Source organism: Streptomyces sp. SUK 48, from assembly GCF_009650765.1.
Lineage (GTDB): Bacteria > Actinomycetota > Actinomycetes > Streptomycetales > Streptomycetaceae > Streptomyces.
Genome location: NZ_CP045740.1, coordinates 4,509,136 through 4,562,552, shown reverse-complemented (window position 1 = coordinate 4,562,552; position 53,417 = coordinate 4,509,136). Strand labels below are relative to the sequence as shown.

59 protein-coding genes and 3 pseudogenes (1 of these 62 running past the window's edge) are annotated in these 53,417 nt (G+C 72.6%); 23 read left to right on the top strand and 39 right to left on the bottom strand.

The genetic code is table 11. From position 1 onward, the window contains the following. Positions 1-23: 23 nt before the first annotated feature. The 5 genes from GHR20_RS19900 to GHR20_RS19880 form a co-directional block, all read right to left on the bottom strand. The gene (locus GHR20_RS19900; protein WP_153813951.1) at positions 24-368 is read right to left on the bottom strand and encodes an SCO5918 family protein; all 345 of its coding nucleotides are present in this window, start codon (positions 366-368) and stop codon (positions 24-26) included. Positions 369-426: 58 nt separating this feature from the next. Then, positions 427-759: a CBS domain-containing protein gene (locus GHR20_RS19895; RefSeq protein WP_153816052.1), complete on the bottom strand. Its 333-nt coding sequence runs from the start codon at positions 757-759 to the stop codon at positions 427-429. A 123-nt stretch (positions 760-882) separates the two neighbouring features. Continuing rightward, positions 883-2,319, bottom strand: coding sequence for a DEAD/DEAH box helicase (locus tag GHR20_RS19890; RefSeq protein WP_153813950.1), 1,437 nt, complete (start codon positions 2,317-2,319; stop codon positions 883-885). 177 nt (positions 2,320-2,496) lie between these two features. Then, positions 2,497-2,700: a cold-shock protein gene (locus GHR20_RS19885; RefSeq protein ID WP_020134439.1), complete on the bottom strand. Its 204-nt coding sequence runs from the start codon at positions 2,698-2,700 to the stop codon at positions 2,497-2,499. A 167-nt stretch (positions 2,701-2,867) separates the two neighbouring features. Then, a complete protein-coding gene (locus GHR20_RS19880) occupies positions 2,868-3,425 on the bottom strand; it encodes an ArsI/CadI family heavy metal resistance metalloenzyme (RefSeq protein ID WP_153813949.1) in 558 nt (185 codons plus the stop codon). 109 nt (positions 3,426-3,534) lie between these two features. On the opposite strand from GHR20_RS19880, the gene GHR20_RS19875 reads away from it, so the two are divergent. The 3 genes from GHR20_RS19875 to GHR20_RS19865 are packed head-to-tail and all read left to right on the top strand — an operon-like array spanning position 3,535 to position 5,424. Then, entirely contained in the window at positions 3,535-3,939 is a 405-nt protein-coding gene (locus GHR20_RS19875) for a metalloregulator ArsR/SmtB family transcription factor (protein WP_111583939.1), read from the top strand. Beyond that, positions 3,936-5,015, top strand: coding sequence for an ACR3 family arsenite efflux transporter (gene arsB, locus GHR20_RS19870; RefSeq protein WP_153813948.1), 1,080 nt, complete (start codon positions 3,936-3,938; stop codon positions 5,013-5,015). The genes GHR20_RS19875 and arsB overlap by 4 nt, the downstream gene beginning before the upstream one ends. Further along, complete coding sequence (locus GHR20_RS19865) at positions 5,008-5,424, top strand: arsenate reductase ArsC (protein WP_153813947.1); 417 nt, start codon at positions 5,008-5,010, stop codon at positions 5,422-5,424. The genes arsB and GHR20_RS19865 overlap by 8 nt, the downstream gene beginning before the upstream one ends. Here the strand turns inward: GHR20_RS19865 and GHR20_RS19860 are convergent. The 4 genes and pseudogenes from GHR20_RS19860 to GHR20_RS19845 all read right to left on the bottom strand — a co-directional run bounded on the left by GHR20_RS19860 (position 5,408) and on the right by GHR20_RS19845 (position 7,222). Next, positions 5,408-5,797 carry an antibiotic biosynthesis monooxygenase gene (locus tag GHR20_RS19860; protein WP_153813946.1) on the bottom strand — a complete coding sequence of 130 codons (390 nt, stop codon included), beginning with the start codon at positions 5,795-5,797 and terminating at the stop codon, positions 5,408-5,410. The genes GHR20_RS19865 and GHR20_RS19860 overlap by 17 nt on opposite strands. Positions 5,798-5,986: 189 nt before the next feature. After that, positions 5,987-6,471, bottom strand: a pseudogene (locus GHR20_RS19855) (DUF4265 domain-containing protein). Between the two features lie 47 nt (positions 6,472-6,518). After that, complete coding sequence (locus GHR20_RS19850) at positions 6,519-6,860, bottom strand: hypothetical protein (RefSeq protein ID WP_153813945.1); 342 nt, start codon at positions 6,858-6,860, stop codon at positions 6,519-6,521. Further along, the gene (locus GHR20_RS19845; RefSeq protein ID WP_153813944.1) at positions 6,857-7,222 is read right to left on the bottom strand and encodes an ATP-binding protein; all 366 of its coding nucleotides are present in this window, start codon (positions 7,220-7,222) and stop codon (positions 6,857-6,859) included. The genes GHR20_RS19850 and GHR20_RS19845 overlap by 4 nt, the downstream gene beginning before the upstream one ends. Before the next feature lie 287 nt (positions 7,223-7,509). On the opposite strand from GHR20_RS19845, the gene GHR20_RS19840 reads away from it, so the two are divergent. Next, positions 7,510-7,824 carry an antibiotic biosynthesis monooxygenase gene (locus tag GHR20_RS19840; protein ID WP_148025040.1) on the top strand — a complete coding sequence of 105 codons (315 nt, stop codon included), beginning with the start codon at positions 7,510-7,512 and terminating at the stop codon, positions 7,822-7,824. After that, positions 7,814-9,049, top strand: a complete 1,236-nt coding sequence (locus tag GHR20_RS19835; RefSeq protein WP_153813943.1) for a helix-turn-helix transcriptional regulator — start codon at positions 7,814-7,816, stop codon at positions 9,047-9,049. Before GHR20_RS19840 ends, GHR20_RS19835 begins: the two co-directional genes overlap by 11 nt. Before the next feature lie 85 nt (positions 9,050-9,134). Here the strand turns inward: GHR20_RS19835 and GHR20_RS19830 are convergent, their stop codons facing one another. Beyond that, positions 9,135-9,896, bottom strand: a complete 762-nt coding sequence (locus GHR20_RS19830; RefSeq protein ID WP_148025042.1) for a phosphoglyceromutase — start codon at positions 9,894-9,896, stop codon at positions 9,135-9,137. A 208-nt stretch (positions 9,897-10,104) separates the two neighbouring features. Here GHR20_RS19830 and GHR20_RS19825 point away from each other — a divergent pair, with 208 nt between their 5' ends. After that, positions 10,105-11,391, top strand: a complete 1,287-nt coding sequence (locus GHR20_RS19825) for an MFS transporter (protein WP_153813942.1) — start codon at positions 10,105-10,107, stop codon at positions 11,389-11,391. 98 nt (positions 11,392-11,489) lie between these two features. After that, positions 11,490-11,963 (top strand): carboxymuconolactone decarboxylase family protein, encoded by a 474-nt coding sequence (locus GHR20_RS19820; protein WP_153813941.1) that lies wholly within the window; start codon positions 11,490-11,492, stop codon positions 11,961-11,963. 61 nt (positions 11,964-12,024) lie between these two features. Here GHR20_RS19820 and GHR20_RS19815 read toward each other — a convergent pair whose 3' ends face one another. Beyond that, positions 12,025-12,483 (bottom strand): DUF2000 domain-containing protein, encoded by a 459-nt coding sequence (locus GHR20_RS19815; protein WP_243878080.1) that lies wholly within the window; start codon positions 12,481-12,483, stop codon positions 12,025-12,027. Between GHR20_RS19815 and GHR20_RS19810 the strand changes: the two genes are divergently transcribed. Next, positions 12,482-13,411: an AraC family transcriptional regulator gene (locus GHR20_RS19810; protein ID WP_194858928.1), complete on the top strand. Its 930-nt coding sequence runs from the start codon at positions 12,482-12,484 to the stop codon at positions 13,409-13,411. The genes GHR20_RS19815 and GHR20_RS19810 overlap by 2 nt on opposite strands. A gap of 10 nt (positions 13,412-13,421) precedes the next feature. On the opposite strand, the gene GHR20_RS19805 is transcribed toward GHR20_RS19810, so the two are convergent. Together GHR20_RS19805 and mshA are read right to left on the bottom strand one after the other, a co-directional pair. After that, positions 13,422-13,922 carry a YbjN domain-containing protein gene (locus GHR20_RS19805; RefSeq protein ID WP_111583948.1) on the bottom strand — a complete coding sequence of 167 codons (501 nt, stop codon included), beginning with the start codon at positions 13,920-13,922 and terminating at the stop codon, positions 13,422-13,424. Further along, positions 13,915-15,252, bottom strand: a complete 1,338-nt coding sequence (mshA, locus tag GHR20_RS19800; protein WP_194858927.1) for a D-inositol-3-phosphate glycosyltransferase — start codon at positions 15,250-15,252, stop codon at positions 13,915-13,917. Before mshA ends, GHR20_RS19805 begins: the two co-directional genes overlap by 8 nt. 182 nt (positions 15,253-15,434) lie before the next feature. On the opposite strand from mshA, the gene GHR20_RS19795 reads away from it, so the two are divergent. From GHR20_RS19795 to GHR20_RS19785, 3 genes are all read left to right on the top strand, one after another. Further along, on the top strand, positions 15,435-16,250 hold the full coding sequence (locus tag GHR20_RS19795) for a class I SAM-dependent methyltransferase (protein ID WP_153813937.1): 816 nt from the start codon (positions 15,435-15,437) through the stop codon (positions 16,248-16,250). Positions 16,251-16,502: 252 nt separating this feature from the next. After that, a complete protein-coding gene (locus tag GHR20_RS19790) occupies positions 16,503-17,588 on the top strand; it encodes an NlpC/P60 family protein (RefSeq protein WP_153813936.1) in 1,086 nt (361 codons plus the stop codon). 338 nt (positions 17,589-17,926) lie between these two features. Further along, positions 17,927-19,222, top strand: coding sequence for a fused response regulator/phosphatase (locus GHR20_RS19785; protein ID WP_111583951.1), 1,296 nt, complete (start codon positions 17,927-17,929; stop codon positions 19,220-19,222). A 44-nt stretch (positions 19,223-19,266) separates the two neighbouring features. On the opposite strand, the gene GHR20_RS19780 is transcribed toward GHR20_RS19785, so the two are convergent. The 4 genes from GHR20_RS19780 to GHR20_RS19765 all read right to left on the bottom strand — a co-directional run bounded on the left by GHR20_RS19780 (position 19,267) and on the right by GHR20_RS19765 (position 21,720). Beyond that, on the bottom strand, positions 19,267-19,614 hold the full coding sequence (locus GHR20_RS19780; protein ID WP_194858926.1) for a DUF2516 family protein: 348 nt from the start codon (positions 19,612-19,614) through the stop codon (positions 19,267-19,269). 112 nt (positions 19,615-19,726) lie between these two features. Beyond that, a complete protein-coding gene (locus tag GHR20_RS19775; RefSeq protein WP_148025053.1) occupies positions 19,727-20,329 on the bottom strand; it encodes a hypothetical protein in 603 nt (200 codons plus the stop codon). A gap of 79 nt (positions 20,330-20,408) precedes the next feature. Next, positions 20,409-20,840: a helix-turn-helix transcriptional regulator gene (locus GHR20_RS19770; RefSeq protein ID WP_111583953.1), complete on the bottom strand. Its 432-nt coding sequence runs from the start codon at positions 20,838-20,840 to the stop codon at positions 20,409-20,411. Positions 20,841-20,937: 97 nt separating this feature from the next. Next, positions 20,938-21,720 (bottom strand): MBL fold metallo-hydrolase, encoded by a 783-nt coding sequence (locus tag GHR20_RS19765; RefSeq protein ID WP_153813934.1) that lies wholly within the window; start codon positions 21,718-21,720, stop codon positions 20,938-20,940. Between the two features lie 92 nt (positions 21,721-21,812). Between GHR20_RS19765 and GHR20_RS19760 the strand changes: the two genes are divergently transcribed. Further along, entirely contained in the window at positions 21,813-22,415 is a 603-nt protein-coding gene (locus tag GHR20_RS19760; RefSeq protein WP_111583955.1) for a TetR/AcrR family transcriptional regulator, read from the top strand. Positions 22,416-22,443: 28 nt separating this feature from the next. Here GHR20_RS19760 and GHR20_RS19755 read toward each other — a convergent pair whose 3' ends face one another. After that, complete coding sequence (locus GHR20_RS19755) at positions 22,444-23,334, bottom strand: alpha/beta hydrolase (RefSeq protein ID WP_153813933.1); 891 nt, start codon at positions 23,332-23,334, stop codon at positions 22,444-22,446. Between the two features lie 93 nt (positions 23,335-23,427). Here GHR20_RS19755 and GHR20_RS19750 point away from each other — a divergent pair, with 93 nt between their 5' ends. Continuing rightward, a complete protein-coding gene (locus GHR20_RS19750; protein WP_153813932.1) occupies positions 23,428-24,030 on the top strand; it encodes a CGNR zinc finger domain-containing protein in 603 nt (200 codons plus the stop codon). Positions 24,031-24,036: 6 nt separating this feature from the next. Here GHR20_RS19750 and GHR20_RS19745 read toward each other — a convergent pair whose 3' ends face one another. Further along, entirely contained in the window at positions 24,037-25,281 is a 1,245-nt protein-coding gene (locus tag GHR20_RS19745; RefSeq protein WP_194858925.1) for an MFS transporter, read from the bottom strand. A 116-nt stretch (positions 25,282-25,397) separates the two neighbouring features. On the opposite strand from GHR20_RS19745, the gene GHR20_RS19740 reads away from it, so the two are divergent. Beyond that, a complete protein-coding gene (locus GHR20_RS19740) occupies positions 25,398-27,767 on the top strand; it encodes an excinuclease ABC subunit UvrA (protein ID WP_153813930.1) in 2,370 nt (789 codons plus the stop codon). A 26-nt stretch (positions 27,768-27,793) separates the two neighbouring features. On the opposite strand, the pseudogene GHR20_RS19735 reads toward GHR20_RS19740, so the two are convergent. From GHR20_RS19735 to GHR20_RS19705, 7 genes and pseudogenes are all read right to left on the bottom strand, one after another. Further along, positions 27,794-28,247: pseudogene (locus GHR20_RS19735) on the bottom strand (hypothetical protein); the annotation flags it as partial. A 104-nt stretch (positions 28,248-28,351) separates the two neighbouring features. Continuing rightward, a complete protein-coding gene (locus tag GHR20_RS19730; RefSeq protein ID WP_153813929.1) occupies positions 28,352-28,996 on the bottom strand; it encodes an RraA family protein in 645 nt (214 codons plus the stop codon). 25 nt (positions 28,997-29,021) lie between these two features. Beyond that, positions 29,022-31,067 (bottom strand): AAA family ATPase, encoded by a 2,046-nt coding sequence (locus GHR20_RS19725; RefSeq protein ID WP_153813928.1) that lies wholly within the window; start codon positions 31,065-31,067, stop codon positions 29,022-29,024. 68 nt (positions 31,068-31,135) lie between these two features. Beyond that, positions 31,136-31,780 carry a TetR/AcrR family transcriptional regulator gene (locus GHR20_RS19720; protein WP_153813927.1) on the bottom strand — a complete coding sequence of 215 codons (645 nt, stop codon included), beginning with the start codon at positions 31,778-31,780 and terminating at the stop codon, positions 31,136-31,138. A gap of 20 nt (positions 31,781-31,800) precedes the next feature. Further along, the gene (locus GHR20_RS19715) at positions 31,801-33,921 is read right to left on the bottom strand and encodes an aminoglycoside phosphotransferase family protein (protein WP_243878079.1); all 2,121 of its coding nucleotides are present in this window, start codon (positions 33,919-33,921) and stop codon (positions 31,801-31,803) included. Between the two features lie 279 nt (positions 33,922-34,200). Further along, positions 34,201-34,938, bottom strand: a complete 738-nt coding sequence (locus GHR20_RS19710) for an HAD family hydrolase (protein ID WP_243878078.1) — start codon at positions 34,936-34,938, stop codon at positions 34,201-34,203. Further along, positions 34,938-35,819 (bottom strand): GntR family transcriptional regulator, encoded by an 882-nt coding sequence (locus GHR20_RS19705; RefSeq protein WP_181516365.1) that lies wholly within the window; start codon positions 35,817-35,819, stop codon positions 34,938-34,940. Before GHR20_RS19705 ends, GHR20_RS19710 begins: the two co-directional genes overlap by 1 nt. 175 nt (positions 35,820-35,994) lie before the next feature. Between GHR20_RS19705 and GHR20_RS19700 the strand changes: the two genes are divergently transcribed. Next, positions 35,995-36,183, top strand: a complete 189-nt coding sequence (locus tag GHR20_RS19700; protein ID WP_111583964.1) for a hypothetical protein — start codon at positions 35,995-35,997, stop codon at positions 36,181-36,183. A 12-nt stretch (positions 36,184-36,195) separates the two neighbouring features. Here GHR20_RS19700 and GHR20_RS19695 read toward each other — a convergent pair whose 3' ends face one another. The 3 genes from GHR20_RS19695 to GHR20_RS19685 form a co-directional block, all read right to left on the bottom strand. Beyond that, on the bottom strand, positions 36,196-37,149 hold the full coding sequence (locus GHR20_RS19695) for a winged helix-turn-helix domain-containing protein (RefSeq protein ID WP_153813924.1): 954 nt from the start codon (positions 37,147-37,149) through the stop codon (positions 36,196-36,198). A gap of 300 nt (positions 37,150-37,449) precedes the next feature. Then, positions 37,450-38,685, bottom strand: a complete 1,236-nt coding sequence (locus tag GHR20_RS19690) for a GNAT family N-acetyltransferase (RefSeq protein WP_153813923.1) — start codon at positions 38,683-38,685, stop codon at positions 37,450-37,452. A 76-nt stretch (positions 38,686-38,761) separates the two neighbouring features. Then, positions 38,762-39,388 carry an aerial mycelium formation protein gene (locus tag GHR20_RS19685; RefSeq protein WP_153813922.1) on the bottom strand — a complete coding sequence of 209 codons (627 nt, stop codon included), beginning with the start codon at positions 39,386-39,388 and terminating at the stop codon, positions 38,762-38,764. Positions 39,389-39,575: 187 nt separating this feature from the next. Between GHR20_RS19685 and dtd the strand changes: the two genes are divergently transcribed. Then, complete coding sequence (gene dtd, locus GHR20_RS19680) at positions 39,576-40,001, top strand: D-aminoacyl-tRNA deacylase (RefSeq protein ID WP_111584049.1); 426 nt, start codon at positions 39,576-39,578, stop codon at positions 39,999-40,001. 79 nt (positions 40,002-40,080) lie between these two features. Here dtd and GHR20_RS19675 read toward each other — a convergent pair whose 3' ends face one another. The 6 genes from GHR20_RS19675 to GHR20_RS19645 all read right to left on the bottom strand — a co-directional run bounded on the left by GHR20_RS19675 (position 40,081) and on the right by GHR20_RS19645 (position 44,880). Continuing rightward, entirely contained in the window at positions 40,081-41,046 is a 966-nt protein-coding gene (locus GHR20_RS19675) for a folate-binding protein YgfZ (protein WP_111583968.1), read from the bottom strand. A 10-nt stretch (positions 41,047-41,056) separates the two neighbouring features. Continuing rightward, positions 41,057-41,494, bottom strand: a complete 438-nt coding sequence (locus GHR20_RS19670) for a transcriptional repressor (RefSeq protein WP_111583969.1) — start codon at positions 41,492-41,494, stop codon at positions 41,057-41,059. A 57-nt stretch (positions 41,495-41,551) separates the two neighbouring features. Beyond that, on the bottom strand, positions 41,552-42,127 hold the full coding sequence (locus GHR20_RS19665; protein WP_111583970.1) for an FABP family protein: 576 nt from the start codon (positions 42,125-42,127) through the stop codon (positions 41,552-41,554). A gap of 404 nt (positions 42,128-42,531) precedes the next feature. After that, complete coding sequence (locus GHR20_RS19655; protein ID WP_006348354.1) at positions 42,532-42,819, bottom strand: DUF1416 domain-containing protein; 288 nt, start codon at positions 42,817-42,819, stop codon at positions 42,532-42,534. Positions 42,820-42,849: 30 nt separating this feature from the next. Beyond that, positions 42,850-43,695 carry a sulfurtransferase gene (locus GHR20_RS19650; protein WP_153813921.1) on the bottom strand — a complete coding sequence of 282 codons (846 nt, stop codon included), beginning with the start codon at positions 43,693-43,695 and terminating at the stop codon, positions 42,850-42,852. 438 nt (positions 43,696-44,133) lie between these two features. Continuing rightward, positions 44,134-44,880: a DUF2993 domain-containing protein gene (locus tag GHR20_RS19645; protein ID WP_153816051.1), complete on the bottom strand. Its 747-nt coding sequence runs from the start codon at positions 44,878-44,880 to the stop codon at positions 44,134-44,136. Positions 44,881-45,093: 213 nt separating this feature from the next. On the opposite strand from GHR20_RS19645, the gene GHR20_RS19640 reads away from it, so the two are divergent. Further along, a complete protein-coding gene (locus GHR20_RS19640; protein WP_111583975.1) occupies positions 45,094-45,357 on the top strand; it encodes a DUF3099 domain-containing protein in 264 nt (87 codons plus the stop codon). Positions 45,358-45,391: 34 nt separating this feature from the next. Here GHR20_RS19640 and GHR20_RS19635 read toward each other — a convergent pair whose 3' ends face one another. From GHR20_RS19635 to GHR20_RS19620, 4 genes and pseudogenes are all read right to left on the bottom strand, one after another. Continuing rightward, positions 45,392-45,754: a DsrE family protein gene (locus tag GHR20_RS19635; RefSeq protein WP_111583976.1), complete on the bottom strand. Its 363-nt coding sequence runs from the start codon at positions 45,752-45,754 to the stop codon at positions 45,392-45,394. A gap of 25 nt (positions 45,755-45,779) precedes the next feature. After that, positions 45,780-47,134 (bottom strand): annotated as a pseudogene (locus GHR20_RS19630) (hypothetical protein). Between the two features lie 4 nt (positions 47,135-47,138). Further along, complete coding sequence (locus GHR20_RS19625) at positions 47,139-47,393, bottom strand: MoaD/ThiS family protein (protein ID WP_111583978.1); 255 nt, start codon at positions 47,391-47,393, stop codon at positions 47,139-47,141. A 51-nt stretch (positions 47,394-47,444) separates the two neighbouring features. After that, positions 47,445-48,269 carry an alpha/beta fold hydrolase gene (locus GHR20_RS19620; RefSeq protein WP_153813919.1) on the bottom strand — a complete coding sequence of 275 codons (825 nt, stop codon included), beginning with the start codon at positions 48,267-48,269 and terminating at the stop codon, positions 47,445-47,447. Positions 48,270-48,446: 177 nt separating this feature from the next. On the opposite strand from GHR20_RS19620, the gene GHR20_RS19615 reads away from it, so the two are divergent. The 6 genes from GHR20_RS19615 to GHR20_RS19590 all read left to right on the top strand — a co-directional run. Beyond that, on the top strand, positions 48,447-49,226 hold the full coding sequence (locus tag GHR20_RS19615; protein WP_111583980.1) for a response regulator transcription factor: 780 nt from the start codon (positions 48,447-48,449) through the stop codon (positions 49,224-49,226). A 96-nt stretch (positions 49,227-49,322) separates the two neighbouring features. After that, entirely contained in the window at positions 49,323-50,348 is a 1,026-nt protein-coding gene (locus GHR20_RS19610) for a LacI family DNA-binding transcriptional regulator (RefSeq protein WP_111583981.1), read from the top strand. Between the two features lie 110 nt (positions 50,349-50,458). Beyond that, a complete protein-coding gene (locus GHR20_RS19605; RefSeq protein ID WP_153813918.1) occupies positions 50,459-51,508 on the top strand; it encodes a trypsin-like peptidase domain-containing protein in 1,050 nt (349 codons plus the stop codon). A 90-nt stretch (positions 51,509-51,598) separates the two neighbouring features. After that, positions 51,599-51,847 (top strand): hypothetical protein, encoded by a 249-nt coding sequence (locus tag GHR20_RS19600; RefSeq protein ID WP_148025077.1) that lies wholly within the window; start codon positions 51,599-51,601, stop codon positions 51,845-51,847. Between the two features lie 143 nt (positions 51,848-51,990). Continuing rightward, complete coding sequence (locus GHR20_RS19595) at positions 51,991-52,725, top strand: response regulator transcription factor (protein ID WP_111583983.1); 735 nt, start codon at positions 51,991-51,993, stop codon at positions 52,723-52,725. After that, on the top strand, positions 52,722-53,417 hold the start of the coding sequence (locus tag GHR20_RS19590; RefSeq protein ID WP_153813917.1) for a HAMP domain-containing sensor histidine kinase. 786 nt of this gene lie beyond the right edge of the window; 696 of the gene's 1,482 nt are visible here — the first part of the coding sequence; the start codon lies at positions 52,722-52,724; its stop codon lies off the right edge, out of view. The genes GHR20_RS19595 and GHR20_RS19590 overlap by 4 nt, the downstream gene beginning before the upstream one ends.

The window sequence follows — 53,417 nt, the reverse complement described above, 5'->3', positions numbered from 1 at the left end:
CCGAGGGCGGCGTGCGCCGGTCCTCAGACAGTCATGGAGCCGGAACCGTAGCCGTACCCGGTGCCTCCGAGGAGTGCGGACGCCGCGCGGAGCGGAGAGGGGCCGCTCACGCCCGTGTCCACGGGCGCGGTCTCGGGACGGTCGTGACAGGGGAAGCCGAGCCGCGTCAGGGCCCGCGTGACTTCGACGGAGGTGAAGTCACGCCGGTCCTGCCGTGTGATGACCTGGCCCACTTGCTTGACGGGGTAGCGGTGGCGGCCGATGGTCACGGACTCGGCACTGACGGGCTCGGGCCTGACGCCCTCCATCGAGGCCAGTACCCCGGCCTTGGTCAGCTCGAACGGATACCGGGCGATGACACAGCGCATGATGCCTCACAGGGGAATCGCGGGAGGAGACGGAACGGGCCGATCGGGGCAGGTCGGATCAGCACGAGGAGACGAGTACGTCCGGGAGCCGGCCGTACTCGCCGGCTCCCTCAGGGTGTGCGCCGGGCGCGGGCAGCGCTTCGGTGAGGACATCGCGCAGCCGGACGCGGTCCGTGTACGCGGCGCTGTCACGGAGAACAGTCAGCCGGTTTTTCGTGATCGAGCCCGTGCTCTGGTCGTCCTCGTCGCACACGGTCAGGTACTCGACCCGGGCACCCGCCATGACGGCCAGGGCCACCTCGACGGTCATGTCGTCGCACACCCGGGGACCGCGCCCTTCGGTGTCGTCGGCCACGACGACGGGCGCCGGGTCCGGTCCTCGGTGCTGCATCCGCGCTGACGTCAAGGGCTTCTCCTTCGGTCGGGGCTGGTGGCTTCGGCGATCGGCGGCTTCCCCCGGAACAGAAAAGGGGGGCACCGCGAGGTCCCGGGACTGCCGGGGACCGGGGCCGGTTCAGGCGGCCGGGTTGCCGCCGGGCTCCGGCCGGGCCCCGCGGCGTGCCCGCGCGCCCACGGGCCGGCCCTGGCCGGTGCGACCCCGGCGGCTCCGGGACGGCGCGGACGTACGGCGGGAACGTTCCGCGGCCGGCGCGGTGATGACCACGGGGACGCCGGAGGGGGCCTGCGCGCCCGTGATGCGGGTCAGCTCCGCCTCGCCGGAGCGGACCGGAGTGATGCGCGGGGTGATGCCGGCCGACGCCATCAGCCGGCTGATGCCACGGCGCTGACCGGGTGTCACCAGGGTGACGACGCTGCCGGAATCGCCGGCGCGGGCTGTACGGCCGCCGCGATGCAGATAGTCCTTGTGGTCGCTCGGCGGATCCACGTTGACGACCAGGTCGAGACTGTCGATATGGATGCCGCGGGCCGCGACGTTGGTGGCCACCAGGACGGTGACGTGCCCGTCCTTGAACTGGGCCAGGGTCCGGGTGCGCTGCGGCTGAGACCTGCCACCATGCAGGGCCGCGGCGCGGACACCACTGTCCAGCAGGTGCTCGGTCAGCCGGTCCACGGCGTGCTTGGTGTCCAGGAACATGATGACCCGGCCGTCCCTGGCCGCGATCTCGGTGGTCGTGCGGTGCTTGTCGGCGGCGTGCACGTGGAGCACGTGGTGCTCCATCGTGCTGACGGCACCGGCCGACGGGTCGACGGAGTGGACCACCGGATCGGCCAGGTAGCGGCGGACCAGCAGGTCGACGTTGCGGTCCAAGGTGGCCGAGAACAGCATGCGCTGGCCTTCCGGGCGTACCAGGTCGAGCAGGGCGGTGACCTGGGGCAGGAAGCCCATGTCGGTCATCTGGTCGGCCTCGTCGAGAACCGTGATGCCGACGTCGTCGAGCCGGCAGTCGCCCCGGTCGACGAGGTCACGGAGCCGCCCGGGTGTCGCGACCACCACCTCCGCGCCACCGCGCAGGGCACCGGCCTGTCGGCCGATGGGCATGCCGCCGACGACGGTGGCGAGCCGCAGCCGCAACGAGCGGGCGTAGGGAGCGAGCGCGTCGGTGACCTGCTGGGCCAACTCGCGGGTGGGCACGAGGACCAGAGCCAGTGGCCGGCGCGGCTCGGCGCGCCGGTCGGCTGTACGGGCCAGTACCGCCAGGCCGAAGGCGAGGGTCTTGCCCGACCCGGTACGGCCGCGGCCGAGTACGTCACGGCCGGCCAGGGAGTTCGGCAGGGTCGCCGCCTGGATCGGGAACGGCACGGTCACGCCCTGGTGGGCGAGCGTGGTCAGCAGTGGTGCCGGCATGGCGAGATCGGCGAACGACTCGACGGCGGGCAGCGCGGGCGTGTCCGTCTTCGGCAGCGCGAATTCGCCTCGCCCGGGGTGCCGTTTTCCGTGACCGTCGGAGCGGCGCGGAACATGTGTGCGGGTGGAACGCGTGCGGTTCATGCGGAACCTTCCTCGATGGGCACGTATCAAGGAATTTCCGCAGCAGAATGAGCGACGCAGAGAATCGCGAGAACGAGCCGAAAAAACCGGGTCGGACGACCCTGAAAACAAAGCGAGCCGGGGCCCGCACCCCAAGGTGCGGGCCCCAGCTGCGAAGTATGCGTCAGTGGCGCGGCGTCAGGCGGGAACGATGTTCTCGGCCGTCGGGCCCTTCTGGCCCTGCGCGATGTCGAACGACACCTTCTGCCCTTCCAGGAGCTCACGGAAGCCCTGGGTGGCGATGTTCGAGTAGTGGGCGAAGACGTCGGGGCCGCCGCCGTCCTGCTCGATGAAGCCGAAGCCCTTTTCCGCGTTGAACCACTTCACAGTGCCGTTAGCCATTTGTTTCTCCTTCGGGAACGGTGCCAGGAACACGCCCTGTGCGTATTCCGTGTCGCCGTGATGATCAGCCGTCGGAAAAATCTTCTGGCAACCACACCTGCAACTGATGACGACAGTAGCACGTAGTCGCCGGCCCTGCCGGGGAGATAATTCGGCACCGCCTAAGATCACAGGAATAGTCTCCGTGCGCCGCGCCGATTTCTCATGTCGCGACCATAGATATTTTCCTCGGCGGCGCCCCATGAAAATTCCTGCGGGGCAGGGGTCGGCCCCCCTGACGTCGGCAGCCGCCGATCCGCCGCAACCGCCTCACCGGCGGCCCCGGTCGCATCCGGTTCGGCACTCCTGCCGAGGGTGTCGGCGTCGGCCTTGACCACGTAGACCTCCCACGGCTCCTTGCCGGGGCCGCGCACCCACACCTTGTCCTGGAGGGCGTAGCAGCAGGAGGTGTTGTTCTCCTCGAACGTGGCGAGACCGGCCTCCTTGAGCCGGTCGGTGGCGGCGGCGACCTGCCCGGTGGACTCGACCTCGACGCCGAGGTGGTCGAGCCGGGTCTCCTCGCCGGGGGCGCCCTGGATCAGGACGAGCTTGAGCGGGGGCTCGGCGATGGCGAAGTTGGCGTAACCCTCGCGCCGCTTGGCCGGTTCGGTGCCGAACAGCTTCGAGTAGAAGGTGACCGACGCCTCCAGGTCGGGGACGCGCAGGGCGAGTTGAGCGCGGGACATGGCGGAACTCCCATCCGTTGTGTTCGACGCCTACGACACTCACGACGCCTGCATCGATAACTGTCGATGCAAGATTGCGCGCTGCATCGAAGCCTGTCAACATAGACGTATGTCGAATCAAGACCTGGTGCTGCTCGACCAGCCCGACGCGACCGACGCGACCGACGACGCCTGCTGCCCCGGACTGCTCACCGCTCCCCTGGACGAGGACCAGGCCGCGGAGCTGGCGAAGGTGTTCAAGGCGCTCGGTGATCCCGTCCGGCTGCGCCTGCTGTCGATGATCGCCTCCCGGGCGGGCGGCGAGGTCTGCGTCTGCGACCTGACCCCGGCCTTCGACCTGTCCCAGCCGACGGTCTCGCACCATCTGAAGCTGCTGCGCCAGGCCGGTCTGATCGACTGCGAGCGGCGCGGCACCTGGGTCTACTACTGGCTGGTCCCGGAGATGACCGACCGCTTGGCGGCCATCCTGACGCGCCCCGCCGGTACGCCCGCCCTCGACGGCACCGCCTCGTGACCGCCCCCGTGACCGAGGGGAACGTGGCCGGACGGCTCTCCTTCGTCGACCGCTACCTGGCGCTGTGGATCCTCGCCGCGATGGCCGCCGGACTGGGCCTCGGCCGGCTGGTCCCGGGCCTGGGCGGCGCGCTGGCCGAGGTGACCGTGACCGGGGTGTCCCTGCCGATCGCCCTGGGCCTGCTCGTGATGATGTACCCGGTCCTGGCCAAGGTCCGTTACGACCGTCTCGGCACCGTCACCCGCGACCGCCGTCTGCTGGTGCCGTCCCTGCTGCTCAACTGGGTCGTCGGCCCGGCACTGATGTTCGCGCTGGCGTGGCTGTTCCTGCCGGACCTGCCCGCCTACCGCACCGGCCTGATCATCGTGGGCCTGGCGCGCTGCATCGCGATGGTGATCATCTGGAACGACCTGGCCTGCGGCCACCGCGAGGCCGCCGCCGTCCTGGTCGCCCTGAACTCCGTCTTCCAGGTCGTCGCGTTCGCGGCGCTCGGCTGGTTCTACCTGTCCGTGCTCCCCGGCTGGCTGGGCCTGCCCCGGACGGACCTCGACGTGTCGACCTGGCAGATCGCCCGCAGCGTCCTCATCTTCCTCGGCATCCCCCTGGCCGCCGGCTACCTCACCCGCCGGATCGGCGAGCGGACCAGGGGCCGTACCTGGTACGAGTCCCGACTCCTCCCCCGCATCGGCCCGTTCGCCCTCTACGGGCTGCTCTTCACGATCGTCCTCCTCTTCGCCCTGCAAGGCGACGCCATCACGTCGAGCCCCCTGGACGTCGCCCGCATCGCGTTGCCGCTGCTGGTCTACTTCGCCGTCATGTGGGCCGGCTCGATGACTTTGGCGGGGGCCATCGGCCTGGACTACCCCCGCGCCACGACGCTGGCCTTCACCGCCGCGGGCAACAACTTCGAACTGGCCATCGCCGTCGCGATCGCCACCTTCGGCGCCTCCTCCGGGCAGGCCCTCGCGGGCGTCGTCGGCCCCCTGATCGAGGTACCGGCGCTGATCGCCCTCGTCCACGTCGCGCTGCGTACCCGCCGCCACTTCACTGTTACGGAAGACCCCACCTATGCCTGACCTGGCCCCCGTCCCCTCCGTCCTCTTCGTCTGCGTCCACAACGCCGGCCGCTCCCAGATGGCCGCCGCCTTCCTCACCCACCTCGCGGCCGACCGCGTCCAGGTCCGCTCGGCCGGCTCCGCCCCCGCCGACACGGTCAACCCGGCCGTCGTGGCGGCGATGGCGGAGTCGGGCATCGGCATCTCGGCCGAGACCCCCAAGGTGCTCACGGTCGACGCCGTCCGGTCCTCCGACGTCGTCATCACCATGGGCTGCGGCGACACCTGCCCGGTCTTCCCGGGCAAGCGCTACCTCGACTGGCAACTGCCGGACCCGGCGGGCCAAGGCGTCGCCGCGGTGCGCCCGATCAGGGACGAGATCGAACGGCGGGTCCGGGACTTGCTCGCCGAGCTCACGCAGACGACGTAACGGCGCTTCCGGGACCTACGCCCGCCCGCTTGAACCCGTGACTCCGCTCCACTTTCGCCACGTGCAGCGTGTAGCTCCGATACCACTCGGCTCGCCCACGCTCCTGCGCCGCACGGTGCTCGGCATCGCTCCGCCACTTCGTGAGTGCCTCCGCGTCGCGGAAGTACCCGACGGTGATGGACAACCCACCAGGAGTCTGCGCGTGGTCCGCCCCCAGATACCCGGGGACCTCCTTCACCAGGTCCTCCATGCGCGCGTTGGTCTCGCCGTAACCACTGCGGTCCTCGGTCGGGACCGCGGTGAACACGGCGACGTAGTACGGCGGTTCGAATGCCTCGACAGGCGCGACAGCCACCTCTGATTGATCACTCATGACGTCACTGTGCGTCAACCCTGGACCAACGATCCAGGGTCTTTCCCGAACGGGATCCATAGGGGATCCGACTCTTGACCATAGAGTCGGGCGTCCCCTCGGAAGCTGAGCGATGCAGTCCGCATAGACCGTCTTGGTCCACTGTCGAGCCGCCCTCGAACGGCCCAGCCATGGCTCACGTGAACGACGTCAGTTACCGGATGCGGCCCGCCATCGCTCGGTGACGCACCCTTCTTCCATGTGCCACCACTCCTTGGCCACACCGTGCCTGAGCAGCTTTTGAACCTTGACGAGGTCGGCGGTAGGCGGGACGTCCAGGGCGACCATGCCGAACCTCTCTATGCCCTCTCCATCGACACCGAGCTCCTTGAACGCATTGATCACACTCTGCCGCGCAGCTGCCGAGCCGCTGCCCCGGAGCACGATGAGGCGGATGGCGCAGTTGTCGGAACACCGCACCACCTCGCCGGCCCATCGCACGCCCTCTTCATCGGGCTCGGTGACCACGACGTCCCCACAGGCGATGCCGCGTACGAACCATGGGATGTTGTCGAGCCGTGCGGTGCCGTCACGCTGATCGACCGCCCACAGACTCTCCACCGACGCCGGGGCCAGTCGTCCTCGATCTCAAGCCGGAAGTGCACCTTCACGTACGGGCCCTCGGGGTTCGTCATGGCGCCCACAATGCACGCTCCTGCCGCACCGGCCTCAGGGGGCGCCTCTATTCGGGGACTTGGCGGGGCACGAGAGGCAAGAAGAGCACCGGGTGGATCGACCAGGTGATGCGGGTCTGAGCGTGGGTGACGGTCACCGTGCAGGGTTCGCGGCGCAGTAGCGATCGGCGGGTTTCCAGGCGACCGGCGTGCAGCCATGCCCATGCCTCCTCGGAAGCGGCCGCGTCGAGGGCCGGAGAGATCGTCCGCAGGGCGACCGCGACCCACCGGTCGGCCTGCGATGCCGAGTACGCGTCGATCGCGGCGAGGAGTGCTGGTCCTCCGCGCGGCCAGCGAAGAGAATCGGTCGCGCACACGCACCAGTAACCGCGGCGCAGCGTGCTGGTCACGACAAAAGGCCCTGAGCACGCGCAGGTTGGGGCATCGGCTCCTGGCAGCGGAGAGGCGCGTCGAGTTCGGCGGTGACGGTGCGGCCGGGGGCGCCGCCTTGGATCCTGAGCCGGTCGGTGAGGGCGGCGACCATGCCGAGTCCTCGGCCGTGGGTCGATTCGGGAGTCGGACGCTGGGCCTGGGGGCTGGTCTCGGACGTGCCGGAGTCGGTCACCTCGATGACGACGGCCAGCGGGGAGACGGTGAGCGCCACGTGGAACGTGCCGCCGGAGTGGCCGCTGGCTGTGTGCACGACGGCGTTGGTTCCGAGTTCGGTCACGACCAGCGCGGCGTCCTCGGATCGAGGGTGGCCGTCCAGCATCGCGCGCGTCCACCTACGGGCGGCATGAAGTTCCTTGGGGTCCCCCGGGGAAGCTGCGTCGATAGGTGGGCATGGCGTCCTCCATGGGCGATGACCTGCTGTTCTCCCGGGCAGAGCGACCCGTCGGCAAGAGTGGAGCAGGCGAGCCGTAGAATCAGTACCGGCACCGTACTAAAAGTACGGGTATTGAGAAGCATGAATCCGCACTTTTCGTACGGGCGTTGAGATGCATAACGTCGCCCTGAAGCTGGTGGCCGGCATGGGCGCCGACGGAGGAAGGACCTCGTATGTTCGGACTGATGGTGCGCTTCACCTGCAAGGACGATGCGGCCGCGGCCGCGTTCGACGACCTGGTGGAGCGGACGGGTGAGCACATTCGTGCGCACGAGCCCGGAACGGTGATCTACGCCGTGCATCGTGTTGACGGCCGCCCCTTGGAGCGCATGTTCTACGAGCTGTACGAAGACGAGGACGCCTTCCAGGAGCACGAGTCGAAGGACTATGTCCGTCTCTTCCTCGCCGAGCGGGACCAGTACCTCTCCGGCACGGAGGTCGACCGTCTGGACTTCGTCTCTGGCAAGGGCGTGCGCGTTGAGCGGTGACTACGAGCGGGCTCTCGGCCGCAGGATCGCCGCCGGGCGCAAGCAGCGCGGACTCTCGCAGAAGGAGTTCGCCGCGCTGCTGGGGCGTTCCGAGGCTTGGCTGTCGCAGGTGGAGCGAGGTGTGCGCCGCATCGACCGGATGACCGTGCTGGGGAAGGTCGCCGACGTCCTGGGCGTACCGGTGGCGGAACTGGCGGCCGAGGCGCCTCTCATGGTCACGGCGGCCGACGACGCGTCGAGCGGGGCGGACCGCTTGCGCCTGCTGCTCAGTGCTCCGCATGCCCTCAAGGCGCTCGTCGGCCGGGAGCGGGATGATGCGTCCGCGGATGTGACAGCGCTTCGTACGGAAGTCGCGCGGGCCTGGGCGCTTGCCCACCAAGGTGCCTATGCCGACCTGACCGAACTGCTGGAGGCACTGGTGCCCCGGCTGGAGTCCGCCGCCCGAGCCACCACCGGGGCGGACCAAGCTGACATCTTCCGGCTGCTCGCCGGCGTTTACCAGGCGTTCGGTGCCGCGCTCGCCAACATGGCGGAGCCGGAGGCCGCCTGGGTCGCGATCGACCGTGCCGTGGCCGCCGCCGAACGGGCCGGTGATCCCCTGCTGATGGCCGCCGGCGCTTTCCGCCTGTCGATCGTCTTCCTCGGTGCGCGTCGCTTCGAGCAGGCGGCCGGAGTCTCCGAAAGCGCCGCCGAGGCACTGGTTGTCATGGATGGTGCCGAGCAGATCGAGGCGGTGGCGCTGCGCGGTGCCCTGACACTGCAACGGGCCCTCGCCGCCGCCCGGCTGAACCTGGCCGATGACGCGTACGCGTACCTGCGCACCGCCCACGACCTGGCCGAGCGGGTCGGTGAGGGGCGCAACGACTACAACACCGAGTTCGGTCCGGCCAACGTGTCGGTGCACGAGGTGTCCGTCGCGGTCGGCCTCGGAGACGCCGGAAGGGCTCTTCGCGCCGCGCGGAAGGCCGACGTGTCGGTGCTGTCCGAGGAGCGGCAGGCGCGGTTCCATCTCGATGTCGCCCGAGCCCATGCCCAGCGCCGGCAGGTGGACGACGCCGTATCAGCTCTGGTGAAGGCCAGGGACTTGTCACCCCAGTTGGTGACCACCCTGCCGTCCGTGAAGCAACTCGTGGCAGATCTGCTGCTCATGGGTCAGCCACCCGCCGAAAGGCTGCGGCAGCTGGCTGGGGAGCTTGGCGTGGACGCTGCTGGAAGCGGCGCCTGAGGGGGCCCTTGCAGGGTCGGCCAGTGACATGGAAAACGCCCCTCACCCGCGCCGAACGCGCAAGTGAGGGGCGTAACCGCGAGAACTACTTCTTCTTGCCCTGGTTCTTGACCGCCTCGATTGCCGCCGCTGCCGCGGCCGGGTCGAGGTACTTGCCGCCCGGGGTGAGGGGCTTGAAGTCGGTGTCGAGGTCGTAGGCGAGGGGGATGCCCGTGGGGATGTTCAGGCCCGCGATGTCGGCGTCGGAGATGCCGTCCAGGTGCTTGACCAGGGCGCGCAGGGAGTTGCCGTGGGCGGCGACGAGGACCGTGCGGCCGGTCAGGAGGTCGGGGACGATCGCGTCGTACCAGTAGGGGAGCATCCGGACGACGACGTCCTTCAGGCACTCGGTCCTCGGGCGCAGCTCCGGCGGGAGGGTCGCGTAGCGCGCGTCGTCGAACTGGGAGAACTCGGAGTCGTCCGGCAGCGGGGGCGGCGGGGTGTCGTACGAGCGGCGCCAGAGCATGAACTGCTCCTCGCCGAACTCGGCCAGCGTGGCCGCCTTGTCCTTGCCCTGGAGGGCGCCGTAGTGGCGCTCGTTCAGGCGCCAGCTGCGGTGGACCGGGACCCAGTGGCGGTCCGCGGCCTCCAGGGCCAGCTGCGCGGTGCGGATCGCGCGCTTCTGGAGGGACGTGTGGACCACGTCGGGCAGGAGGTCGGCGTCCTTCAGGAGCTCGCCACCGCGGACTGCCTCCTTCTCGCCCTTCTCGTTCAGGTTGACGTCCACCCAGCCGGTGAACAGGTTCTTCGCGTTCCACTCGCTCTCGCCGTGGCGGAGGAGGATCAGCTTGTACGGTGCGTCGGCCATGCCTCAGAGCGTAATCCACGGCCCCCGGGCCCCGGCGCGGCCGACCGGTGGACGGGACGAGGAGGAGGGGGAGGAGGCAGGGAGGGGACGGCGAGCGGGCCGCGGTAATCCAGTGGTCGATGTCAGAGGCCGTGGGTAAGTTGTGCGGGCGTCTTCGGCCACTTACCGGCCCGCGCATCGGCCACTGACCGACCCAGGGGGACCCCTCATGCCCGCCGCCCGTCTCGGACGCGCCGCCCGGGAAGCCGTGTCCGGGCTCCCCCGTGAGTTCTGGTGGCTGTGGACCAGCACCCTCGTCAACCGGCTCGGCGCCTTCGTGGCCACCTTCATGGCCCTCTACCTCACCCTCGACCGCGGCTACTCCGCCTCCTACGCCGGGCTCGTCGCCGCCCTGTTCGGGCTGGGCGGGGTGGTGGCCTCGCTCGTGGGCGGGGTGCTGGCCGACCGCGTCGGGCGGCGGCCCACCCTGCTCGTCGCCCAGTCGGCCACCGCCGTCTGCGTCGCGCTGCTCGGGTTCATGAACGGCCCGGTCGCCATCGCCGGGGTCGCCTTCCTCGTCGGCGTGGCCTCCAACGCCTCCCGGCCGGCCGCGCAGGCGATGATGGCCGACATCGTGCGGCCCGAGGACCGGGTGCGGGCCTTCTCGCTCAACTACTGGGCCATCAACCTCGGGTTCGCCGTCTCCGCCGCGGCCGCCGGGTTCATCGCCGAGTTCAGCTATCTCGCCGGGTTTCTGATCGAGGCGGGCATGACGGCCGCCTGCGCGCTCGTCGTCTTCCTGAAGGTGCCCGAGTCCCGGCCCGCCGCCCCGGTCCACCAGGACGAGCCCCAGGTCAGCCTCGGCACGGTGCTGCGCGACGGGCGCTACATGGCCGTCGTCGGGCTGTCCTTCCTCGTCGCCCTGATCTTCCAGCAGGGCGATGTCGCCCTGCCGGTCGCCATGGGCCGCGCCGGGTTCACGCCCGCCGACTACGGCGTCGCCATCGCCGCCAACGGCGTCCTGATCGTCGCCCTCCAGATCCCCGTCACCCGGTTCATCGAACACCGCGACCCGCGCACCCTGCTCGTCGTCTCCTCGGTCCTCGCCGGGTACGGCTTCGGGCTGACCGCCTTCGCCGGGTCCGTCGGCGTGTTCATGGCCACCGTCTGCGTGTGGACCCTGGCCGAGATCGTCAACGCGCCGACGCAGACCGGGCTCGTGGTCCGCCTCTCCCCCGTCCACGGCCGCGGCCGCTACCAGGGCGTGTACTCGCTGTCCTGGTCCGTCGCCGCCCTGGTCGCGCCGCTGATGTCCGGCCAGGTCATCGACCGGTTCGGGGCGAAGTGGCTGTGGGGCACATGCGCCGTCCTGGGGATGGTCGCGGGGGCCGGGTACGCGCTGCTGATGCGCGGGCTCGGTGATCACGGGAGGGGTGGGGAGGAAGGCCGTACGGCGGCGGGGTCGGTCGTCGTCACCGGCGCCGATGCCGCCCCGGCACCCTCCCCGGCTGTGTGACGGAGGTCACATTCGACCCTGTCACATTCGCCGCGGCCCCTCCGTCCATGAGGTGTAGCCAGCAGCGAGCAGTACGACCCGCACAGGAGCGCATCACCATGGACGCCCGTCTGAACCTGATGACCAACCCGGTCGCCGGCACGTTCCTCAAGTACGTCAACTCGGCCGGGAAGGTGCTGACGGACTCCACCCTCCCGGCCGCGACGCAGGAACTGGTCAAGCTCCGGGCCAGCCAGATCAACGGCTGCGGGTTCTGCACCGACATGCACAGCAAGGACGCCGAGGCCGCCGGGGAGAGCGCGCAGCGGCTGCACCTGGTCGCCGCCTGGCGCGAGGCCACGGTGTTCACGGAGGCCGAGCGGGCCGCGCTGGAGCTGACCGAGCAGGGGACCCGGATCGCGGACGCGGCCGGCGGGGTCACCGACGAGGCGTGGGCTCAGGCCGCCCGGCACTACGACGAGGAGCAGCTGACCGCGCTGGTCGGGCTGATCGCCGTCATCAATCTGTACAACCGGGTGAACGTCATCGTCCGGCAGCCCGCGGGCGACTACCAGCCCGGCATGTTCGGCTGACCGCGGCGGACCGGGGGCGGCCGGTACGGGGGTCCGGCCGTCCCCCCGGAGGGGGCGCGCGTCAGGGATGCATGCGCGCCCCCTTCAGCACCTTGTCCACCCCGCCGCGCGGGCCGTACACCGCGAGCCCGACCAGATCCAGATCGGCCGTGGTCACGGCGCGTACGGCCGCGCGGTTGTCGCGGTCGTTGCCGGTGGCGAACAGGTCCGCGGTGAACACGGCGCAGGGCAGGGCCCGGCCGAGCGCCCGTCCGTGGGCCGCGCGCAGGGTCTCCTTCTCGCCCTCGAAGACCAGCACGGGCTGCCGGAACATGGGCAGGTACCGGGCGCCGTCCGCGTCCTCGTAGGGCTCGCCGACCACCTCGGGCAGCATCGCGCCGAGGCCGCTGACCAGGAACGCGGTGACGTTCAGCCGCTGCCAGGAGGCCAGGTCCGCGCGCAGCAGCACGGCGATCTTGGTGTCGAACCGGAGGGGCCCGGCGGGCTCGAAGGGGACCGGGGCGGGGGTCGGGGTGCTCATGGGACGAGACTGCCGGTCCCCGCCGGGCAGGGTCTTGTACGTTGTTTGCATGGCCGCGAACGGGTCCGCGAGCGGGGCCGCGAACGGGTCCGCGCGAAAAGCCCCGGGCGAGGAAGCGCGCGGAGCCCCGGGCGAGGAAGTGAGCGCGTGGCGTCCCCGGGTGCCGGGCGTCACCGAGGTCTTCCACGCCCGTTTCACCGAGTACGCGTACCCGATGCACGTCCATGACGCCTGGACCCTGCTGATCGTGGACGCCGGCGCGGTCCGCTACGACCTCGACCGGCACGAGCACGGCACCCCGCTCGACACGGTCAGCCTGCTGCCCCCGCACGTGCCGCACAACGGCTCCCCCGCGACCCCCGGCGGCTTCCGCAAGCGGGTGGTCTACCTGGACAGCAGCCGGCTCGGCGAGGAGCTGATCGGCGCGGCCGTCGACGGGCCCGATCTGCGCGACCCCGTGCTGCGGCTGCGCGTCGGACAACTGCACGCGGCCCTCGCCCGCCCCGGCGACGAGCTGGAGGCGGAGAGCAGGCTGACCCTCGTCGGGGAGCGGCTGCGGGGGCATCTGCGGCGCCGCGTCGAGCCGCCGGGTCCGCGCCGCTCTCCGCGACTCGCCCGGCAGCTGAGGGAGTTGCTGGACGCGCGGCTCGCCGACGGTGTCTCGCTGGCGGAGGCGTCCGGGCTGCTGCACGCCCATCCCGCCCATCTCGTCCGGGCGTTCAGCGGCGCGTACGGCATCGCACCGCACCAGTACCTGATGTCACGCCGGGTCGGCCGGGCCCGCCGGCTGCTGCTGGACGGGCTGCCGCCCGGCGAGGTGGCGGCCCTGACCGGGTTCTACGACCAGGCCCATCTCACCCGCCACTTCCGCACGTTGGTCGGGGTGCCGCCGGGCCGCTACCGGAGTGGGGCGCGCCGCATCTCGTAGCCCGCGGACTTCATTCGGCAGGGCGTTCGACGAGGTGCTTGAAGGCGTCCAGGTTGCGGGTGGACTCGCCGCGGGAGACGCGCCAGGCGTACTCCTTGCGGATGGAGGTCGCGAAGCCCAGCTCCAGCAGGGAGTTGAAGGCGCCGTCGGCCGCCTCCAGGACCTGGCCGAGGAGGCGGTCGATCTCGTCGGGGGTGACGGAGGCCAGCGGGAGGCGCGCGGTGACGTAGACGTCGCCGAGGCGGTCGACGGCGTAACTCACGCCGTACAGCTTGAGGTTGCGCTCCAGGAGCCAGCGGTGGACGCCCGCCTCGTTCTCGTCGGGGTGGCGCACGACGAAGGCGTTGAGGGAGAGGGAGTGCCGGCCGACGAGGAGGGAGAGGGTCGTGGACAGCTTGTGGGTGCCGGGCAGCTTGACCACGTAGGTCCCGGTCTCGGGGTTCTCCCACTCCAGTTCGGCGTCCTGGAAGACGGCCTCCAGGACCTGTCCGGCCTTCTCGACATCACCCATGGTGGGAGCGTACGCGACGGCGGTACGACTGGGTCGCGGCCGTGTAGACGTCGGCGGTCGCCGCGGCCGCCGCGTCCCAGCCGAAGGACCGGGCGTGCCGGGCGGCGGCGTCGCCCATCCGCGGGGTGAGGGCCCGCTCGTCGGCGAACCGGGCGAGGACGCGCGCGTAGTCGGCCGGTTCGTGCCCCTGGACCAGGAAGCCGGTCTCGCCGTCGCGCACCGCCACCGGCAGCCCGCCGACCGAGGCGGCGAGCACCGGGGTGCCGGCCGCCTGCGCCTCGATGGCGACCAGCCCGAAGGACTCGCTGTAGGACGGCATGACCAGCAGGGATGCGGCCCGGAACCAGTCCGCGAGCTGCTCCTGGCCGACGGGCGGGCGGAACCGTACGACGTCCGCGATGCCGAGCCGGGCGGCCAGCTTCTGGAGGCCCTCGGGCTTGGCGAGGCCGCTGCCGCTGGGGCCGCCGACGACGGGCACGACGATCCTGGAGCGCAGCTCGGGGCGCTCGTCGAGGAGGACCGCGACCGCGCGCAGCAGCACGTCCGGGGCCTTCAGGGGCTGTATGCGGCCCGCGAAGAGGGGGATCAGGGCGTCCTTCGGCAGTCCGAGGCGGGCGCGGGCGGCGGCCCGGCCGTCGGCGGGGCGGAAGCGCTCCAGGTTGACGCCGGGGTGGACGACGGCGACCGAGCCGGGGTCGGCCTCGTAGTGCCGGACCAGTTCGCCGGCCTCCTCGTCGGTGTTGGCGATCAGCCGGTCGGCGGCGGCGACGATCTGGGTCTCGCCGATGACCCGGGCGGCGGGCTCGGGGCGGTCGCCGGCGGCCAGGCTGGCGTTCTTGACCTTGGCCATGGTGTGCATGGCGTGCACCAGGGGGACGCCCCAGCGCTGGGCGGCGAGCCAGCCGACGTGGCCGGAGAGCCAGTAGTGGGAGTGGACCAGGTCGTAGTAGCCGGGGCGGTGGCCGGCCCATGCCTGCATCACGCCGTGCGTGAAGGCGCACAGCTGGGCGGGCAGCTCCTCCTTGGCGAGGCCCTCGTAGGGGCCCGCGTCGACGTGCCGGACCAGGACGCCGGGGGCGAGCTGGACGGTGGGCGGCAGATCGCCCGCGGTGGCCCGGGTGAAGACCTCCACCTCGATGCCGAGCGCGGCGAGCCGCTGGGCCAGCTCCACGATGTAGACGTTCATGCCGCCCGCGTCGCCGGTGCCGGGCTGGTGCAGGGGCGAGGTGTGCACGGAGAGCATCGCGACCCTGCGGGGCCGGCGGAGCAGCCGTAGCCGGGGCGTGGCGGACGGGGAGCGGCGCCCGAGCCTGCTGGCGTACTGGCTCACGTGGCGGTCCTCCTTGCTGCGGGCATGCCGGACGGAGGACTCGCCTGCGCCCTCCACGGGGGTGCAACAGCGGGCGGGGGGCCGGTCATTTCCAGAACAAGCCGATTTACCGAATCATTACCTTTGTTTGCTCAACCCGGCCCCCAGCCGGTCCCCCCCTGTTCCCCTTTACCCTCGTACTCATGGCAACCCGCGCATCCGCCCTCCGCCCCGTGGGGACCGTGACGCGCGGCACCACCAACCCCAACCGGCTGCGCCGCATGGACCGCTGGATCGCGGCCGCGCACGGCGCCGAGCTGCGCCGCGCCGCCGAGCCGCTCGCCGTCGACCTCGGCTACGGCGCCGCCCCCTGGACCGCCGTGGAACTGCTCGGCAGGCTGCGCACCGCGGCCCCGCGCACCCGGGTCGTCGGCATCGAGATCGAGCCGGAGCGGGTCGCGGCGGCGCGGCCGTACGAGCGCGAGGGGCTGGTCTTCCGGCACGGCGGCTTCGAGGTCCCGGTGGCCGGGCGGCCGCTGCTGATCCGCGCGGCGAACGTGCTGCGCCAGTACGACGAGGACCAGGTCGCCGCCGTCTGGGAGCGGCTGTGCGCGCGGCTGGCCCCGGCGGGCGGCGGCTCGCGCGGGGGGCTGCTGGTCGAGGGGACGTGCGACGAGATCGGGCGGCGGCACGTCTGGGTGGCGCTCGGGCCCGAGGGGCCGCGGACCGTCACCTTCGCCACCCGGCTCGGCTCCCTGGACCGCCCCTCCGACCTCGCCGAACGGCTGCCGAAGGCGCTGATCCACCGCAATGTGCCCGGTGAGCCGGTGCACGCCTTCCTGCGCGACTTCGACCGCGCCTGGGCGGCGGCCGCGCCGTACGCCGCGTACGGCGCCCGGCAGCGCTGGCTGCGCACGGTGCGCGCCCTCACCGCGGACTGGCCGGTGACGGACGCGCCGGTCCGCTGGCGGCAGGGTGAAGTGACCGTGGCGTGGGGGGCTTTGGCGCCGGTGAAGTGACCGTGGCGTCGGGGGCTTCGGCGCCGCGGGGCGGCTGATTACGGGCCGGACCGGTCGAAACCACCCCTTCGGGTGGCGGGCAACGGAACGATCTCCGTGCGCCGTTCGTCAGACGGGCGAGGTGATCGTCGTCTCGGCAGGACAAGGGGGAAATCCGACTTTCCTCACGGCCTCTGTCGCTTTGCGCCCGGCCGTGGCACGATCCCTCAGGCGTCCTTAAGTTACTGACGGTAAATCAGCTGGGGGGTAGGTATGGGTACGGGCAAGCGCGGTCTGCTCGCGGCCGCCCTGACCGTGGTCTGCGCGGTGGCCGTACTCGCGGCACCCGGGACGGCGCTCGCCGCGCCGGCTCCCCCGCAGGACGCCGGTCCGACGGCCGGCACCAGCCCGACACCCGTGCCGGACAAGGACCTTGAACAGGTCCGCCAGAAGCTGGACAAGCTCTACCACGACGCGGCCGTGGCCACCGACGCGTACAACGCGGCGGAGGAGAAGACGAAGAAGCAGTCCGCCGAGATCGTCTCGCTGGCCAAGAAGATCGTGGCCGGGCAGCAGAAACTCGCACAGCTCAAGGACCAGGCGGGCGCGGCGGCCCGGGAGCAGTACCGCACCGGAGGGGTGCCGCCCACCGCCCAGTTCCTGCTCAGCGACGACCCGGACCAGTTCCTGGACGGCGCGGGGCTGGTCCTCCAGAGCCAGCAGGCGGCCAACCATCTGATCGGCGAACGGACCGACACCCAGCAGCAGTTGCAGGACTACGCCTCCGACGCCGCCGCCCAGTGGAAGAAGCTGGACGCCGACCGCAAGGCCAAGGCGAGCGCCAAGAAGAAGATCCAGCAGCAGATCGACGCCGCGAAGAAGCTGGAGTCGTCGCTGGAGGAGAAGCAGCGGGAGCGGCTCGCGCAGCTGGAGCAGAAGGCCGCGCTGAAGGCGCAGACCGCCTGGCTGGACACCGGCATCCTCGACCGGATCCACGGCAAGGCGTCCGCGGCGGGCGAGAAGGCCGTGGCGTTCGCCACCGCCCAGCTCGGCAAGCCGTATGTATGGGGTGCCGCGGGCCCGGACTCCTTCGACTGCTCGGGGCTGACCTCCCAGGCGTGGGCCGCGGCCGGCCACCCCATCCCGCGCACCTCCCAGGAGCAGTGGCAGCAGCTCAAGCACATCGACGTCAAGGACATGCGGCCCGGCGATCTCGTCATCTACTTCGACGACGCCAGCCATGTCGCCCTGTACATAGGGGACGGCGCGATCATCCAGGCCCCGCGTCCGGGGCGCTCGGTGACGGTCGCGGGCGCCGGTTCGATGCCGATCCTGGGGGTCGTACGGCCCGACGCGTGACGCCGCCGGGCCGCGCGGAGCGGGGGCCCCGGGCGGGGATGTGAGGCGCGTCGCGTGAGCCGCGTTATACGGCTTTCGCCCCGGTGACGCGGGTCATGTGACCCACTCCACCGCCAACCCCCGTGCAAACCGGGGCAGGACGTGAGCTTCGTCATCCCCCGGGGCCCGGCGCGCTGTCCAACTGCGGTACGGAAAGCGGCATATGACAGTGGCCTGCGCCGGAGCGACGGGGCTCACACCATTCCATCGAGGTGGCCCCACCCGCTAGGGTCACCCGTCGGTGGGTCGAGACCCCTCGACACCGCCGTGCCCTCGGGGGGAGGGAAGGAACCCAGACGATGCCCGTACCCGTACCGCGGCAGAGAGCGATCCCGGCCGTGGAGAGTGGTCAGGCGCAGGCCGCCGGCAGTGTCGGCGGCCCCCTCAAGGAAGAGGCCCACCGCGACGCCGCGCCCGTGAACGGCGCCACTCTCACCCTGCTGCTGATCGAGGACGACCCGGTCGGCTCGCCGATCGTGCCCGAACTGCTGGACTCGGCCGGCAAGCCGGTCCGGGTGCGCACCGCCCGCAACCTCACCGAGGCCGAGCGGCTGCTCACCGACGACGTCCACTGCATCCTGCTGGACCTGGCGCTGCCCGCGCCGGGCGGCGGCGACACCGACGACGAGCTGGCCGTGCTCCATCACGTCCTCCAGCTCGCGCCCCGGCATGCCGTGCTGGCCCTGACCGGCTCCGGCGACGCCGAGCGCGGCGCCCAGGCGGTGCGCGTCGGCGCGCAGGACTACCTCGTCCGGGACGAGCTGGACAGCCGGCTGCTCAGCCGCGCCGTCCGCTACGCGGTGGAGCGGAAGCGATCCGACACCGCGGAGCGCAGGCTCACCGAGAGCCGGCTGCGGGCGCAGGAGAACCGGCGTCTGGAGCGCGGGCTGCTGCCCACGCCGCTGCTCGACGGCTCCTCGCTGCGGTTCGCGGCCCGGTACCGCCCGGGCCGCTCGCGCGCGCTGCTCGGCGGCGACTTCTACGACGCCGTGCGCACCCCCGACGGCACGGTGCACGCCATGATCGGAGACGTCTGCGGGCACGGCCCGGACGAGGCGGCGCTCGGCGTGGAGCTGCGCATCGCCTGGCGGGCGCTCACCCTCGCGGGACTGTGCGGGGACGAGCTGCTGGGCACCCTCCAGGAGGTGCTGGAGCACGAGCGCCCGGACGACGAGATCTTCGCGACGCTGTGCACGGTGGACATCGCGCCCGACGGCCGCCACGCGGGCCTGTGCCTGGCCGGCCATCCGGCCCCGCTGCTGGTGCGCCCCGGCGTACCGGCGCGGCTGCTGCCGTACGACAACAACGGCCCCGCCCTCGGCATGCTGCCCGGGTCGCGCTGGTCGCGGATGCAGGTGGAGCTGGGCGCCGAGTGGAGCCTGATGCTCTACACCGATGGGCTGATCGAGGGGCGTGTCGGGGCCGGCGGGGAGCGGCTCGGCCAGGACGGCATGGTGGAGATGATCCGCCGCCAGCTCGCCGAGGGGCTGCGGGGCGAGGAGCTGCTGCGGGCCGCGGTGCAGGAGGTGCGCCGGCTCAACGAGGGCGAGCTGGCGGACGACGTCGCGGTGGTGCTGCTGGACCGGACGGCGTAGGCCGGTTCCGGGGGAACCGGCCGGCCTGATCCGAACGAGAGGCCCTAGCGACCGCCGTTGTACGGGCCGTACGGGCCGTCGCTGCTGCTGCCGCCGCGGCGGCGGCCGAAGCCTCCGCCGCCCGTGACCTGCCGGAGCGCGGGGCGTACGTCCACGAGGTAGACGATGCTCGCCACGGCGCCGGCGATCGGCAGGATGGCCAGGACCGAGAAGATGACGCTGGCGACCAGGGCGATGCCCAGGATGATCAGCCAGAAGACCTTGTTCTGCTTGTCGGCCGCGCGGAAGGCGTCCTCGCGCCGCACCGCGGCGTCGACGAGCGCGAACGCGGCCAGGGCCATGAGGACGATCTTCAGGATTCCCATGAATCCCGCGAAGCCCAACATCAGCATGCTTGCCACCGCTCCCGTTCCGCCGCTCGGTCCCTACGCGGCAACCGTACCCATAGAACGGGCGGAACGGGCCGGACACCCAAAGATGGCCGGCCCGCCGCCGCCCGCGCTCTCACACGGCCGGCGGGGTGGGCTTCTTCGGGGTGGCCGTCCTGCGGGCGGTCGGGGACTTCCGGGCGGCGGCGGCCTTCCTCTCCGCGGCGGCCTCGGGCGTGGCGACCTTGGGCCGGCCGGCCTCGTCCCTGACCTCGACGGGCTCGGGCTTGCCCTCGACGACGATGGCCAGCTCCTCGATGTCCTCGGCGGCCTCGCCGCGCCAGGTCTTCACGGCCGCCTCGCCGTGCTCGGCGACCTTCTCGTAGGTCTCGCGGGCCTTGACGGCGTACTCGGCGGCGACGCCCACACCGCGCAGGGCGAGGTCCTGGGCCTGCTCGCCGAGCTTCTTCAGGTCGACGTCGAAGCCGCCGATCAGCTCGGTGACCTTGGTCTGGAGGGTCTCCTGGGCCTCCTTGGCCCGGGCGGTGGCCTTCTCCTGCACGGCCTTCGGGTCGGTGCCGCGCACCTTCTCGATCCGGGCCGGGGCCTCGGCGCGCAGCTGCTCGACCAGTGCGGGCACCTTCTTGGCCTGCTGAAGGGCGAGGTCGGCGGTACCGGCGGCGAAGTAGAGCGGAGTCGGGTCGCTGAGGGTCTTGCGCAGGTCGTCGGTGATGGCCATGGTGATCAGGTCCTCCCGGATCTCGCGTTCGGCTGAGGTGGTGTGGTTCGCGGTGGGCGCCCGGTGCCCTGGTCCGGCGTCAGCCGGCCGTCCGCCGCGAGCCGGCATCGTCGTCGTCCGTTCCCTGCTCCGCGCCGTCCTCACCCGCGGGTTCGCCGGCCCCGAATCCGTTCTCCTTGCGGAAGGACTCGTAGATCTGGAGCAGCACCTGCTTCTGCCGCTCGTTGAGCGAGGGATCGGCGAGGATGACGGCGCGCGTCTCCACCTCGTCCCGGTCCCGCTCGGCGTCGAGGATGCCGGCGCGGACGTACAGCGTCTCGGCGGAGATCCGCAGGGCCTTGGCGACCTGCTGCAACACCTCCGCGCTCGGCTTGCGCAGCCCGCGCTCGATCTGGCTCAGATACGGATTGGACACGCCGGCCGCCTCGGCGAGCTGCCGCAGCGACAGCTGGGCGTTCCGCCGCTGCTCGCGCAGATACTCCCCGAGATTGCCGACGTTCAGCGATGCCATGCCTCCACCATGCCCCACCACCGCTAACAATTGCAAGCAGGTGCTTGCAAGAGTGTGCCGGGTGTCGGGGCGCCGACACCAAAGAGAAAGGGGGCGGTCAGGCGGTCAGGTCCAGCCATTCGCCGACGGCCAGGACGCGGGCGCGGCGGCCGGCGTGGGTGCGCAGTTCGTTCGCCGGGTCGGGGACCTCGACGTAGCCCGCGATCTTGTCCGGCTGCTCCGGCTCGTAGTGGATCGGCACCGCGTAGCGGGCGTCGAGGATCTCCGCGGCGACCGCGGCCTGCCGGGGGTCGAGGGCGGCGGGCAGCGGGCTCGGCGGCTGGAGGTGCGGCGCGTCGACCACGGGGCCGTTGGCGGGCAGGAACACCGCGTCGAAGGGGCCGAACCGGCGCGCGATGAGCCACCAGTAACCGTGGAACATCGTGTCGCCGCCGTGCAGGACCCGCTGCCCGTCGGCCTCCACCACCCAGTTCAGCTGCGGGTCGCCCAGCCCGTCGATGGCCGGGACCGCGGTGGCGCGGAACGGCCCGAGTTCACGGGTGGACCAGACGTCCACGACCTCGGCGGCCAGCCGGTGCCGGGCCAGTTCGCGTTCGGCCGGCAGTGTCGTCAGGTTGTCCACGCTGTCGCCGGGGCCGGGCGCCGGTCGCAGCACCGGCGCACCCGGCGTCAGCACCTCCGCGAGCGCGGCCGCGTCGGTGTGGTCCCGGTGCAGGTGGGTGACCAGCGCGGCGCTCGCCGTCCCGCTCGGCGTCGCCAGGTGCGCGCCGGGCTTCCACCCCGTGAACAGCGGCGAGATGTCTTGCACATAGTCGATCAGCAGCCGCTCGCCGCCCGCCTCGATCTCCAGTCCGGCCCAGCCCAGTCGTCGCGCCCGCATCCCGCACTCCTTCGTTCCGGTGGTTGACGCGGAATTTAGCGTACGAGCGTTCTCCAAATCAATAGCGAACGGCCGTACGCTATTCTTGGCGCATGTCACCACGACGCTCAGCGGCCGAAGCGCAGGCCACCAGGGGCCGGATTCTGGGCCGTGCCGCGGAGATCGCCTCCGAGGAGGGGCTGGAGGGCATCACCATCGGCCGGCTCGCCGAGGAGCTCGGGATGAGCAAGTCCGGGGTGCACAAGCACTTCGGCACCAAGGAGACGCTCCAGATCTCCACGCTGGACAAGGCGTTCGTGGACTTCTGGCACCGGGTGGTCGAGCCCGCGCTGGCCGAGCCGCCGGGTCTGCGGCGGCTGCGCTCGGTGTGCGCCGGCTCCGTGGACTACCTCCAGGCTCCGCTGCTGCCCGGCGGCTGCCTGATGACCGCGGCGCTCACCGAGTACGACGGCCGCCCCGGCCGGGTCCGCGACGCGGTGGCCGAGGTGTGGTCGCGCTGGCGGGATCAGCTGCGCGCCGACCTGACCGCGGCGGTGGACAGCGGGGAGCTGCCCGCCGGGTTCGACATCGAGCAGGCGCTGTTCGAGATCGTCGCCGCTGGGCTGGCACTGAACGCGGCCATGCAGCTCCAGCGGGACCGGGCGGCCGCGGGCCGGGCCCGCCGCGCGATCGAACGGGCTCTGGACCAGTCCTGACCGCGCGCCGCACCGGTCCGTCCCGGGTTCATGCGGCGGGCACCCCGGACAGGAAGCCGGCGATCAGGGGGGCGATCCGGGGCAGGTGGTCCTCCAGGGCGAAGTGGCCCGTGTCGAACAGATGGAGTTCGGCGGCGGGCAGGTCGCGCAGGTAGGCGCGGGCGCCGGGGACGGTGAAGAAGGGGTCGCCGGTGCCCCAGGTGATCAGGGTCGGGGGCCGGTGCTCGCGCAGCCACGCCTGCCACGCGGGATAGGCGGCGACGTTGTTCTTGTAGTCGTAGAACAGCGCGCGCTGTGCCTCGCGGTGGCCCGGCAGGTCGAGGAAGTGCTGGTCGAGCAGCCAGCCCTCGGGGGCGATCAGCTCGGGGTCGGCGGTGCCGCCCTCGTACTGGGCGCGGACGGAACCGGGGGCGAGCAGATCGAGTACGGCCTGCTCGGCGCCCGGGGTGTCGGGGGTGAGGGCGGTGAACGCGCGGGCCGCGCCCGACAGGCCCTCCTCGTACGCGTTGCCGTTCTGCACGACCAGCCCCGCGATCCGCTCCGGATGCCGGAGCGCCAGGCGGAAGCCGACCGGGGCGCCGAAGTCGAAGAGGTACATCGCGAAGCGCCGGAGCCCCAGGCGCTCGGTGAAGCCCTCGACGATGTCGGCGAGCCGGTCGAAGGAGTAGGTGAACCCCTCCGGGGCCACGGTGTACCCGGAGCCCGGGTAGTCCGGGGCGATCAGCCGGTGGTCACGGCCGAGGGTGTCGATCAGCCGGCGGAACTGGTGCGAGGCGGACGGGAAGCCGTGCAGGAGCAGCAGCACCGGGGCGTCGGGGCGCTCGGGCAGGGACTCCCGGTAGAAGACGTCCACCCCGTCGACCTCGACGAAACGGTGGGCGGTCCGGGCCGGGAGGGAGAGCGTGCTTGCGACCGTCATTTCACATGCCTCTTTCCGAAAGAGATGCATTAGGTACATCCAGTGAAACCCCACCGGGCTAATGTGTCAATCGGCGGGGTTAGCATTAGCCGCATGTCTGAGAGCGAACCGCTGACCGGCGAGGCCCTCGCCCTTGATCTGGTCAACACCCGTCCGCTGAGCGGCGACGGCCGGGTGGACCTGCTCGGCACGCCCCGGCAGCTGTCCCGGTGGCTGGCGCTGGAGGCGGACCGGCTGGGCGAGGGCCACACGGCGGAGGGAGGCGCGGGCGAGGAGCCGGGGCCGGATGACCTGGGTCCCGTGCACGCCGTACGCGGGCACACCGAGGCCGTCGTACAAGCGCTGCTGGACGGGGCCGCGCCTCCCGCGGCCGCGCTGCGCGGGCTCACCGAGGCCCAGCGGGCCGCGCCGGCCGTGCGGGAGCTCCGCTGGGACGGGACGTCCGTCACGGCCGGGCCCCGCCGCACCGGCCCGCTCGGCGTCCGGTTGGCCGCGGCGCTGGCCGAGGCCGCGGCCGACCTGCTCACCGACCCGGCGATCGGCCGGCTCAAGGAGTGCGAGGCGGACGGCTGTGTGATGGTCTTCCTGCCGGCGCACCCCCGCCGCCGCTGGTGCTCCCCCGCCCGCTGCGGCAACCGGGCCCGCGTCGCCCGCTACTACCAGCGGCACAACACGGTCCGGGAGCCCAAGCCCTGAGGCGCGTCAACTCCCCTGCGGGCTGCGCATGTTCCGCACCTGCGGGGAGAGCAGCGCCGCCGCCGTCGCCAGGGTGACCAGCGCCGCGCAGCCCGCCAGCGCCCGCCCCGGGCCCACCGCCGTCGCCGCGGGGCCCGCCGCCAGGAGGCCGAGCGGGGCGCAGGAGAGGGAGCCGAACCAGTCGTAGGAGCTGACCCGGGACAGGGCGTGCTCGGGGATCTCGCGGTGGATGGTCGTGGCCCACAGGACGCCGAAGACGTCGCTCGCGAGGCCCGAGGCGAACATCGCGAGGACGATCGCCCAGAGCGGGGCCGCCAGCGCGAGCAGGGCGATCGGGACGGCGGCGGGGAAGGTGCACAGGACGGCCACGAGAAGGGGGCGGGAGACCCGTACCCGGGCGGCCAGGCCCGCGCCCGCGACGGTGCCGATCGCCTGCGCGGCCACGATGACCGACCACGCCCGCGCGCCGCCCAGGTGCCGCGTGGCCGTCAGGGGCCCGAGGACCCCCGCGTTGGCGTTGAGCGCGGCGACCACGAGGGCGTACTGCGCGACCACCACCCACAGCCACTGCCGGGAGGCGAACTCCCGCCAGCCCTCCTTCAGTTCGGTCCAGCCCGAGGAGGTGCCGCGCGGGCGCCGGGGCATCCGCAGCCGGGCCGTCAGGGCCGCGCTGACCACGAAGGAGACGGCGTTCAGCGCGAGCGCCCAACCCGCGCCCACCGCCGCGACCGTCACCCCGGACAGGGACAGGCCCAGCAGCAGGGAGGTGTTGGTGCCCATCCGCAGCAGGCCGTTGGCGCGCTGGAGGCGGTCCTTGGGGACGAGGAGCGGGACGAGGCCCTCGGAGGCGGGCGCGAACAGGGCGGTCGCCGTGCCGGCCAGGACGGCGAGGACGCACAGCGCGGGCAGCGGGGCCACGCCCGTCAGCACCATCGCGGCCAGCGCGCCGTACGCCCCCGCCCCGAGCACATCCGCCAGGGCCATCAGCGCCGAGCGGGACATCCGGTCCGCGATCACCCCGCCCACCAGCACGAACAGCAGCTGCGGCAGCGCCTGGCAGGCCAGCACCAGCGACAGCCGGCCGGGGCTCGCGCCGGGCAGCGCGAGGACCGCGAAGGCGAGGGCCACCCGGGCGAACCCGTTGCCCAGCACGGAGACGACCCGGGCGCAGAAGAGGAGGGTGAAGCGGGTGTCCCGCCACAGCGGGAGGACGGTTTCGTCCGGGCGGGGTCTGCTCGAAGACAGCGTCACGGGCGCGCAGCCTAGAGGCGGCGCGGAGGGAACACACCGGGACCGGGACGGCACGCACCGGAACCGGTCAGAATCGGAGAAGCGGTTCTTCCGCGCCCCCGGCTACCGTGGCCCGCATGGACGCCGCCGAAGCCGCCCCCGCCGCCGACAATCATGACCTGATCCGGGTGCACGGAGCCCGCGAGAACAACCTCAAGGACGTCAGCGTCGAGATCCCCAAGCGCCGCCTGACCGTGTTCACCGGGGTGTCCGGCTCGGGCAAGAGCTCGCTGGTGTTCGACACCATCGCCGCCGAGTCGCAGCGGCTGATCAACGAGACGTACAGCGCGTTCGTGCAGGGCTTCATGCCCTCGCTCGCGCGGCCCGAGGTGGACGTCCTGGACGGGCTGACCACCGCGATCATCGTGGACCAGCAGCGGATGGGCGCCGATCCGCGCTCCACCGTCGGCACCGCCACCGACGCGGGCGCCATGCTGCGCATCCTCTTCAGCCGGCTCGGCACCCCGCACATCGGCTCGCCCAAGGCGTTCTCCTTCAACGTGGCCTCGGTCAGCGGCGCCGGCGCGGTCACCGTGGAGCGGGCCGGGCGGCAGGTCAAGGAGCGGCGCAGCTTCAGCGTCACGGGCGGCATGTGCCCGCGCTGCGAGGGCCGGGGCGCCGTCACCGACCTCGACCTCACCCAGCTCTACGACGACGGCAAGTCGCTGAACGAGGGCGCGCTGACCGTGCCCGGCTACAAGGCCGGCGGCTGGAACTACCGCATGTACGCCGAGTCCGGCCTGATGGACCCGGACAAGCCGATCCGCTCGTACACCAAGCGTGAGCTGGCCGACTTCCTGCACCGCGAGCCGACCCGGATGAAGATCGCGGGGATCAACATGACCTACGAGGGTCTGATCCCGCGCATCCAGCGGTCGATGCTCGCCAAGGACCGGGAGGGGATGCAGCCGCACATCCGGGAGTTCGTGGACCGGGCGGTCACCTTCACGGTCTGCCCGGACTGCGACGGCACCCGGCTGACCGAGGCGGCCCGCTCCTCGAAGATCGCGGGGATCGGCATCGCGGAGGCGTGCGCGATGCAGATCAGCGATCTGGCCGGGTGGGTACGGGAGTTGAGCGAGCCGTCGGTGGCGCCGCTGCTGGACTCGCTGCGGGACACCCTCGACTCGTTCGTGGAGATCGGCCTCGGCTACCTCTCGCTGGACCGGCCCTCGGGCACGCTGTCCGGCGGCGAGGCGCAGCGCGTGAAGATGATCCGGCACCTCGGCTCCTCGCTCACCGATGTGACGTACGTCTTCGACGAGCCCTCCGTCGGCCTGCACCCGCACGACGTGCGGCGGATGAACGGGCTGCTGCGGCGGCTGCGCGACAAGGGCAACACGGTGCTCGTGGTGGAGCACAAGCCCGAGGTGATCGCGATCGCCGACCATGTGGTGGACCTCGGCCCCGGCGCGGGCACCGCGGGCGGCACGGTCTGCTACGAGGGCGACCTCGCGGGGCTGCGGAAGGCGGGCACCCTGACCGGGCGGCACCTGGACGACCGGGCCGCGCTGAAGAAGACGGTGCGCGAGCCCACCGGCGCGCTGGAGATCCGCGGCGCCACGACGCACAACCTGCGCGGTGTCGACGTGGACATCCCGCTCGGGGTGCTGACCGTGATCACCGGGGTGGCCGGGTCAGGTAAGAGTTCGCTGGTGCACGGGTCGGTCCCGGCCGGCGAGCACGTCGTGTCGGTGGACCAGGCGCCGATCCGCGGCTCGCGGCGCAGCAACCCGGCGACGTACACCGGGCTGCTGGACCCGATCCGCAAGGCGTTCGCCAAGGCCAACGGGGTCAAGCCCGCCCTGTTCAGCGCCAATTCGGAGGGCGCCTGCCCCCACTGCAACGGCGCGGGCGTCGTCTACACCGACCTGGCGATGATGGCCGGGGTGTCCACGACCTGCGAGGAGTGCGAGGGCCGGCGGTTCGAGGCGTCGGTGCTGCGCTACCGGCTCGGCGGGCGGGACATCAGCGAGGTGCTGGCGATGCCGGTGGCCGAGGCGGCGGAGTTCTTCGGCGCGGGCGAGGCGCACACCCCGGCGGCCCACCGGATTCTCGGCCGCCTCGCCGACGTCGGCCTCGGCTACCTCACCCTCGGGCAGCCGCTCACCACCCTGTCCGGCGGCGAGCGGCAGCGCCTGAAGCTGGCCACGCACATGGCCGACAAGGGCGGCGTCTACGTCCTGGACGAGCCGACCACCGGTCTCCATCTGGCCGACGTCGACCAGCTCCTCGCCCTGCTCGACCGGTTGGTGGACTCCGGCAAGTCGGTCATCGTGGTGGAGCACCACCAGGCGGTCATGGCCCACGCCGACTGGATCATCGACCTCGGCCCCGGTGCCGGGCACGACGGCGGCCGGATCGTCTTCGAGGGCACCCCGGCCGGCCTGGTCGCGGCCCGCTCGACGCTCACCGGGGAGCATCTGGCGGAGTACGTGGGGGCCTGAGGCTCAGCCCGCCGCCGCCACTCCCCGAGGGCCCGGAAGTCGTTCTCCGTCAGGCCGTACCGGTGGTCCACCCGGTGCGGGAGCGCCGGGCCGGGGTGATGCGCGGCGGTCCAGGCGCGGTCGGCCTCGGTGATCTCGTCGTCCACCCAGAGGAAGGACCGGCCCGCCGCCCAGGCGACCGGCGGGCGGGTCTTTCCAGTGCGGAGGGCCGGGCGGCTCGTCCTCGTCCGGCCGGCGCACGACGGGCAGCGCGGGCAGGCCCGGCCAGGGCGCGAGCACGGTGTTGGCCTCGTCCATCCAGGTGGTGGCCCGCACCAGCGCGCAGCCCAGGTCGGCGAGGCGGTGGCCGAGCGCCGGGTCGACGCGGGTGAGCAGGGGGTGTCCGGCGGCGGGCACGGGCGGGCCGTCGTGGACCGGGTACGGGCGGTCCGCCGCCCCGAACGGGATGAGCGGGCCGTCGACGTCGGGGAAGAGCGGCATCACCGTCCAGGAGCGGCCCCGGGGCGGCGGAAGGACAGCCCCGGCCCGAGAGTCCCGGCCGGGAGGCGGGCAGGCCCCTCCCCCGAGCCGCGCGGCCCCTCACCTCACCCCTCGAACCCCCGGGCCCTCAGGATCTCCTCGATCCGGGTCCGGTGCGCCCGCTCCCAGTCGTCCAGCGTCTGTGCCGCCTCCTGGGCGAGCCTGGCGCGGGCGGCGGTGAGGAGGTCGCCGGCGCGGGCGGCCGGTACGGCGACCACGCCGTCCTCGTCGGCCACCACCACGTCCCCGGCTCCGACCAGGACGCCTGCGCAGTGCACCGGCCTGCCGAAGGGGGTCGTGACCTCCTTGACGCCCGGGATGGGCACGATCCCCCGGGCGAAGACGGGGAAGCCCAGGTCGCGCACCTCGGCGAGATCGCGGATCACCCCGTCGGCGACGAACCCGGCGATGCCGCGCCGCTGCGCCACCGCGCACACGTTGCCGCCGGCCAGGGCGTAGCGCAGATCGCCGGACTCGACCACGATCACCGAGCCGGGGGCGGCGCGGTGGACGGCCGCGTGCAGCATGAGGTTGTCGCCGGGCGGGCAGCTCACGGTGAACGCCGGTCCGGCGAGGCGGGGCACCGGCCCCCACAGCGGCCGTATCCCGAGGTCCATGACCTGCTCCACGCCGAGCAGATCGGCGAGGGTGGTGGTGGGTATGTCCCGGAAGGCCGCGAAGTCCGCTGCTTCAGCGTTGAGTTCGGTCATGTACGGCACGCTACCCAGCGCCCGCTCAGAACGGCAGCGGCCGCCCGTGCACCACGTCCAGGCGGGACACCGCCCGGGTCAGCACCACGTACAGCCGGTGCGCGCCCCGCTCCTCCGCCTCGGTCACGGCGGCCGGTTCCACCGCGATGACGTGGTCGTACTCCAGGCCCTTGGCCACGCTCGCGGGGACGAGGGCCAGCCGGGCGCCGAGGGCGTCGGGCGCGGCCGGTTGGAGGCCCGCGCCGGCGAGGGCCCGCGCCAGGGCGGGCACGTCGGCGTCGGCCGCGATCACCCCGACCGAGCCCTCCCGGGCGAGGGCGCGGCGGGCGGCGGCGACCGTGGCGGCGAGGACGTCCTCGGCCGGGCGCAGGGTCAGCTCCCCGTCCGTGCGCAGGGACCGGGCGGGCGGCACCGCCACCGCCAGGCGGGCCAGCAGCCGGTTGGCCAGGGCGACGACCGCCGCCGGCACCCGGAACCCGGTGGTCAGCGAGACCACCGCCGCGTCCGGCCGGCCGAGGTGGCGCAGCTGCGCGGACCAGTCGCGGGCGGCCCACGGCGCGGTGCCCTGGGCGAGGTCGCCGAGAACGGTCAGCGAGCCGAAGACGGCCCGGCGGGCGATGGCCCGGCACTCCATCGGCGAGAGGTCCTGTGCCTCGTCCACCACGATGTGCCCGTAGCCCGCGGGGTGTTCGATCAGCCCGGACAGCTCGTCCAGGAGGACGAGGTCGGCGGCCGACCAGCGGGCGGACTTGTACGAGCGCGGCGGGCGCGCCCACCGCAGTTCCTGCTGCTCGCCGGGCTCCAGAACCCCGTCCGCCGCGCGGGCCAACTCCGCCTGTTCCGTGAGGAGTCGGGCCAGCACCTCCTCCGGGCGGACCTTCGGCCACACCAGGTCGAGCTGCGCGGTGAGCGGCCGGGCGTGCTCCATGCGCCGTACCCAGGCGGCCGGCAGCACCCCGGAGCGCCGTTCGGCGAGATCGCGCAGCCGTCGTACCACCCGGGTGCGCACCCGCTCGCGGCCGACGGCGTACGGCGGCTCCTGCGCGCGCACCTCCTCGACGATCGCGGCGAGTTCGGCGGCGCGCACCCGCCAGCGGTAGGAGCCGTCGGGCACGGCGAGGTCGCGCACGCCGTCCGTGGTCACGTGCGCGTACAGCGCCCGGCGCAGCACCTCGGCCATGCGGGGGTCGTGCTTGAGGGCGGCGGCGGGCAGGGGGTCGGTGCCGGTGACCGGGTGGCGGGCGATCTCGTCCAGGAGGGTGGACTGGCGCACACCGCCCTCGCCGAGCGCGGGCAGCACCTCGGAGATGTAGGCGAGGAAGGTGCGGTTGGGGCCGAGGATCAGCAGTCCGGCGCGCTGGAGCCGCTTGGGGTGGGTGTAGAGCAGATAGGCGGCGCGGTGCAGTCCGACGGCGGTCTTGCCGGTGCCGGGGGCGCCCTGCACGCACACCGAGTCGGCGAGGGTGGCGCGCACCAGATCGTCCTGCTCGGGCTGGATGGTGGCGGCGATGTCCCGCATCGGGCCGACCCGGGGGCGCTCCAGCTCGCGGGCGACGATGCCGTCCGGCCTGAGCGTCCCGTCCCCCTCACCGCCTCCGCCGTCCAGGCGCTCGTCCTCGAAGCCGGTGAGGTCCGCCGTCTCCCCGGTGCTGCCGGGCGCCCAGCCGAACCGCCGCCGTACCGCCACGCCCTGGGGGTCGCGGGCGCTCGCCTGGTAGAAGGCGCGGGAGACGGGGGCCCGCCAGTCGACCACCAGGGGCGGGGCGGCGGGGCTCTCGGTGAGGCGCAGCCGGCCGAGGTGGTAGGGGAGCCCGCCGTGCTCGGGGTGGTCGCGGGCGAAGTCCAGGCGGCCGAAGAACAGCGGCCCCGGCGGGAGTTCGCGCAGCGCCTTGGCCTGGCTGCGCAGCTGGTGACCGAGCACCTCGGCATCCGCGCCGGAGGCGGAGACGTCCTCGCCGATGACGACCTGTTCCGCGGCGCCCTCGACCATCGCGGCGAGGGCGGCGCGGCAGTCGTCGTGGTGGGCGCGCTCGGCGCGCAGGGCGTCGGTGAGGGCGGGGTGTGACGTCATGCCGCCCAGCGTACGACAAATTCGTTACCGAGTTAAATTTTTAACCCACTCTCATAAAGGGTCCCCGCTCAGCCCCTGGCCAGCACCGCCCCCAGCCGCCCGAACGCCCGCTGCGCCGCCCGCACCGCCTCCGGCGCGACGTCCGCGACCTTCTCCCCCGCCGCGATCCGCCGCCAGTTGTCCAGGGCGAGGATGCGCTGGACGGCGATGATCTGCCCGGCCGCGAGCCGCGCGTCCAGGTCGCCGCCGAGCGCCTCGGCGAGGGCCGCCTCCGCGCGCTCCTGGTGCCGGTAGGCGCGCGCGACCAGGGACGGGGTGCCGTAGAGCAGGGTGTGGAAGGCGAGCACCTGGGGGTGGTCGTTGAGCCCGGTGACCGGGTCGCGCCGCTCCAGTCCGGCGAGGAAGTGCCGGCGCAGCGCGTCCACCGGGTCCGGCTCGCCCGCGACCACCCGCGCGGACTCCGCCTCGTGGTCCGCGATCCGGTGCAGGACCAGGTCCTCCTTGGCCGGGAAGTACCGGAAGAGGGTCGGCTTGGAGATCCCGGCGGCCTCGGCCACCTCCGCCACCGGCACCGCGTCGAAACCCCGCTCCAGGAACAGCCGGACCGCGGTGTCCGACACCTCCTGGTACATCCGCCGCCGCTTGCGCTCCCGCAGCCCCGGCTCCGGCTCCCGCGATCCCGTCTCCCGCTCGCGCGGCTGCGACTCACCCATGGGGCGAGCCTACGCAGTGCTCAGCCGAGCCCCGGCCGGGGCAGCCCGGCGCCGGGCAGTCCCCACGGGCGCCCGGACAGCCCCAGGGAAGCCGTCGCCGCCGCGAGCGTCATGCCGTACGACGCCACCGCCCGCCGTACGTTGGGCGCGTCCAGGCTGGAGCCGGTGACCAGGCGGTCGAGGTCGACGTAGGCCGAGCGGACCAGCTCGATCCAGCGGTAGACCCGCCAGTCCCGCTGCCAGTCATGGGTGTGGCACGGGTCGAGGCGGGCCGCCCAGCGGCGGAACATGCGGTCGCGGATCTCCGGCCGGGTCGGGGTCAGGTGCATGTGCCGGACCAGTTCGTACAGCGGGTCCCCGACCAGGGCCATCTCCCAGTCGATGAGGGTGAGGGCGGGGCCGTCGTCGCGGCGCACCAGGTTCCAGGGGTTGAGGTCGCCGTGCAGCAGGGCGGGGGCGCGGTCGGTGACCTGGTGGCGGGCGAGGATCTCGCGCAGCCGGGGCGCGTCCGGCAGGCCGAGGAAGCGGGCCGCCCGCTGGGAGGGCGGCGGCAGCGCCGCGACCAGCGCGACGAGCTGCTCGCTGAGCCAGCCGTAGAAGCCGGGGCGGCCGCCGAGCGGGTCGATGCCGGCCGGGTCGACGCCGGTCAGCGCGGCCAGCTGGTCGACCAGGTGGTCCGCCTCGTGCGGGCGCAGCCCGTCGACCGGGTGGTCGGGGCGGCGGCCGAGGTCGCGGGCGCCCTCGTACGTGTGGACGGTGAACCGGTCGTCCCGGTAGCGGTGGGCGGGGTCGGCGGCGTGGCTGGTGCCGAGCGCGAGGACGCGCGGGGCGGCGACCGGCACCCCGGACCGCTCGATGGCGGCGAGGACGGCGTGCTCGCTGAGGAAGCTGCGCTCGCGGCGCAGGACGACGGTCACCTCGCGGCGTACGACGACGGGGAAGCCGGTGCCGGGCACCCGGAGCACGGTGGTGAGGTGGGCGGCGCCCTTGAACACCCGCTCGGCCGGGGCGGCGCCCTCCAGGAACAGGGCGTCGGCGACCGCGTGGTGCGGGAAGCCGGGGTGCTCGGGGACCCGCCGGTCCGGTGTCCAGGCGATGGCCCGGGGGCGCGGGCCGGGCCGGGCGGCGCCGCGCCGGAAGAGGACCCGCTCGATCTCGCCGGCCCCGGGCACCCGGCCGAGCCGCAGCGGTTCGGTGGCCGCGCGCAGGGCGTCGCCCACGGTGGCGGTGGCCCGCTCCAGGGACTCCGGGTCGAAGGAGCGGCCGAGGGCGCGCACCGCCCGGACCACGTCGGTGTAGAGGGACTGGGCGTGTTCGAGGGCGAGGTAGTGGGGCAGGTCCTTGCCGAGCCCGGCGACGGCGGCGGGCCGGGTACGGGCCACCGCGTCGGCCCAGGCGCGCACGAGCGCCGCCCGCTCGGGCTCCGGGCGGCGCGTGCGGACGAGATGGACGAGGTGGACGGCGAGGTCGTACAACGGGTCGCCGTAGCTTGCCAGTTCCCAGCCGGTGCAGTGCAACCCGTCGTCCGACACGACGAGTTGCGTGCCGCGCAGGTCGCCGTGGAGCAGGACGTACGGGCGGCGGGTCAGTGCGGGCACCCGGTCGGCGAACCGGGCGAGCGCGTCCTCGGGGACGCCGAGCGCGGTGAACAGGCCGCCGTACCTGCGCCAGCCGGCCCTGCGGATCTGCCGGTCGGCGAGGTGGGCGAAGGTGCGCAGGAAGCCCTGGGAGTCGGTGTGGTTGCGCGGCCAGTGCGCAGGCAGCGGGGGCAGCGCGCTGCCGCGCACCGGGGCGAGGGCGGCGAGCAGCGCGGCGACGTCCCCGGGGAGCGGCGCCCGGCCGTCCACATGGCTGTGGATGACATAGCCGTCCCCGGCGGCCAGACACCGCGGCGCCACCCCCGGCAGCACCCGGTGGACCGCGCGCAGGATCTCCGCCTCGCCCTCCCAGGTGCGTACGGCCGGTGCCGCGTCCGGACGGGGCAGCCGGACGGTCACGGGCGTGCCCGGGGGCCGGCCGAGCGGACCGGCGAGCGGTTCGGGCAGCGGCAGTACGTGGTCGCGGTGGCGCGGGCCCTCACGGGTCGCCCCCGCGGCCGCGGCACGGGCCGCGAAGGCACGGCACGCGGCGTCCGTCCGCATGGCTTCGGCGCGCTCCCCCGCGACGGTAGGGGGAACCGACGGTGCGCCCACTGGCCGCTCCGGGATCGATCGCACAAAGGGGGAGGACCTGCCGGGCGGCGGGTCCGGGGAAACGCTAGTCCCCCGTGGTGGCCGGTACGGCCTCCGGGCGCGGTGGAGTAGCCCAACGGGTGGTCCGCCGCCCGGCGGTGCCGGTCCGGCGGCCGGGGCCCGGCAGCTCGCCGCGCCCCTGCCCGCGTATCCGCGGCCGGACGGTGACCCGGCCGCGCAATCCGCATGCTAGCCGGTCCCCCGGCCACCCCTGAGCAGGCGCAACAACGGTTCCAGCGACCGTACGACGTGTGCGGCGCCGGCCGCGCGCAAAGGTTTCTCCTTCGCCTCGTTGCGGGCGTAGCCCAGGAAGGGGACCCCGGCGTCGCGGGCGGCGGCGAGGTCGGAGGGGGTGTCGCCGATCATCAGGGCGGCGGCGGGGGCGGCGCCCATGGCCCCGAGGGCGCGCAGCAGGCAGTGCGGGTCGGGCTTGAGGTGGTGCAGGTGCTCGGTACGGCCGTACAGGTGCGGGGCGAAGCAGGCGGTCAGGCCCCGGGACTCCAGGTAACTGCGCACCACGCGGGGCGAGTTGTTGGTGGTGACGGCGAGCCGGGTGCCGACGGCGGTCCAGGTGCGGATCAGCGGGTCGGCCCAGGCGGTGGGCAGCGCGGAGGCGGCGGCCCGCAGCTCCTCCTGGGTGAGGCGCTCCTCCAGGCCGGTCACGAGGTCGCTGCCGGGCCGGCGGCGGCCCACCGCGCGCAGCACCACCTGGGGGTCCGGGGTGCCGCGTTCGGCCGGGGTGAGCAGGCCGTGCAGGCCCTGCCGCTCCAGCCAGGCCACCAGGTCCGCGGCGATCCGCTCGGCCTTGTGCGTGGCGAACAGCCGGCAGATGGGTCCGTCGAAGTCCCACAGCACGACCCGGGCGGAAGTGATCAGTACACGAAGCTTCTCGATCTCGCTCGCATCAGAAGTCGTATCAGAAGTCACTAGGAGAGTGTCAGGTCCGTGGAGATGGTTTCCCAGAGGGCGTCGAACCACTTCTGCGATTCCTCCACGAACGCCGCGTCCCGCTGCCCGGCGCCCCGCTCGAAGGAGAAGAGCAGGGACTCGGAGCCGACCGCGTCGTACATCTCCAGCGTCCCGCTGTCGGTGGGCTCGGCGCGGCGCGTGATCATGTAGTGCGCGAAGAGCGCCTCGGCCCCGTTGAGCAGGTACAGCTTCACCGGCGGGGTGAACGGCAGCGCCCGGAAGGTGACATGGACGTCGATGTCATGGGTGCCGCGCAGGGCCTGGAGGTTGTACTGGAGCACCTGGCCCTGGGCGTTGCGCATGGCCAGCCAGCGCTGGTGCACCGCGTCGTCCTCCGCGCTCCCGGCGTCGACCGAGACCGGGAAGGCGAGGCTGATCTCCCGCGAGGGCAGCAGGACGCGGGCGTCGATCCGCTCCGGGCGCAGCTTGCCCTCGTGGATCAGGCGCAACGGTTCGCCGAGGGCCGGGATCAGGCTCTGCGCGGTCAGGCAGACGGCGTCGATGCGCACCCGCGGCGCCGCGAAGGCGTCGGTCAGCCGGGGCGCGAGGGCCACCATGGTCGGCTGGGGCTCCCCGGCCCCGGACCGCTGCTCGGCGACCCGCGGCGGGCTGCCCTTGGTGACGCCGCTGAGCAGGCCGTCCTGCTGGAGCACCCGCAGGGCCTGGCGCACGGCGCCGCGCTCGACGCCGAACTCCTCCGCCAACTCGGCCTGGGTGGGCAGCCGTTCGCCCGGCCGCAGGATTCCGGCCCGCATGCGCTCACGCAGGACGCCCGCGATCTCCTGGGGGCTGCGTCTGCCGCTGCCGTTGACTGCCATGTGCTCCTGGGTCACCACCAAACGTTACAACTTCCGTCCATCTGAGGGGAGTTGCCGAGAAGTTGTTTATAGAGTGCCACCAAGGGGGGACAACTTAAACAGAGTTGGTTGCCAACTTTTCCAAGTTGGCAGAAGTTCTGCCTTCCGGCTCGCACCGTCCACCGTTTCTCCATCGGCACCCGAAGGGGGATTCGCCGTGCCCGCTCCCGCCCTCCTCTCCGCCACCCTCGTCCTCGCCCTCGAACAGCTCGTGCAGTGGAAGTACGGCACCGCAGGCGCGCTCGGCCTGCTCCTGTTCACGGTCGGCCGCAAGGCCAAGAGCCCGGCGGTCAGCTCCGCCGGCGCGATCCTGCTCGCGCTGCTCCTGACCGGGCCCGCGATCTGAGCGCCTCGGGGTCTACGGCGTCAGCTCCAGCTCGGAGCTGATCGTCTCCCACAGCGCGTCGAACCACCGCCGGGACTCCGCCACGAAGGCGGCGTCCCGCGTTTCGGTGTCCCCCGCCCCGGCCCCGGCATCCCGCGCCCCGGCATCCCGCGCTCCGGCGTCCGACCCGAAGGCGAACAGCATCGAGCGCGTGCCGTCCGCGTCGTACAGCGGGATCGGCTCCTCGCCGAACCCCTGCTCATGGCGCCCCAGGGTGTAGTACGCGAACAGCGCCTCGGCCTCGTTGAGCAGGTAGAGCTTGACCGGGGGCGTGAACGGCAGCGCACGGAAGGCCAGCCGCACCTCGATGCCGTGCGTGGTGCGCAGGGCCAGCAGGTTCTGCCGCAGCACCATGCCCTGCGCGTTGCGCACCGCCAGCCAGCGCTCGTGCAGCCGCCCGCCGTCGCCCGCGCGCACCGGGTCCACCGGAGTCGGGAAGGCCAGCTCGATCCGGCGGCTGGGCAGCAGCACCCGGACATCGATCTTGGCCGGTTTCAGCTCCCCCGCGTGGATCAGCCGCAGCTGCTCGCCGACGGCCAGCGTGAGCGACACCGAGGTCAGGCAGAGCGCGTCGATCCGCACCTGGGGGGCGGCGAAGGCGGCCGCGACGCGCGGGCCGAGTCCCACCACGGTGGGCTGCGGCGGCGCGGCGGACCACCCCGGCCACGCCCCCTGCGCCACCCTGGCCGGGCTGCCCTTGGACACCCCGGTGAGCAGTCGCTCCGCGTGCAGGATGTCCAGGGCCTGGCGGACCGCGCCGCGCTCCACGCCGAACTCCTCGGCCAGCTCGGCCTGGGTGGGCATGCGCTGCCCGGGGCGCAGTGCGCCGGAACCGATCCGGCTGCGCAGCTCGTCGGCGATCTCCCGGTGGGACGCGCGGGACGCGCGGGGTCCCCTGGCGGAGGTGTGCTCCGGGTCCACGGGCAAACCGTACAACTTCCCGCCAACTTGTGGCAGTTCAGCGACAGCTGGTTATGAGACGCCTTCCGGCGGAGATAACTAGAGATGAGTTGGCAGCCAACTCGACTGACATGGTCAAGCTTTCCAGCGGTTGGCCGTACCGGGGACGGCCGGCGAAGCGCACAGCCACAACTGAAGACGCGGACAACTGAAGACGACGACAACTGAAGACGACGAGCACAGCCACAACTGAAGAACGCACAGCACAGCCACAACTGAACAGCTCGCTACGGATGCACAGCTCAGCGCCGCCGATGAGGGGAGCGGTCAGAAGTCGTCCGGGCACCACGGGCGCCCGGGCGAGCGGAACAGGGCGTCGGCCTGCCGGGCGGCGCCCTCTCGCGCTGCCCGGACCCGGCCCAGCGCGGCCAGCCGCAGCAGCGACTCCCCGCCGAGCCAGACGGACGCCAGCTCCGAGACGCCCAGGGTCAGATCGGGGCTCGCGGTGGTGGCCGTACAGGACGCGCCCTGCGCGGAGGTTTCCAGCCGGTAGCGGCCGCCCGTGTATCCGGCCTCGTCCGTGACCTCCAGCACCAGCGCGCCCTCCTGGTCGTAAGCACGCGCCTCCAGGGCCCGTGCGACGTCCAGGATCCGCACCCACAGCAGGTCCGCCTGCTCGGTGATCCGGGCGGCGCGCGGGTCGGGCAGGAAGGACGGGAGCAGGTCGTCGGGGCCCCGGCCGCCGCTGTCGACCTTGGTGATCCAGTCGATGGAGCACAGGTAGTGCCACAGCGCGCGCTCGGCCGCCGGGGTGGTCCCGAAGAGCCGCTCGACGCGCGCGGTCTGGTCGGGCTGCTGGCCGGTCCAGGTGTCGTCGCTGCGGTACGTCACCAGGCCCTGGGCCTCGCCGGACGCCGAGCGGTACAGGGCGTGCACCGGCTCCACGTAGTCGGCGTGGGCGCGCAGCGAGCCGGTGAACTGCTCCCACCACAGCTCGTCGCGGCTGACCGCGCCGGGCTGCGCGCGGCGGAACCGGTCGAACAGCTCGGGGCCCAGCTTGCGCACCTCCGCGCCGTCCAGCAGCTCGATCCTCCCGCCGTCGTCCGGGACCGGCCGGCGGCGGTCGAGACCGGCGCGCGGGACGTCCACGGTCCACCGGGACAGCCAGGTGGCCGGGCCGAAACCGAAGCGGCCGTAGATCGGGTACTCGGCGGCGAGCAGGGTGGCGACGACGTCCCCGCGCTCCCGGGCCGCCGCGAGGTCCTGCGCCATCATCCGGCTCAGCAGGCCCCGGCGGCGGTGCGTCGGGCTGACGGTCACGGCGCTGATGGCGTCGGCGGGCACCACACCGCCGCCCACCGTGGTCAGCTCCTGCTCGAAGGAGCGGAACGTGGCCACCCAGCGGCCGCCGTCCACGGCGCCGAGGTAGCGGCCCGGGGTGAACTTCCGCCGTCGGGCGTCGAGTTGCTCACGGGCCAGGGCCGGGGGCTGGGTGAATCCCACGGCCAGGGCGCGCTGCCAGTCGTCGAAGTCGGCCTCGGTGGCGGTGCGGACGTCGTTCATGCGCCCACGGTAGGCATCCGTCCCGCCGGATGTCCTCCCGATTTCCGCCCCTTGGTCCCCTCGCACCGGCGGGGCGTCACACCAGCAGGTCGTCCACCTGGGCCTCGCCCACCCGGTAGCGGCGGGCGATCTCCCCGCCGCACCCGTCGGCGGTGTGCTGGAGACGCTGGCGGCGCCGCGACACCTCCTGTTCGTACCGCTCCAACCGGCCCATCGCGGCGCTCAGTTCGAGGTCCGTGCGGGCGGTGAGGTCGCTCAGCTCCACCTCGCCGAGCATCTCGGCGGCGAGCCGCCGTACCTCCTCGCCCCGGGGGGTGCCGACGGTGACATGGCGGGCCGAGGAGCGCTGGCGGGCGGGGGCGTCGCGCAGGATCTCCGGGAGCCGCTCGACCACGGAGGCGTCCTTCGGCGCGGGCGCGGCCGCCCGGCCGCGGCGGGCCAGCTCGGCGTGCAGGATGTCGATCCGGCCCTGCAACAGCCGCCGCACATAGCTGAGATCGGCCTCGTCGCGCTGGGCGTCGCGGCGCAGCGCGCGCAGCTCGGACAGGCTCAGCCGGGACAGTTCGGACGGGGCCGGCCGGGACGGCTCGGGCGCGGGCGGGCGCACGGCTGCCGGTGTGATCATGGGCTCGTCGGCCCGCTGCACGGGCGGCCGGTACGTCCCCTGCGGGGCCGGCAGTTCGCTGGTGCTGGATGTGCTCATATGGATCGGACCGTCCCCTCGACCGGCGTGTGACAGCATCGTGCCACCCCCGGCGCACCGTATGTGACCGAGTGCCCCCGAACAGCCCCGGATGGGCGGTAAGGGTTCCATAAGTTCTTCCTGTGCCCGCGTCCCGGAGGCCCGCCCGCGACCACCGCGCTCCGGGGTACCCGGCATCATGGTCCGCATGCGAGCGGTGGTGCAGAGAGTGGACGGCGCGAGCGTCGTCGTGGACGGCGAGACGGTGGGCGCGATCGAGGGCGAGGGCCTGTGCGTCCTGGTCGGCGTGACCCATGAGGACACCAAGGAGAAGGCGGCGCAGCTGGCCCGCAAGCTCTGGTCGGTGCGGATGCTGTCCGAGGAGCGTTCGTGCAGCGACCTCGACGCCCCGCTGCTCGTCATCAGCCAGTTCACCCTCTACGGCGACGCCCGCAAGGGCCGCCGCCCCACCTGGAACGCGGCGGCCCCCGGCGAGGTCGCCGAGCCGCTGGTGGAGGAGGTCGTGGCCCAGTTGCGGGCGCTGGGCGCGACGGTGGCGACGGGGCGGTTCGGGGCGCGGATGCGGGTGTCGCTGACGAACGACGGGCCGTTCACGGTGCTGCTGGAGATGTAGCCGGGGGCGAGCGCCCCGAGGGGGCGCGGGGAACCGCGCGACCGGCCACGGTCGTCCGCGCGGTCCCCGGCCCGTCGGGCTACGGCTCGACCACGACCTCCTGCGCCGCCGCCGTGTCTCCGGCCAGGAGCGCCGCGTCGACCGGGACGTTCCGCTTGACCAGGGCGAGCGCCACCGGGCCCAGCTCGTGATGCCGTACCGACGACGTCACGAAGCCGATCTTGCGGCCCTCGGGGCCCTCGTCCGCGAGCCGGATCTCCGTGCCCGGCGCCGGCAGGTGCACATCGCTGCCGTCCAGGTGCAGGAAGACGAGCCGGCGCGGCGGCTTGCCGAGGTTCTGCACCCGGGCGACGGTCTCCTGCCCCCGGTAGCAGCCCTTCTGGAGGTGCACGGCCGTGCCGATCCAGCCCAGCTCGTGCGGGATCGTGCGGTGGTCGGTCTCGAAGCCGAGCCGCGGGCGGTGGTGCTCGACCCGCAGCGCCTCGTGCGCGAGCAGCCCCGCGGCCGGGCCGTGCGCCGCCGCGAAGGACTCCAGGTCCGCGCGCGGCAGGAAGAGATCACGGCCGTACGGGGTCTCGCGCACGACGACGCCCTCGGGCACCTCGGCGATGGACCCGGCCGGCAGGTACACCACGGCGAACTCGTCGGTGCGGTCGGCGACTTCCACCCGGTAGAAGAACTTCATCGACTCCAGGTACGCGACCAGCGCCTCGCGGGTGCCCGGCTCGACGTGCGCCCAGACCGTCGTACCGTCGTCCACCAGGTACAGGGCGTGCTCGATGTGCCCGTTCGCCGAGAGGACCAGCGCCTCGGTCGCCTCGCCGGTGGGCAGGTCGCTGACGTGCTGGGTGAGCAGCAGGTGCAGCCAGCTCAGCCGGTCCGCGCCGCTGACGGTGAGCACACCGCGGTGCGAGAGGTCGACGAATCCGGTGCCGTCGGCGAGCGCGCGCTGCTCGCGGAACAGATCGCCGTAGTGGGCGGCGACGCCTTCGTCCACGCCCTCGGCGGGGACGGCGCCGGGCAGGGACAGCAGGGGGCTCTTCATACGCGCAAGCCTACGACGTGCTGGTTGAGCTCTTCAGGGAGCAGTCCTTGCAGCGGCCGAAGATCGCGAAGTGCTTCATGTCGGTGTCGAACCCGAACTGCCGCCGCAGCTTGTCGGTGAACTCCGCCGCCACGCTCACATCCGCCTCGATCACGCTCTCGCAGTCCCGGCACACCAGGTGCAGATGGTGGTGCCGGTCGGCGAGGTGGTACGTCGGCGCGCCGTGCCCCAGATGGGCATGGCTGACCAGGCCCAGCTCCTCCAGGAGCTCCAGCGTGCGGTACACGGTGGAAATGTTGACCCCCGACGCCGTCTTCCTCACTTCCACGAGGATGTCGTCGGGGGTCGCGTGTTCAAGGGTGTCCACGGCTTCGAGGACAAGTTGCCGCTGCGGAGTCAGCCGGTAGCCGCGCTGCCTGAGGTCGCTCTTCCAGTCGGTGCTCACCACACCGACGAGTCTAGAACCACGCCCGCCGCGCGGAGAGCCGCCAGGGGCCTCGGGGGCCTACTTGAAGAAGGCGATGCCGTCGTCGGGCATGTCGTCCGGCAGGGCCTTCGCCCAGCGTTCGACGTCCTCGGGGGTGACGACCTTCTTCAGGTGGGCGGACATGTAGGGGCGCAGCTCGACCTCGGGGGTCTGCTTCTCGCCGACCCACATCAGGTCGCTCTTCACATAGCCGTACAGCCGCTTGCCGCCGGTGTACGGCTGGGCGGCGGCGGTGCGGGCGACGGCGTCCGTGACCAGGTCGATCTGGGGCTTCTTGTCGGCCATCTCGCCGTACCAGATCTCGATGGTGCCGTCGTCGCGGGTCATCGTGACCTCGACCTTGCGGTCGGCGTCGATCCGCCAGAAGCCGGACTCGGTCTCCAGGGGGCGGACCTTGTTGCCGTCGTTGTCCAGCACCCAGGTGCGGGAGTGGTACTCCAGGAAGTCGCGGCCGTCGTGGGCGAAGGTGACTTCCTGGCCGAAGTTGCACTTCTCGGAGCCGGGGAAGTCATGCACGCCGGCGCCGGCCCAGTCGCCGAGGAGGAAGGCGAGCGGGACGAGGTCCTTGTGCAGGTCGGACGGGATCTCGATCATGAGCGGTGCTTCCTGGTGGGAGGGTCAGCGCTGGCCCTGGTACAGCTTCTTCACGGTCAGGTAGGCGAAGGCGAGCACGCCGACGCAGACCAGGACCAGCAGGGTTTCGAAGAAGATCTCCACGGGTGCTCCTTGAGCGAGGGTGGGCATACGACAGAGCCGGAGCCCAGCTTACGCGGCCGGGCCCCGGCTCTCTTTCCGAGGTGGGGTTCAGTCGAGCAGCTCCTCCTGGAGCGCCACCGTCTGCTGGACCTGCTCGGCGCCGTACGGCCCGGGTTCGTCGTACGCGGGCGGGCGGGCGGATCACGATTCCGGGAAGCGCGGGGCGGGGAGGCCCGGACGTGCCGAAGGGCCGCACCCCGCCAGGCGTCCAACCCAGGGGTGCGGCCCTTCCGCGTGTGCCGTCAGACGGCGATGGCGACCTCCGCGAGCCCGCCCTGCTGCGCCACGACCGTGCGGTCGGCGGTGCCGCCCGGCACCAGCGCGCGCAGGGTCCACGTGCCCTCGGCCGCGTAGAAGCGGAACTGACCGGTCGCCGAGGTGGGCACCTCCGCGGTGAACTCGCCGGTCGAGTCGAGCAGACGGACGTAGCCCGTCACCGGCTCGCCGTCGCGGGTCACCTGGCCCTGGATCGTGGTCTCACCGGGCTTGATCGTCGAGGCGTCGGGGCCACCGGCCTTCGCTCCGCACATGCTGTTTCTCCAGAGGTCGCTTGGGATCGCTTACTTGTTGGCGCCGAGCTCGATCGGCACGCCGACGAGCGAGCCGTACTCGGTCCAGGAGCCGTCGTAGTTCCTGACGTTCTCCACGCCGAGCAGCTCGTGCAGCACGAACCAGGTCAGGGCCGAGCGCTCACCGATGCGGCAGTAGGCGATCGTGTCCTTGGCCAGGTCCACGCTCTCCGCGGTGTAGAGCTCCTTGAGCTCGTCGTCCGACTTGAACGTGCCGTCGTCGTTGGCGTTCTTCGACCACGGGATGTTGCGCGCGCTCGGCACGTGGCCCGGGCGCTGCGACTGCTCCTGCGGCAGGTGGGCCGGGGCGAGCAGCTTGCCGGAGAACTCGTCGGGCGACCGGACGTCGACCAGGTTCTGGGCGCCGATCGCCTTGACGACGTCGTCGCGGAAGGCGCGGATCGCGGTGTTCTGCGGCTGGGCCGAGTACGAGGTCCGCGCGCGCTCGGGGACCTCGTCGCCGGCGACCAGCTCGCGGGCGTCCAGCTCCCACTTCTTGCGGCCGCCGTCGAGGAGCTTGACGTTCTCGTGGCCGTACAGCTTGAAGTACCAGTAGGCGTACGAGGCGAACCAGTTGTTGTTGCCGCCGTAGAGGATCACCGTGTGGTCGTTGCCGATGCCCTTCTCCGACAGGAGCTTCTCGAAGCCCTCCTGGTCGACGAAGTCACGGCGCACCGGGTCCTGGAGGTCCTTGGTCCAGTCGATGCGGATTGCGTTCTTGATGTGGTTCTTCTCGTAGGCGGACGTGTCCTCGTCCACCTCGACGACCGCGATGGTCGGGTCGTCCAGGTGCTCCTGCAGCCAGTCGGCGTCGACCAGGACGTCGCTGCGACTCATGCTCTTTCTCCTCCGGGGCAGTTACGGCGGGGCGTGCGAGTGCGAAGGGGCGCGCGCCCGGGGTGCGAGCGGCGCACGGGTGCCCAGCAGGGCAGGCGTGAAAGACGCGGAAGCGGAACTTCCGCTCAGAAGGGGCGACAGAGCATGGCGGCGACGCGGCACAGGTCGACTGCCCGCCGCTTCGTGAGATCCGCCTGTCCCCGCGACCGGAGGACGCTTGTCGAATACCGCATGGTCTCGATCGTAGGTACGCGAGGGCGCGTGTGTCACCGGCGTGTCGCATGGCGAGACACGATCGTCCGAATGGCGGGATGAAAAGAGCGCCCGGCGGCCGACGGAAGGCCCTCCGGGCGCTCGGCGCGCCAGCGCATCTACGGTACGGACGTCACCGTCTCGCCTGTCGGACGAACGGTGCCCACCCGGGCCGTTTCGCGGCTTCTACCCCGCCAGCCTGACGTCCGAACCCCGCACGCTGATCTTCACGCCGTCCGGGGCGGCCTCCACCTTGGCCAGCTTGATGCCGCCCGGCAGCTGGTCGATGACCTGCTGGAAGTCGGTGATCGTACGGACCCGGTCCTCGGCGAGTCCGAGGCCGGCGACGGCGGGGAGGGAGTCGGCGTGCACCTCGACCTTGTTGTTCACGACGCTGACGGTGCTCAGGACGGAGACCGTGCGGTCGATGGGGATGGCGCCGGCGATGGTGCCGTTCACCTTGACCGCGACCTTGATCTTGCCGTTGCCGCCGTCGGAGAGGCCGACGACCTTGGCGTGCACGCCGAGGCCGATGTCGGTGGGCTGCGACTTGGCGGTCTTCATCAGCTCGTCGTACGCGATGGTCGCGGTACCGGTGGCGCTGGAGGCGGTGGCCGAGCTGTAGTCGCCGGAGAAGGAGACGCCCTTCATGTCGGCCTTCAGGTCGTCGATGCGGATCGTCTTGCCGGCCTGCCCGGTGGCCGCGTCGTAGCTCTTGATCCCGACCTCGACGTCGTCCAGCGAGCCGCCGGCGACCTGGGTGAGGAACGGGAAGCCCTTGATGTCCACGCTCGGTGTCGCCGACAGGTTCTCCGACGACTTCAGCTTGTCCGCGGCCTCTCCCTGGGCGAAGTGCACCGCCACCCGGTCCACGATCACGAACAGCCCGCCCAGGATCACGACGATGATCAGCAGTATTCGCAGGGCGCGCATGTGGTGGTTCCCCCCCAGGTCGACGTAGGTCACGGCTACGCAACGGTAACGCCGCGCGGCTTCGCGGAGGGTAAATGTCGATCAGCTGTGACAGGGCACGCAGGGGCAGGGGGCGATCCGAACCGCGGGACCGGCCCTCGGGCCGATCCACGGGCCGATGCGAGCGGCCCCCACTATGGCGCCGAACAAGGCCCCCGGCCCTACCCTGGAGGCATGTACGCACGGCGACGTCACGTGTACTTCGCCATGATGGGGATCTGTGTCGGCCTCTTCGTCCTGGCGTGGGCCGTCGTACGGATCTGGTCCGTCCCGGCGGCCGTCGGCATGTGTGTCGTCGCCATGGTGATCCCGCCGGTCGCCGCGATGATCGCGAACCGGCGGGGGCCGGAGGACCGCTGGTGGGACGACCCCTCCGGCGATCCCCAGTCCGACGAGTGGTGGGACGAACTGGACGGCAAGAAGCGCCCGCGCCCCTGAGGGACTCCGTGCCAGTACCCCTGAGGGACCCGTACTAGTAGACGAGCGCCTGCGTGTCGTCGGCCAGCGCCTCCTGCACGAAGACCTGCGCACCCGCGATGCGGACGCCCTCGACGACGTCCTTCTCCGTGATCTCCCGCCGGGCCGCGCACTGGGTGCACAGCGTGACGCGGCCGGCCGCGAGGACGGAGTCGATCAGGTCGGGCAGCGGGGCCGCGTGCGGCAGCTCGAACTCGGCGGCCCGGCCCGGCAGCGCGAACCAGGACGACTCCCCGGTCAGCCACAGCGAGACCTCGACCCCGCTGGCCACGGCCACCGCCGCCACCGTGAACGCCTGCGAGCAGCGCTCGGGAGCGTCCGCCCCGGCCGTCACCTTGATCACGAGCTTCTTCGCCATGCGGGAAGGGTAGCCCGCCGGGTGGTCAGCCCAGCACCCGTCCCAGTGCCCACACCACCGGTGCCGCCGCCGACAGCGGCAGGGCGACGCCCGCGGTGAAGTGGACGAAGCGGGAGGGGAAGTCGTAGCTGGCGACCCGGTGGCCGACCAGGGCGCACGCGCCGGCCAGGGCGCCGAGCAGGGCGCCCTGCTCGCCGAGACCGGTCATGCCGCCCACCGCGATGCCCGCGCCCGCCGCCGCGAGCAGCGAGACCACGATGGACGCCGGGGTCGGCAGCGGCAGCGCGCGGGCCAGCGCGGCGACCGCCACCGCGGCCGCGCCCACCGAGGTCGCGTGCGGATCGGCGCCCAGATAGCCGGTGGCCAGGATCGCCAGGGCCGCGGAGGCGACCGTCGCCATCAGGCCGTACATCCGCTCGTCCGGCGAGGCGTGCGAGCGGAGCTGGAGGACCAGCGAGAGCAGGACCCAGACGCCGAGGGTGCCCAGGATCGCGGCGGGCGCGTTGTCGCGGCCCGCGCCCAGGACCGCCGCGTCGGCCGCGAGACCGCCCAGGAACGCCAGCGCGATGCCCTGCCGGGCCGGCCACATGCCGTTCAGCCGGAACCAGCCCGCCGCCGTCACGGCCTGGAGCAGCACCAGCGGGACCGCCAGGGCGTACGAGCCGAGGCCCGCCGCCGCGGCCAGCAGCAGGCCGAGCAGCGCGGTGAGCAGCGCCGGCTGCATCCCGGGCTCGATGACCGGCGAACGGCCCTCCAGGCGGGCCCGCTGCGCGTCGGTGACCCGGGAGTTGCCGGCGAGCGTCGCGGGGCCGTAGGAGGGGTCGTCACCGGACGGTTCCGGGGCGCCGGGACCCCCTGCCGAGGGCGCGGGCGCGACCGGCGCGGCGGACGGGGGGCGGCCGTCGGCTGCGGGTGAGGCCGGGACTGCGGCTGCGGCTGTGCCGTCGGGTACGGCTGCGGCATCTGCGCCCCGGGCTGCGGGTGCGCCATCGGCTGGGGTCCGGGGTGCCCCGTGTGCTGCTGCGGGTGCGGGTGGGCCATCGGCTGCGGGCCGGGGTGCCCCATCTGCTGCTGGGGCTGCGCCCCCGGGAACCCCTCGCCCCGCTGCTGGTACCCCTGCTGCTCGTACCCCTCGTACCCCTCGTACCCCTGCTGCGGATACCCCGTCACCGGCGGCAGGTACGCCGTCGCCTCCGCCGCCTGGACCGGGGCGTGGGTCTGGGTCTCCCAGGTCTGGCCCTGCCAGGTCTGGGTGAGCTGCGGGTCGTGGGGCCCCTGGGCGTCCTGCGCCGCGGTTTTCTGCCAGTCCTGCTGCGGCGCGGGCCGCTGGTACGGGTCGTAGCCCTCGTACGGGCCGCCCTGATACGGCTGGTCGGTCATCGACTCACCCTCCTGCGAACGGCGGGAGCACCTCGACCGTGCCGCCCTCGGCCAGCCGTACCGTCTCATGCGCGCGCGTGCCGACGGGGTCGCCGTCGATCAGATAGGAGCAGCGCTGGAGCACGCGGGTGAGTTCACCGGGGTGCCGGGTGCGCACGGCGGTGAGCGCGTCGGCGAGGGTGGCCGCGTCGTACGGCTCCTCGGCGACACCGGCCGCGGCCTTGGCGGCGGCCCAGTAGCGCACCGTGACCTTGGGCATCTGGTTCCTCAATCGACGGCTGGTAAAAGTCAGTAAGTAACGGGAGCCAGGCTAGCCGGACCGGCGGGCGGCCCAGTCCCCGATGCGGTCCACCAGGGCGTCGTCCGCGGCGTGCTCCGCGTGGCCCATGCCCGGCTCCAGCCACAGTTCGGCGTGGCCGCCGGAGGCGTCGGCGAGCATCCGGGGGTGGTCGAGCGGGAAGTAGCCGTCCCGGTCGCCGTGCACGATCAGCAGCGGGGTGGGGGCGATCAGCGGGACCGCCTCGACGGGCGAGAGCGGTATGGGGTCCCAGTCGCGGTGGTGGATGCGGGTGCGCAGACCGTAGCGGCCGACCAGCCGGCCCTCGGGGCGGGTGACCAACCAGTGCAGCCGGCGCATGGGGGCGGTGCCCCGGTAGTACCAGCGGGCGGGCGAGCTGACCGCGGCCACCGCGTCCACCGTGCCGGGGTGCAGGGCCGCGTGCCGCAGGACCACCGAGGCGCCCATGGAGAAGCCGACGGTCGCGACCCGCCCGTGCCCGAAGCCCCGCGCCCAGGCGAGCGCGGCGGCGAGGTCGAGGACCTCCTTGTCGCCGACCGTGGACCGGCCGCCCGAGCGCCCGTGGCCCCGGAAGGAGAAGGTGACCACGGCGCCGTAACGGGCGAGCCCGGCCGCCACCCTTCGTACGTGCGGCCGGTCCACGTCCCCCGTGAAGCCGTGCGCGATCACCAGCACCGGGGCGTCCGGGTCGTATACGGCCGCCCCCGGGTCGTATACGACCTCGACCGGAACGCCGTCCGCCGTGCGCAGGTATGTCCGGACAGGGCCTGGTCTGCCTGTCTCGGCATCCGGACGTACGGTGGAACGTGCCACATGTCCTGCCGGGCGATTGCTCATGTGGGCTATTCTGCTGGGCAGAGGACTCGGGCAGCGTTGCCACCGGGTCCTTTTGTGCTTTCGGAAGCGTTGTATACGGAGCGGACTCTCTCGGCGTCCCCCGGGTACGAGCCTTCGGGATCGCAGAGCAGTGCCCGTCCGCACAGTTCTCGCAGGGACCGAGGAGGAACCAGACGTATGAGTTCTCTGCTGCTCCTGACCAACGCCCTCCAGCCGTCGACGGAGGTCCTGCCGGCCCTCGGCCTGCTCCTGCACAACGTGCGGGTCGCTCCCGCCGAGGGCCCCGCGCTGGTCGACACGCCCGGCGCCGACGTCATCCTGGTCGACGGCCGCCGCGACCTGCCGCAGGTGCGCAGCCTGTGCCAGCTGCTGCGCTCCACCGGCCCCGGCTGTCCCCTGCTGCTCGTGGTCACCGAGGGCGGCCTCGCCGCGGTCACCGCCGACTGGGGCGTGGACGACGTGCTCCTCGACACCGCGGGCCCGGCCGAGGTCGAGGCGCGGCTGCGGCTCGCCATGGGGCGCCAGCAGCTCACGCACGACGACTCGCCGATGGAGATCCGCAACGGCGACCTCTCGGTGGACGAGGCGACGTACTCCGCCAAGCTCAAGGGCCGGGTCCTCGACCTGACCTTCAAGGAGTTCGAGCTGCTGAAGTACCTCGCCCAGCACCCGGGCCGGGTCTTCACCCGCGCCCAGCTGCTCCAGGAGGTCTGGGGCTACGACTACTTCGGCGGCACCCGGACCGTCGACGTGCACGTACGGCGGCTGCGGGCCAAGCTCGGCCCGGAGCACGAGTCACTGATCGGCACCGTACGGAACGTCGGTTACCGATTCGTCACCCCGGAGAAGGGCGACCGGGGCGGGGACGACGCCAAGGCGAAGACGAACCGGGCCAAGCCGGACGAGGCGGACGCGTCCCGCGCCCCGATCGAGGACGAGGTCCACGCGGACGCCTGAGCCCCGCACCGCCCGACACCTCCCGACGATTTCCCGCGCACAGCCAGAGCGCCGAACACCCTGCCCGCACTGGGTCAATCCGCGTAGACTCCGCGCGTGGCCAAGGTGACTCGGGATGATGTGGCGCGGCTGGCGGGGACGTCCACCGCCGTCGTGAGCTATGTCATCAACAATGGACCCCGGCCGGTCGCCCCGGCCACGCGCGAGCGTGTCCTCGCCGCGATCAAGGAGCTGGGGTACCGCCCGGACCGGGTCGCCCAGGCGATGGCGTCCCGGCGCACCGACCTCATAGGGCTGATCATCCCGGACGCCCGCCAGCCCTTCTTCGGGGAGATGGCGCACGCCGTGGAACAGGCGGCCTCCGAGCGCGGCAAGATGGTGCTGGTCGGCAACACCGACTACATCTCCGAGCGCGAGGTCCACTATCTGCGGGCCTTCCTCGGGATGCGGGTCTCCGGTCTGATCCTGGTCAGCCACGCGCTCAACGACCAGGCCGCCGCCGAGATCGACGCCTGGGACGCCCGCGTGGTGCTGCTGCACGAGCGGCCCGAGGCCATCGACGACGTCGCCGTGGTGACGGACGACCTCGGGGGCGCCCAGCTCGCCGTGCGCCATCTGCTGGAGCACGGCCACCCCTACGTCGCCTGCATGGGCGGCACCGCGGACACCCCGGCCGTCGGCGACCCGGTCTCCGATCACGTCGAGGGCTGGAAGCGGGCCATGGCCGAGGCGGGCCTGAGCACCGAGGACCGGCTGTTCGAGGTGCCGTACAACCGGTACGACGCCTACCGCGCGGCCCTGGACATCCTGTCCGGGCCCAAGCGGCCCCCGGCGATGTTCTGCTCCACCGACGACCAGGCGATCGGCGTGCTGCGGGCCGCCCGCGAGCTGCGCATCGACGTGCCCGGCGAGCTGGCCGTGGCGGGCTTCGACGACATCAAGGAGGCCGCGTTCGCCGATCCGCCGCTGACCACGGTCGCCTCGGACCGCTCGGCGATGGCGCGGGCGGCGGTCGATCTGGTGCTGGACGACGGGCTGCGGGTGGCCGGGTCCCGGCGCGAGCGGCTGAAGACGTTCCCCTCCCGGCTGGTGGTGCGCCCCTCCTGCGGGTGCGGTCTCTGACCACGTCGTCCGAGCGCCGAGAGGCGTCTTTATATCGGGCAAACGAGGTTCTGCCGGGCTTCTCAGCGAGCACTCAGGAAGCTCTCATGGTCGCCGGGGACGCTTCTTCCATGACCGAGAGCTTCCGCCGCAGCGGCGAGTACGACTACGACGACCCGCAGGGTCCGTACAGCCGGAGTCAGAGCTACTCCGCTCCCGTGAACCCGGAGTGGCCGCCCCCGCCGGCGTACCAGCCGGCGGCCACCCCGCCGCTGCCGGCCGCCGGGCCGGAACCGGAACCGAGGCGCGGGCGCGCCCGGGGTTCCGTCGCCCTCCTCGCGGCGGTCGCGATCGTCGCGGCGGCGGTCGGCGGCGCCACCGCGTACGGCTTCCAGGAGCTCGCCGGCAAGAACGACGTGACCGCCACCGGGACCGGCACCGCCGTGGTGCCGGCCGGCAAGAAGGGGAACGTCGCCGCGATCGCGGCCGCGGTCAGCCCGAGCGTGGTGGAGGTCAACGCCACCCTCGACAACGGCTCCTCCACCGGCTCCGGCGTGGTCATCTCCTCCACCGGGGAGATCGTCACCAACAACCACGTCATCGCGGGCGCGCGGTCGGTCAAGGTGCGCACCAGCGACGGGCACAGCTACACCGCCGACGTGGTGGGCACCGACAGCTCCAAGGACCTCGCGCTGATCAAGCTGGAGGGCGCCTCGGGGCTGCGGGCGGCGAGCCTCGGCAGCTCCGGCGGGGTGCAGGTCGGCGACTCGGTCGTGGCGATCGGCTCCCCCGAGGGCCTGACCGGCACCGTCACCAGCGGCATCGTCTCGGCGCTCGACCGGGACGTCACCGTGCCCACCGACGAGAGCCAGGCGCAGGGCCAGGGCGGCGACGGGAGCTGGCCGTTCCAGTTCGGCGGCCGCAACTTCAACGGCGACACCGGCTCGTCCACCACCACGTACAAGGCGATCCAGACGGACGCCTCCCTCAACCCCGGCAACTCCGGCGGCGCGCTGATCGACGCGGCCGGCAACATCATCGGCATCAACTCCGCGATGTACTCGTCGAGCCAGCAGGCGTCCTCGTCCTCGGACGCGGGCAGCATCGGCCTCGGCTTCGCGATCCCCGTCGACACGGTCAAGTCCGACCTGGCCAAGCTGCGCTCGGGCGGACGGAACTAGGGCCCTCAGGGGCTCACCAGGGGCCCTCAGGGGCTCACCCGGTCCTCACCAGGGCCTTTCAGCATCACTCGGGGTGTCTGGAGGAACATCATGATCCAGCTGACCTTCCACCGGGAAGCGGGCCGCGGCCCGGCCGACCTCACCGTCGCCCTCGCGGTGGCGCGCGGGCTGCACACGCCGGCCGCCCCCGGACCCCGCGCCGCGGAGATCGTCCCGGCGCACGTCCCCCAGCTGATGGGGCTGCGCCGCAGCGCCGCGGACCGGCACCACCGCCGGGGCCACAAGGTGCCGCTGCACCGGCTGACCGCGATGCGCAATCTCGCGGCCCTCACGGCCTGACCCCCGTCGTCCGCGCCTCCCGGCCCGCCGCCATGGGAGGCTGGAGGACACGTCACCGGGACACCGGGACGCCACGTCTCCCGGACGACCCGGACACGATCAGACCCCCGTCCCACGACCCATCTCCACAAGGAATCGCGAGCATGAGCCCCGCCGAAGGCGACCGTGACACCCAGCGCATCCTGATCGTCGACGACGAGCCGGCCGTACGCGAGGCGCTCCAGCGCTCCCTCGCCTTCGAGGGGTACGACACCGAGGTCGCCGTCGACGGCGCGGACGCCCTGGAGAAGGCCGCGGCCTACCAGCCGGACCTGGTCGTCCTGGACATCCAGATGCCCCGGATGGACGGTCTGACGGCGGCCCGGCGCCTGCGCGGCGGCGGGGACACCCTCCCGATCCTCATGCTCACCGCCCGCGACACGGTCGGCGACCGGGTGACCGGCCTGGACGCGGGCGCCGACGACTACCTCGTCAAGCCCTTCGAGCTGGACGAGCTGTTCGCCCGGATCCGCGCCCTGCTGCGGCGCAGCTCCTACGCGGCCGCCGTCTCCCCGGCGGCCCAGGCGGACGAGGCCCTCACCTTCGGCGATCTGCGCATGGACCTCGCGACCCGGGAGGTCACCCGGGGCGGCCGGCAGGTCGAGCTGACCCGCACCGAGTTCACGCTCCTGGAGATGTTCCTGGCGCACCCGCGCCAGGTCCTCACCCGGGAGCAGATCCTCAAGGCGGTCTGGGGCTTCGACTTCGAGCCGTCCTCCAACTCCCTCGACGTGTACGTGATGTACCTGCGCCGCAAGACCGAGGCGGGCGGGGAGCCCCGGCTGGTGCACACCGTGCGGGGCGTCGGCTACGTCCTGCGGCAGGGCGGCGCCGAGTGAACAAGGTCGTACGGCGTTACCGCTCCCTTCCGCTCCGGGCCAGGCTGGCCGTGCTGGTCGCGGCGGCGGTGGCGTTCGCGGTGGCGGCGGTCTCGGTGACCTGCTGGTTCATCGTGGAGCGCAAGCTGTACGAGCAGATCGACAGGGACCTGGAGAGATCGGCGCCGCGCCCGGCGGCGGAGGCGGTGTACAAGCTGCTCGCCTCCTGCCCGGCCAAGCCGGTCGACCCCTCCCCCTACGGCGGCCTGCGCACCCACGAGACCGTCTACTCGCAGCTGGTCAAGCCGGACGGCACCCCCTGCGTCCCCTCGGACTCCCCGGGCACGGTGAAGACCACCGGTGCCGACCGGGCCGTGATCCGCGACGGCGGCACCCACAGCAGCGGCATCCTGCGCAACGGCACGGACTCCCAGGGCAACGACCTCCGGGTGCTCACCATGCCGCTCGTGATCGACACCAACGTGGGTCCCCAGCTGTATCCGGGCGCGGCCATGATGATCGCCGTACCCCTGAAGAACACCCAGAAGACCCTCAACGACCTCGCGCTCATCCTGCTGCTGGTCTCCGGTGTCGGCGTCCTCGGGGCGGGCGCCGCGGGCCTCGCCGTCGCCCGGGCCGGGCTGCGGCCGGTGGACAAGCTCACGGAGGCCGTGGAGCACGTCTCCCGCACCGAGGACCTGACCATCCGCATC

Excerpts from the sequence above, each read along its gene's own strand:
- GHR20_RS19900 (WP_153813951.1), bottom strand. The coding sequence starts at position 368 with ATGCGCTGTGTCATCGCCCGGTATCCGTTCGAGCTGACCAAGGCCGGG.
- GHR20_RS19895 (WP_153816052.1), bottom strand. The coding sequence starts at position 759 with ATGCAGCACCGAGGACCGGACCCGGCGCCCGTCGTCGTGGCCGACGAC.
- GHR20_RS19890 (WP_153813950.1), bottom strand. The coding sequence starts at position 2,319 with ATGAACCGCACGCGTTCCACCCGCACACATGTTCCGCGCCGCTCCGAC.
- GHR20_RS19885 (WP_020134439.1), bottom strand. The coding sequence starts at position 2,700 with ATGGCTAACGGCACTGTGAAGTGGTTCAACGCGGAAAAGGGCTTCGGC.
- GHR20_RS19880 (WP_153813949.1), bottom strand. The coding sequence starts at position 3,425 with ATGTCCCGCGCTCAACTCGCCCTGCGCGTCCCCGACCTGGAGGCGTCG.
- GHR20_RS19875 (WP_111583939.1), top strand. The coding sequence starts at position 3,535 with ATGTCGAATCAAGACCTGGTGCTGCTCGACCAGCCCGACGCGACCGAC.
- GHR20_RS19865 (WP_153813947.1), top strand. The coding sequence starts at position 5,008 with ATGCCTGACCTGGCCCCCGTCCCCTCCGTCCTCTTCGTCTGCGTCCAC.
- GHR20_RS19860 (WP_153813946.1), bottom strand. The coding sequence starts at position 5,797 with ATGAGTGATCAATCAGAGGTGGCTGTCGCGCCTGTCGAGGCATTCGAA.
- GHR20_RS19845 (WP_153813944.1), bottom strand. The coding sequence starts at position 7,222 with ATGCTGGACGGCCACCCTCGATCCGAGGACGCCGCGCTGGTCGTGACC.
- GHR20_RS19840 (WP_148025040.1), top strand. The coding sequence starts at position 7,510 with ATGTTCGGACTGATGGTGCGCTTCACCTGCAAGGACGATGCGGCCGCG.
- GHR20_RS19830 (WP_148025042.1), bottom strand. The coding sequence starts at position 9,896 with ATGGCCGACGCACCGTACAAGCTGATCCTCCTCCGCCACGGCGAGAGC.
- GHR20_RS19825 (WP_153813942.1), top strand. The coding sequence starts at position 10,105 with ATGCCCGCCGCCCGTCTCGGACGCGCCGCCCGGGAAGCCGTGTCCGGG.
- GHR20_RS19820 (WP_153813941.1), top strand. The coding sequence starts at position 11,490 with ATGGACGCCCGTCTGAACCTGATGACCAACCCGGTCGCCGGCACGTTC.
- GHR20_RS19810 (WP_194858928.1), top strand. The coding sequence starts at position 12,482 with ATGGGACGAGACTGCCGGTCCCCGCCGGGCAGGGTCTTGTACGTTGTT.
- GHR20_RS19815 (WP_243878080.1), bottom strand. The coding sequence starts at position 12,483 with ATGAGCACCCCGACCCCCGCCCCGGTCCCCTTCGAGCCCGCCGGGCCC.
- GHR20_RS19805 (WP_111583948.1), bottom strand. The coding sequence starts at position 13,922 with ATGGGTGATGTCGAGAAGGCCGGACAGGTCCTGGAGGCCGTCTTCCAG.
- GHR20_RS19795 (WP_153813937.1), top strand. The coding sequence starts at position 15,435 with ATGGCAACCCGCGCATCCGCCCTCCGCCCCGTGGGGACCGTGACGCGC.
- GHR20_RS19790 (WP_153813936.1), top strand. The coding sequence starts at position 16,503 with ATGGGTACGGGCAAGCGCGGTCTGCTCGCGGCCGCCCTGACCGTGGTC.
- GHR20_RS19785 (WP_111583951.1), top strand. The coding sequence starts at position 17,927 with ATGCCCGTACCCGTACCGCGGCAGAGAGCGATCCCGGCCGTGGAGAGT.
- GHR20_RS19780 (WP_194858926.1), bottom strand. The coding sequence starts at position 19,614 with ATGCTGATGTTGGGCTTCGCGGGATTCATGGGAATCCTGAAGATCGTC.
- GHR20_RS19775 (WP_148025053.1), bottom strand. The coding sequence starts at position 20,329 with ATGGCCATCACCGACGACCTGCGCAAGACCCTCAGCGACCCGACTCCG.
- GHR20_RS19770 (WP_111583953.1), bottom strand. The coding sequence starts at position 20,840 with ATGGCATCGCTGAACGTCGGCAATCTCGGGGAGTATCTGCGCGAGCAG.
- GHR20_RS19765 (WP_153813934.1), bottom strand. The coding sequence starts at position 21,720 with ATGCGGGCGCGACGACTGGGCTGGGCCGGACTGGAGATCGAGGCGGGC.
- GHR20_RS19760 (WP_111583955.1), top strand. The coding sequence starts at position 21,813 with ATGTCACCACGACGCTCAGCGGCCGAAGCGCAGGCCACCAGGGGCCGG.
- GHR20_RS19755 (WP_153813933.1), bottom strand. The coding sequence starts at position 23,334 with ATGACGGTCGCAAGCACGCTCTCCCTCCCGGCCCGGACCGCCCACCGT.
- GHR20_RS19750 (WP_153813932.1), top strand. The coding sequence starts at position 23,428 with ATGTCTGAGAGCGAACCGCTGACCGGCGAGGCCCTCGCCCTTGATCTG.
- GHR20_RS19740 (WP_153813930.1), top strand. The coding sequence starts at position 25,398 with ATGGACGCCGCCGAAGCCGCCCCCGCCGCCGACAATCATGACCTGATC.
- GHR20_RS19730 (WP_153813929.1), bottom strand. The coding sequence starts at position 28,996 with ATGACCGAACTCAACGCTGAAGCAGCGGACTTCGCGGCCTTCCGGGAC.
- GHR20_RS19725 (WP_153813928.1), bottom strand. The coding sequence starts at position 31,067 with ATGACGTCACACCCCGCCCTCACCGACGCCCTGCGCGCCGAGCGCGCC.
- GHR20_RS19720 (WP_153813927.1), bottom strand. The coding sequence starts at position 31,780 with ATGGGTGAGTCGCAGCCGCGCGAGCGGGAGACGGGATCGCGGGAGCCG.
- GHR20_RS19715 (WP_243878079.1), bottom strand. The coding sequence starts at position 33,921 with ATGCGGACGGACGCCGCGTGCCGTGCCTTCGCGGCCCGTGCCGCGGCC.
- GHR20_RS19690 (WP_153813923.1), bottom strand. The coding sequence starts at position 38,685 with ATGAACGACGTCCGCACCGCCACCGAGGCCGACTTCGACGACTGGCAG.
- GHR20_RS19685 (WP_153813922.1), bottom strand. The coding sequence starts at position 39,388 with ATGAGCACATCCAGCACCAGCGAACTGCCGGCCCCGCAGGGGACGTAC.
- dtd (WP_111584049.1), top strand. The coding sequence starts at position 39,576 with ATGCGAGCGGTGGTGCAGAGAGTGGACGGCGCGAGCGTCGTCGTGGAC.
- GHR20_RS19675 (WP_111583968.1), bottom strand. The coding sequence starts at position 41,046 with ATGAAGAGCCCCCTGCTGTCCCTGCCCGGCGCCGTCCCCGCCGAGGGC.
- GHR20_RS19665 (WP_111583970.1), bottom strand. The coding sequence starts at position 42,127 with ATGATCGAGATCCCGTCCGACCTGCACAAGGACCTCGTCCCGCTCGCC.
- GHR20_RS19655 (WP_006348354.1), bottom strand. The coding sequence starts at position 42,819 with ATGTGCGGAGCGAAGGCCGGTGGCCCCGACGCCTCGACGATCAAGCCC.
- GHR20_RS19650 (WP_153813921.1), bottom strand. The coding sequence starts at position 43,695 with ATGAGTCGCAGCGACGTCCTGGTCGACGCCGACTGGCTGCAGGAGCAC.
- GHR20_RS19645 (WP_153816051.1), bottom strand. The coding sequence starts at position 44,880 with ATGCGCGCCCTGCGAATACTGCTGATCATCGTCGTGATCCTGGGCGGG.
- GHR20_RS19640 (WP_111583975.1), top strand. The coding sequence starts at position 45,094 with ATGTACGCACGGCGACGTCACGTGTACTTCGCCATGATGGGGATCTGT.
- GHR20_RS19635 (WP_111583976.1), bottom strand. The coding sequence starts at position 45,754 with ATGGCGAAGAAGCTCGTGATCAAGGTGACGGCCGGGGCGGACGCTCCC.
- GHR20_RS19625 (WP_111583978.1), bottom strand. The coding sequence starts at position 47,393 with ATGCCCAAGGTCACGGTGCGCTACTGGGCCGCCGCCAAGGCCGCGGCC.
- GHR20_RS19620 (WP_153813919.1), bottom strand. The coding sequence starts at position 48,269 with ATGAGCAATCGCCCGGCAGGACATGTGGCACGTTCCACCGTACGTCCG.
- GHR20_RS19615 (WP_111583980.1), top strand. The coding sequence starts at position 48,447 with ATGAGTTCTCTGCTGCTCCTGACCAACGCCCTCCAGCCGTCGACGGAG.
- GHR20_RS19605 (WP_153813918.1), top strand. The coding sequence starts at position 50,459 with ATGACCGAGAGCTTCCGCCGCAGCGGCGAGTACGACTACGACGACCCG.
- GHR20_RS19600 (WP_148025077.1), top strand. The coding sequence starts at position 51,599 with ATGATCCAGCTGACCTTCCACCGGGAAGCGGGCCGCGGCCCGGCCGAC.
- GHR20_RS19595 (WP_111583983.1), top strand. The coding sequence starts at position 51,991 with ATGAGCCCCGCCGAAGGCGACCGTGACACCCAGCGCATCCTGATCGTC.